The sequence below is a fragment of the Anaerofustis sp. genome, assembly GCF_019420015.1.
GTDB lineage: Bacteria > Bacillota > Clostridia > Eubacteriales > Anaerofustaceae > Anaerofustis.
On sequence record NZ_JAHZIA010000045.1, the window covers coordinates 1 to 44189 of the forward strand.

The 44189-nt window shown below is 33.3% G+C and carries 56 protein-coding genes; 4 read left to right on the forward strand and 52 right to left on the reverse strand.

Translation table 11 applies throughout. The annotated features are described in order from the left end of the window. Positions 1-27 precede the first annotated feature (27 nt). Positions 28-2043 (forward strand): HAMP domain-containing sensor histidine kinase, encoded by a 2016-nt coding sequence (locus tag QZ357_RS07685; protein ID WP_290774212.1) that lies wholly within the window; start codon positions 28-30, stop codon positions 2041-2043. Positions 2044-2095: 52 nt separating this feature from the next. Here the strand turns inward: QZ357_RS07685 and QZ357_RS07690 are convergent, their stop codons facing one another. The 50 genes from QZ357_RS07690 to QZ357_RS07935 form a co-directional block, all read right to left on the reverse strand. Then, a complete protein-coding gene (locus QZ357_RS07690; protein WP_290774214.1) occupies positions 2096-5521 on the reverse strand; it encodes a pyruvate carboxylase in 3426 nt (1141 codons plus the stop codon). Between the two features lie 219 nt (positions 5522-5740). Continuing rightward, positions 5741-6991 carry a glutamate-5-semialdehyde dehydrogenase gene (locus QZ357_RS07695; RefSeq protein WP_290774216.1) on the reverse strand — a complete coding sequence of 417 codons (1251 nt, stop codon included), beginning with the start codon at positions 6989-6991 and terminating at the stop codon, positions 5741-5743. A gap of 7 nt (positions 6992-6998) precedes the next feature. Continuing rightward, positions 6999-7784 (reverse strand): glutamate 5-kinase, encoded by a 786-nt coding sequence (proB, locus tag QZ357_RS07700; protein WP_290774218.1) that lies wholly within the window; start codon positions 7782-7784, stop codon positions 6999-7001. A gap of 117 nt (positions 7785-7901) precedes the next feature. Continuing rightward, on the reverse strand, positions 7902-8933 hold the full coding sequence (locus QZ357_RS07705; RefSeq protein WP_366934140.1) for an alcohol dehydrogenase catalytic domain-containing protein: 1032 nt from the start codon (positions 8931-8933) through the stop codon (positions 7902-7904). A gap of 174 nt (positions 8934-9107) precedes the next feature. Next, positions 9108-10133 carry a recombinase RecA gene (gene recA / locus QZ357_RS07710; RefSeq protein WP_290774221.1) on the reverse strand — a complete coding sequence of 342 codons (1026 nt, stop codon included), beginning with the start codon at positions 10131-10133 and terminating at the stop codon, positions 9108-9110. 69 nt (positions 10134-10202) lie between these two features. Further along, positions 10203-11438: a competence/damage-inducible protein A gene (locus QZ357_RS07715; RefSeq protein ID WP_290774223.1), complete on the reverse strand. Its 1236-nt coding sequence runs from the start codon at positions 11436-11438 to the stop codon at positions 10203-10205. A 283-nt stretch (positions 11439-11721) separates the two neighbouring features. Further along, positions 11722-14538: an excinuclease ABC subunit UvrA gene (gene uvrA / locus QZ357_RS07720; RefSeq protein ID WP_290774226.1), complete on the reverse strand. Its 2817-nt coding sequence runs from the start codon at positions 14536-14538 to the stop codon at positions 11722-11724. Between the two features lie 207 nt (positions 14539-14745). Continuing rightward, positions 14746-15912 carry an aminotransferase class I/II-fold pyridoxal phosphate-dependent enzyme gene (locus QZ357_RS07725; protein WP_290774228.1) on the reverse strand — a complete coding sequence of 389 codons (1167 nt, stop codon included), beginning with the start codon at positions 15910-15912 and terminating at the stop codon, positions 14746-14748. Between the two features lie 180 nt (positions 15913-16092). Then, positions 16093-16464, reverse strand: a complete 372-nt coding sequence (locus QZ357_RS07730) for an Hpt domain-containing protein (RefSeq protein WP_290774231.1) — start codon at positions 16462-16464, stop codon at positions 16093-16095. A gap of 197 nt (positions 16465-16661) precedes the next feature. Further along, positions 16662-17495 carry a prephenate dehydratase domain-containing protein gene (locus tag QZ357_RS07735; RefSeq protein WP_290774233.1) on the reverse strand — a complete coding sequence of 278 codons (834 nt, stop codon included), beginning with the start codon at positions 17493-17495 and terminating at the stop codon, positions 16662-16664. 168 nt (positions 17496-17663) lie between these two features. Continuing rightward, on the reverse strand, positions 17664-18056 hold the full coding sequence (gene rpsI, locus QZ357_RS07740; protein WP_290774236.1) for a 30S ribosomal protein S9: 393 nt from the start codon (positions 18054-18056) through the stop codon (positions 17664-17666). Positions 18057-18066: 10 nt separating this feature from the next. After that, positions 18067-18507 (reverse strand): 50S ribosomal protein L13, encoded by a 441-nt coding sequence (rplM, locus tag QZ357_RS07745; RefSeq protein ID WP_290774238.1) that lies wholly within the window; start codon positions 18505-18507, stop codon positions 18067-18069. Between the two features lie 153 nt (positions 18508-18660). After that, positions 18661-19395: a tRNA pseudouridine(38-40) synthase TruA gene (gene truA, locus QZ357_RS07750; RefSeq protein WP_290774241.1), complete on the reverse strand. Its 735-nt coding sequence runs from the start codon at positions 19393-19395 to the stop codon at positions 18661-18663. After that, positions 19395-20210 (reverse strand): energy-coupling factor transporter transmembrane protein EcfT, encoded by an 816-nt coding sequence (locus QZ357_RS07755; protein WP_290774243.1) that lies wholly within the window; start codon positions 20208-20210, stop codon positions 19395-19397. Before QZ357_RS07755 ends, truA begins: the two co-directional genes overlap by 1 nt. A 15-nt stretch (positions 20211-20225) precedes the next feature. Then, positions 20226-21065: an energy-coupling factor transporter ATPase gene (locus QZ357_RS07760; protein WP_290774246.1), complete on the reverse strand. Its 840-nt coding sequence runs from the start codon at positions 21063-21065 to the stop codon at positions 20226-20228. Then, positions 21056-21889 (reverse strand): energy-coupling factor transporter ATPase, encoded by an 834-nt coding sequence (locus QZ357_RS07765; RefSeq protein ID WP_290774248.1) that lies wholly within the window; start codon positions 21887-21889, stop codon positions 21056-21058. Before QZ357_RS07765 ends, QZ357_RS07760 begins: the two co-directional genes overlap by 10 nt. 152 nt (positions 21890-22041) lie before the next feature. Next, positions 22042-22389, reverse strand: a complete 348-nt coding sequence (rplQ, locus tag QZ357_RS07770) for a 50S ribosomal protein L17 (RefSeq protein ID WP_290774250.1) — start codon at positions 22387-22389, stop codon at positions 22042-22044. 28 nt (positions 22390-22417) lie between these two features. Beyond that, the gene (locus tag QZ357_RS07775; RefSeq protein WP_290774253.1) at positions 22418-23365 is read right to left on the reverse strand and encodes a DNA-directed RNA polymerase subunit alpha; all 948 of its coding nucleotides are present in this window, start codon (positions 23363-23365) and stop codon (positions 22418-22420) included. Between the two features lie 56 nt (positions 23366-23421). Continuing rightward, positions 23422-24048 (reverse strand): 30S ribosomal protein S4, encoded by a 627-nt coding sequence (gene rpsD, locus QZ357_RS07780; RefSeq protein ID WP_290774254.1) that lies wholly within the window; start codon positions 24046-24048, stop codon positions 23422-23424. A gap of 56 nt (positions 24049-24104) precedes the next feature. Then, a complete protein-coding gene (gene rpsK, locus QZ357_RS07785; RefSeq protein ID WP_290774256.1) occupies positions 24105-24500 on the reverse strand; it encodes a 30S ribosomal protein S11 in 396 nt (131 codons plus the stop codon). Positions 24501-24546: 46 nt separating this feature from the next. Next, positions 24547-24912 carry a 30S ribosomal protein S13 gene (gene rpsM / locus QZ357_RS07790; protein WP_290774258.1) on the reverse strand — a complete coding sequence of 122 codons (366 nt, stop codon included), beginning with the start codon at positions 24910-24912 and terminating at the stop codon, positions 24547-24549. 120 nt (positions 24913-25032) lie between these two features. Next, entirely contained in the window at positions 25033-25146 is a 114-nt protein-coding gene (rpmJ, locus tag QZ357_RS07795) for a 50S ribosomal protein L36 (protein WP_002509257.1), read from the reverse strand. A 26-nt stretch (positions 25147-25172) separates the two neighbouring features. Next, a complete protein-coding gene (gene infA / locus QZ357_RS07800) occupies positions 25173-25397 on the reverse strand; it encodes a translation initiation factor IF-1 (protein ID WP_290775988.1) in 225 nt (74 codons plus the stop codon). A gap of 14 nt (positions 25398-25411) precedes the next feature. Then, a complete protein-coding gene (locus QZ357_RS07805) occupies positions 25412-25684 on the reverse strand; it encodes a KOW domain-containing RNA-binding protein (RefSeq protein ID WP_290775990.1) in 273 nt (90 codons plus the stop codon). Between the two features lie 8 nt (positions 25685-25692). Continuing rightward, positions 25693-26442, reverse strand: a complete 750-nt coding sequence (map, locus tag QZ357_RS07810) for a type I methionyl aminopeptidase (RefSeq protein ID WP_290775992.1) — start codon at positions 26440-26442, stop codon at positions 25693-25695. Further along, positions 26442-27089, reverse strand: a complete 648-nt coding sequence (locus QZ357_RS07815) for an adenylate kinase (RefSeq protein WP_290775994.1) — start codon at positions 27087-27089, stop codon at positions 26442-26444. The genes map and QZ357_RS07815 overlap by 1 nt, the downstream gene beginning before the upstream one ends. A gap of 14 nt (positions 27090-27103) precedes the next feature. Continuing rightward, positions 27104-28360: a preprotein translocase subunit SecY gene (secY, locus tag QZ357_RS07820; protein WP_290775996.1), complete on the reverse strand. Its 1257-nt coding sequence runs from the start codon at positions 28358-28360 to the stop codon at positions 27104-27106. A 1-nt stretch (position 28361) separates the two neighbouring features. After that, entirely contained in the window at positions 28362-28805 is a 444-nt protein-coding gene (gene rplO, locus QZ357_RS07825; protein WP_290775998.1) for a 50S ribosomal protein L15, read from the reverse strand. Positions 28806-28822: 17 nt separating this feature from the next. After that, the gene (gene rpmD / locus QZ357_RS07830) at positions 28823-29020 is read right to left on the reverse strand and encodes a 50S ribosomal protein L30 (protein ID WP_290776000.1); all 198 of its coding nucleotides are present in this window, start codon (positions 29018-29020) and stop codon (positions 28823-28825) included. A 5-nt stretch (positions 29021-29025) separates the two neighbouring features. Beyond that, positions 29026-29529: a 30S ribosomal protein S5 gene (rpsE, locus tag QZ357_RS07835; protein ID WP_290776002.1), complete on the reverse strand. Its 504-nt coding sequence runs from the start codon at positions 29527-29529 to the stop codon at positions 29026-29028. A 17-nt stretch (positions 29530-29546) separates the two neighbouring features. Continuing rightward, positions 29547-29915 carry a 50S ribosomal protein L18 gene (gene rplR / locus QZ357_RS07840; protein WP_366934142.1) on the reverse strand — a complete coding sequence of 123 codons (369 nt, stop codon included), beginning with the start codon at positions 29913-29915 and terminating at the stop codon, positions 29547-29549. A gap of 14 nt (positions 29916-29929) precedes the next feature. Continuing rightward, positions 29930-30466, reverse strand: a complete 537-nt coding sequence (rplF, locus tag QZ357_RS07845) for a 50S ribosomal protein L6 (protein WP_290776006.1) — start codon at positions 30464-30466, stop codon at positions 29930-29932. 26 nt (positions 30467-30492) lie between these two features. Next, positions 30493-30891 (reverse strand): 30S ribosomal protein S8, encoded by a 399-nt coding sequence (gene rpsH, locus QZ357_RS07850; RefSeq protein ID WP_290776009.1) that lies wholly within the window; start codon positions 30889-30891, stop codon positions 30493-30495. Between the two features lie 38 nt (positions 30892-30929). Beyond that, positions 30930-31115: a type Z 30S ribosomal protein S14 gene (locus QZ357_RS07855; protein WP_007050816.1), complete on the reverse strand. Its 186-nt coding sequence runs from the start codon at positions 31113-31115 to the stop codon at positions 30930-30932. 11 nt (positions 31116-31126) lie between these two features. After that, positions 31127-31669, reverse strand: a complete 543-nt coding sequence (gene rplE, locus QZ357_RS07860; RefSeq protein WP_290776013.1) for a 50S ribosomal protein L5 — start codon at positions 31667-31669, stop codon at positions 31127-31129. 16 nt (positions 31670-31685) lie between these two features. Beyond that, the gene (rplX, locus tag QZ357_RS07865; RefSeq protein WP_290776015.1) at positions 31686-31994 is read right to left on the reverse strand and encodes a 50S ribosomal protein L24; all 309 of its coding nucleotides are present in this window, start codon (positions 31992-31994) and stop codon (positions 31686-31688) included. 13 nt (positions 31995-32007) lie between these two features. Further along, positions 32008-32376 (reverse strand): 50S ribosomal protein L14, encoded by a 369-nt coding sequence (rplN, locus tag QZ357_RS07870; RefSeq protein WP_290776018.1) that lies wholly within the window; start codon positions 32374-32376, stop codon positions 32008-32010. A 29-nt stretch (positions 32377-32405) separates the two neighbouring features. Next, the gene (gene rpsQ / locus QZ357_RS07875; protein WP_007050812.1) at positions 32406-32660 is read right to left on the reverse strand and encodes a 30S ribosomal protein S17; all 255 of its coding nucleotides are present in this window, start codon (positions 32658-32660) and stop codon (positions 32406-32408) included. Between the two features lie 19 nt (positions 32661-32679). Then, the gene (rpmC, locus tag QZ357_RS07880) at positions 32680-32880 is read right to left on the reverse strand and encodes a 50S ribosomal protein L29 (RefSeq protein WP_290776020.1); all 201 of its coding nucleotides are present in this window, start codon (positions 32878-32880) and stop codon (positions 32680-32682) included. Then, complete coding sequence (gene rplP, locus QZ357_RS07885) at positions 32880-33317, reverse strand: 50S ribosomal protein L16 (RefSeq protein WP_290776022.1); 438 nt, start codon at positions 33315-33317, stop codon at positions 32880-32882. The genes rpmC and rplP overlap by 1 nt, the downstream gene beginning before the upstream one ends. Positions 33318-33350: 33 nt before the next feature. Next, positions 33351-33992: a 30S ribosomal protein S3 gene (gene rpsC / locus QZ357_RS07890; protein ID WP_290776024.1), complete on the reverse strand. Its 642-nt coding sequence runs from the start codon at positions 33990-33992 to the stop codon at positions 33351-33353. Between the two features lie 17 nt (positions 33993-34009). Continuing rightward, the gene (gene rplV, locus QZ357_RS07895; RefSeq protein ID WP_138268597.1) at positions 34010-34345 is read right to left on the reverse strand and encodes a 50S ribosomal protein L22; all 336 of its coding nucleotides are present in this window, start codon (positions 34343-34345) and stop codon (positions 34010-34012) included. Positions 34346-34365: 20 nt separating this feature from the next. Then, positions 34366-34644, reverse strand: coding sequence for a 30S ribosomal protein S19 (gene rpsS / locus QZ357_RS07900; RefSeq protein ID WP_290776027.1), 279 nt, complete (start codon positions 34642-34644; stop codon positions 34366-34368). 10 nt (positions 34645-34654) lie between these two features. Then, positions 34655-35488 (reverse strand): 50S ribosomal protein L2, encoded by an 834-nt coding sequence (gene rplB / locus QZ357_RS07905; protein ID WP_290776029.1) that lies wholly within the window; start codon positions 35486-35488, stop codon positions 34655-34657. 14 nt (positions 35489-35502) lie between these two features. Continuing rightward, positions 35503-35790, reverse strand: a complete 288-nt coding sequence (rplW, locus tag QZ357_RS07910; protein WP_366934143.1) for a 50S ribosomal protein L23 — start codon at positions 35788-35790, stop codon at positions 35503-35505. Beyond that, a complete protein-coding gene (gene rplD / locus QZ357_RS07915; protein WP_290776031.1) occupies positions 35790-36407 on the reverse strand; it encodes a 50S ribosomal protein L4 in 618 nt (205 codons plus the stop codon). Before rplD ends, rplW begins: the two co-directional genes overlap by 1 nt. A gap of 23 nt (positions 36408-36430) precedes the next feature. Then, positions 36431-37066, reverse strand: a complete 636-nt coding sequence (gene rplC / locus QZ357_RS07920; protein ID WP_290776033.1) for a 50S ribosomal protein L3 — start codon at positions 37064-37066, stop codon at positions 36431-36433. A gap of 43 nt (positions 37067-37109) precedes the next feature. Continuing rightward, positions 37110-37418 (reverse strand): 30S ribosomal protein S10, encoded by a 309-nt coding sequence (gene rpsJ / locus QZ357_RS07925; RefSeq protein WP_290776035.1) that lies wholly within the window; start codon positions 37416-37418, stop codon positions 37110-37112. Positions 37419-37839: 421 nt separating this feature from the next. Continuing rightward, entirely contained in the window at positions 37840-38289 is a 450-nt protein-coding gene (locus tag QZ357_RS07930) for a hypothetical protein (RefSeq protein ID WP_290776037.1), read from the reverse strand. A 59-nt stretch (positions 38290-38348) separates the two neighbouring features. Beyond that, positions 38349-38828, reverse strand: coding sequence for a PTS sugar transporter subunit IIA (locus tag QZ357_RS07935; RefSeq protein WP_290776039.1), 480 nt, complete (start codon positions 38826-38828; stop codon positions 38349-38351). A 329-nt stretch (positions 38829-39157) separates the two neighbouring features. Between QZ357_RS07935 and QZ357_RS07940 the strand changes: the two genes are divergently transcribed. From QZ357_RS07940 to QZ357_RS07950, 3 genes are all read left to right on the forward strand, one after another. After that, positions 39158-39856 (forward strand): class II aldolase/adducin family protein, encoded by a 699-nt coding sequence (locus QZ357_RS07940; protein ID WP_290776041.1) that lies wholly within the window; start codon positions 39158-39160, stop codon positions 39854-39856. A gap of 99 nt (positions 39857-39955) precedes the next feature. Next, positions 39956-40837 (forward strand): MBL fold metallo-hydrolase, encoded by an 882-nt coding sequence (locus QZ357_RS07945; protein ID WP_290776043.1) that lies wholly within the window; start codon positions 39956-39958, stop codon positions 40835-40837. Between the two features lie 2 nt (positions 40838-40839). Beyond that, the gene (locus tag QZ357_RS07950; RefSeq protein WP_290776045.1) at positions 40840-42753 is read left to right on the forward strand and encodes a YgiQ family radical SAM protein; all 1914 of its coding nucleotides are present in this window, start codon (positions 40840-40842) and stop codon (positions 42751-42753) included. Positions 42754-42777: 24 nt separating this feature from the next. Here the strand turns inward: QZ357_RS07950 and rsmA are convergent, their stop codons facing one another. Beyond that, positions 42778-43638 carry a 16S rRNA (adenine(1518)-N(6)/adenine(1519)-N(6))-dimethyltransferase RsmA gene (gene rsmA, locus QZ357_RS07955; RefSeq protein ID WP_290776047.1) on the reverse strand — a complete coding sequence of 287 codons (861 nt, stop codon included), beginning with the start codon at positions 43636-43638 and terminating at the stop codon, positions 42778-42780. Between the two features lie 2 nt (positions 43639-43640). Next, the coding region (locus QZ357_RS07960) for a polysaccharide biosynthesis C-terminal domain-containing protein (RefSeq protein ID WP_290776049.1) at positions 43641-44189 on the reverse strand (549 nt) is incomplete at its 5' end.

Consider the following 44189-nt stretch of genomic DNA (forward strand, 5'->3'; position numbering starts at 1 on the left):
CAAAATATTTAAAGGTGGTATGGGGAATTGGATACAAAATTGAAAAATATTAAAAATGACAAACACTTAACCTATCATATATTGTTGATAATTGCTATTATGATTACATTTACTTTATCCTGTGGCAATATTGTCGACTTTATAAAAAACGAATCATATAAAAACTTAAGCAAAGAAGGATATCTTACATCTTCAGATTATGGGGAAAAATTGGATGAGATACATGCATATATAAACAACTCTCTATATATACCCTACATCAATGCTCATGATGAAGGGGTAAAAAACAAAGATTTAACAAAAGTAATAAAAAAACAAACTCAAAATATAAGAGAAAGCTTAAAATTGGATATTATATCAAATTACGGATCTGAAGTATCTTATTTCGTTGTCGACAACAATCTGGGGGAAGTATATACAAACGTAAATATAAAAAGCGCTGAAGACTTTGCGAAAAACTACAATAAAGACGGATTTACTTATATTTCAACAAAAAATAATTTAACGGAAACATATGTAAACAATAAGAAAAAATTATTAAATGTTTCATACAATTTATCAAATAATTTTGATATGGAAAACAATGAAAATTCATATCTAAGAAATTATTTAAAAGAGCCGACTGTAATGATGTCAGTAAATAATGAATTCAGTGAAAGCGGATATTTCAAAGACAACTCGGAGTATTTCAAAAACACTGCAAGATTTTCGGTCATAGGTATTATATTACTGCTAACATTGTTAATTTATTTATTAAAATTATTAAAAAATAAATTTGGAATAGAAGAAAGTTGTAAGCTAATCGCTGAGGTATTTAATAGTATTTTTATAGAAATAAAAATACTTGCAATATTACTCATATATAATAATATCTTCTCACCAAAGTGGATGATTGTCGGAGGAATATTTATATTCTGCCTTTATTGTGCGATTAAGTTCGATAACGACAACCTACTGAAATCAAGTATTTACAAAAAAATACACGAACTTTATCAAAACAATCAAGTTATGGCAGAATTTAGCAAAAAAGTACAGTCAAGAATAGTCTTTACAATAACAAAATGCGTAATATCCGGAGGCATTGCCTTGTTTTTATTATTCCTGTTGGCTACAGGATTGGCTTCTTTCGGCGAATTTATAACAGCTTTATGGCTTATTGATATCGCGTATCTGTTCTATTCAATATTCAAATTGTACACTTACTCAATAAAAAGCATAAAAGACATCGATGATGTTTATAATTATACGCTGGCACTTGGTAAAGGCGAATTTAAAAATGAAATCCATCTAAGTGAAAACAGTTATTACAAAGAAATTGAATACAATCTCAATACTTTAAATGAACATATAAAAGAAACAGTCGAAGAACAGGTAAAAAGTGAAAAAATGAAAAGTGAGCTTATTACAAATGTATCTCACGATTTAAAAACCCCTCTCACATCAATCATAAACTATGTGGATTTAATGAAAAGGGAAAATATAAAGCCTAATAAAGCCAAAGAGTATTTAGATATACTTGACATAAAATCGCAGAAACTGAAAAAACTCGTAGAAGATATATTCGAAATATCAAAAGCCGCAAGCGGAAATATAGAGCTCAAAAACGACAATATAAATTTAAAAAGTATATTAAATCAAAGTGTGAGCGAATTTACTGACAGTATTGAAGAAAACAACCTTGAAATAAGAATGAACGCCAAAGATGATATATTCGTTTATTCAGACGGAGAAAGACTTGGAAGGGTTTTGGAAAACTTAATTCAAAATGCCGTTAAGTACTCTCTTAAAGGAACAAGAATATATATTGATCTTGAAGTTAAGGAAAATACTCCTACAATTGCCATAACAAACATATCAAATTATGAAATGAACTTCACAAGTGAGGAGATTTTACGAAGATTTGCACGTGCGGATAAGGCAAGGGATTTGGATGGATTCGGTTTAGGACTTTCAATCGTTCAAAGCTTCACAGATTTAATGAATATAGAATTTAATATAAACATTGACAAGGATTTGTTTAAGGCAACGTTAAAATTCCGTTAATTGCATTATAAAAGGTCATAAAGAATTAACTTTATGACCTTTTTAATTTAATTTATTCAAGTTCAATCAATAGCTGACCTGCTTTTACACTGTCAAGTTCCTGAACCAATACATCTTTTATAACTCCGTCACAAGGACAAACCACTTCTGTTTCCATCTTCATAGCCTCTACAACACAAACAGCTTGATTTTTCTTTACTTCTTCACCAATTGCCACGTTCACCTTTATAACAGATCCGGGTATAGGAGAACCTATGTGTTTCTCATTCTTCGGATTTGCCATTTCGACAACTTGGTCCGTAGTTTGATTTATAACAAAATTTGGATCGGTAATATATAAAGCTCTTCTAAATCCATCCACTTCATAAACCATACGTCTCTTACCGTCAGGATGGGTATTTCCTATTCTTACAAGTTTTATAACATGGCTTTTACCCTCTCCGAAGAATACCTCTGTTTCTTCACCTTTAGCAAGTCCGGTAAAGAATGCATCCGTAGGCATATATGTAAGATCTCCGTAAGTTTCTTTAAATTTCAGATAATCCTTATATACTTTAGGATATAAAGCAGCAGAAAGTACCTGTTTGTCATTCAAATCCATATTAAATTCTTCTTTGAATTCTTTTCTTATTTTATCAAAGTCTTCGTCAGGAAGAAGTAAACCAGGTCTTTCGGTAATAAAGTCAGCACCTTTAAGAACAACTTCTCTTAATTTTTCATCAAAGCCCCACTCAGGCTGACCTATCATTCCCTTAAAGAAATCTACCACACTGTCAGGGAACGCTAAATCTTTTCCTTTTTCGTATATATTTTCTTTATCCAAGTCATTTTGAAGCATGAATATAGCAAAATCGCCTACAACTTTTGAAGTCGGCGTAACTTTTATTATATCGCCCAAAAGCTCGTTCGCCTGTTTGTATTTATCAAGAACATCTGTAAACCTGTGTCCTAAACCAAAACTTTCTACCTGTGATTTAAGGTTGCTGTATTGACCACCCGGCACTTCATACTTATAGATTTGTGTCGTTCCTGTTTTAAGTCCCGATTCAAAGCCGGTATAATATTTCCTTACCTTTTCATAATAATCATTTACGATTTGTATTTCGTCAAGATTAATCTTACTTTCTCTAGGAGTGTTTTCAAGAGCAGCCGCAATAGAATCAAGAGATGGCTGCGAGGTAGTACCACTCATTAAAGATACTGCACCACTTACAATATCAACTCCTGCGGCACTTGCCATTAACATACTTGATACACCGTTACCCGCAGTATCATGAGTATGGAAATGTATAGGCATTTTCACTTCATCTTTTAATGCTTTTACAAGTCTCATTGCAGCAGCAGGTTTCAAAAGGCCCGACATATCTTTAATGGCAAGAATATGAGCCCCCATAGCCTCAACTTCTTTTGCCTTTTTCACATAATAATCAAGTGTATATTTTGTTTTAGTTTTATCCAAAATATCGCCGGTATAACAAATTGCAACTTCTGCAACTTTACCGAGTTTTAAAACTTCCTCAACAGAAGGTTTAATTTGATCAAGCCAGTTTAGAGAATCAAAGATTCTGAAAATATCAACTCCGCTTTTTGCACTTTGCTTGATAAATGCTTTTATTACATTATCAGGATAATTTTTGTATCCTACTGCATTTGAACCTCTAAGAAGCATTTGGAATAAAATATTTGGAATCATCTCTCTTAAAAGTTCAAGCCTTGACCATGGCGATTCTTTCAAGAAACGATACGATGTGTCAAATGTAGCCCCTCCCCAAAGCTCAAGGGCATACACATCTTTTTCATATCTGCTGACGCTTTCTGCAATTTTAAGGAAATCATTTGTCCTCATTCTCGTTGCAAAAAGAGATTGCTGAGCATCACGCATAGTAGTATCCATAAATAAAAGTTGCTTTTCATCTTTTATCCATTGAACGAGTCCCTCAGGACCTTTTTCATCCAATATTTGCTTTGTACCCGTTAATTTAGGAACATCTTTATAAATAGGTACTTCAATCTTCGGTATTATTTCTTTATCTTTGCTTCCGTTCTTTAACGTTACTTCAGAAATATATGTAAGTATATTCGCAAGCTTATTGTCGAATTCCTTAATGTTGAATAATTCCGGATGATCTTCTATAAAGTTTGTATTGCAAATACCTTTTTTAAAATCCGGATGTTCAAGAACATTTATAAGGAAATCTTTATTTGTTGAAACTCCTTCTATCTCATGTTCTTTTAAAGTTCTTATCATTTTTTTTCTTGCTTTGTCAAAATCTCTTGCGTATGTGGTTGTCTTAACAAGAAGACTGTCAAAATAAGGTGTTATTTCAGAACCGGCAAACCCATTGCCTCCATCCAATCTTACCCCAGGACCTGCACCAGTTTTATATACACTTATTTTTCCGGTATCCGGCATAAAGTTATTAAGTACATTTTCGGTAGTAACCCTACACTCTATCGCAGCACCGCTCATCTTTATATCGTCTTGAGACTTAATATTTATCTCACTGTCAGAAAGTTTATATCCTTGAGCAATTAATATTTGAGCCTGAACCAAATCTACGTTTGTTACAAGTTCCGTAACGGTATGTTCAACCTGAATTCTCGGATTTACTTCCATAAAATAATGTTTTTCATTTTCATCAACCAAGAATTCAACCGTTCCAGCATTGGTATATCCTACATGTTTTGCCAAGTTTACAGACTCTTCACATATCGCTTTTCTGGTCTCTTCGGTTATTGACTGAGAAGGTGAAAACTCAATTATTTTTTGGTGTCTTCTCTGAATGGAACAATCTCTTTCATATAAATGTACAATATGACCATATTCATCCGCTAATATCTGTGCCTCAACATGTCTTGGAGAGCGGACATATTTTTCGATAAACACTTCCCCGTTGTTAAATGCTTTTTTTGCTTCTCTTACGGCAGATTCAAACTGACCTTTTAAATCTTCTTCTCTTTCGCATACTCTCATACCTCTGCCGCCGCCGCCTGCGCTGGCTTTTATAATAACGGGATATCCGATTTTTCCGCTTATTTCTTTTGCTTCCTCTACGTTATCCACCTTTACACCGTCAAGTACACTTACCCCTGCTTCTATCGCAGCATTTTTTGCGTTTACTTTGTTACCGAGCAGTTCTATAACTTTTGAATTGGGACCTATAAATTTAATACCGGCTTTTTCGCACTCTGCGGCAAAAATTGGATTTTCAGACAAAAAACCATATCCGGGATGTATTGCATCAATATTCTTTGCTTTTGCAAGCTCTATTATCGCTTCTATATTTAAATATGCATCCGTAGGTGAATTTGTACCTTTAATCAAATAAGCTTCATCAGCTTTATTTCTGAACAAAGACAATTTATCTTCTTCACAATAAATACAAATAGCTTTCATACCAAGCTCTTGTACGGCTCTTATAATTCTAATGGCAATCTCACCACGGTTCGCTATTAAAACTCTTTTAAATTTTCTCATATTAGCCTCCACTCTTCCATTATATTCATAATATTATACTAAATTTTCAGACATTTTAAAAGACTTTTGTAAATATTATTATAAAAAAATATATATTTATTAATTATTATTAATATTTATTCATTTCTAAGAATTCTCTCATATTCTTAGAACAATCGAATGTTACCTTTAAAAACACTTAAAATAACTGTAATAAAAAAACAGCTTTAACGCTGTTTTTTATTCTCTTATTTGTCCGTTACCAGTTATAACATATTTTATCGTGGTCAATTCATTTAACCCCATCGGACCTCTCGGTAAAGTTCGCTGAGTGGCAATACCTATTTCGCTTCCAAAACCAAACTCTTCACCGTCGGTAAATCTAGTCGATACATTTACATATACACACGCACTGTCAACTTTAGATGTAAAAAGATTCATATTTTCTATATTATCGGTAACAATGCACTCAGAATGTTTCGTAGAATACTTATTTATATGATTGATTGCCTCTTCTATGTTTTCAACAACCTTAACCGCAATAATATAATCATTATATTCTGTTTTATAATCATCTTCCGAAGCTTTTTTAGCTCTTTTGCCAAGAATCTTGACGGTCTTTTCATCTCCTCTGAACTCAACATTATGCTCCTTCAATTTGTTATATATTAAAGGAAGCAGTTCATCAGCCTTTTTCTCATGAATAAGAAGTGTTTCGAGAGAATTGCAAACGCTTGGTCTTTGCGTTTTTCCATTGTCGGTTAAATTTACAGCCATATCATCTCTTGCATATTCATCTATATATATATGGCAATTCCCGGCTCCGGTTTCGATAAAAGGAACCGTTGCGATATCTTTTATAGATTTAATAAGTCCGGCACTTCCTCTCGGTATCAAAACATCTATATATTCCGTAAGCTTTGCCATTTGAGAAACATATTTTCTGTCAGTGTCAGAAACCAGTTGTATCGCATCATGATTTATTCCTACTTTCTTAAGAGCACCTCTCATAATCTCTACAAGCTTTGTATTTGTATTAATTGCTTCTTTGCCGCCTCTTAATATACATGCGTTCCCCGACTTTAAACATAAACATCCTGCATCCACTGTAACATTCGGTCTGGATTCGAATATAATGCCGATAACTCCGTAAGGAACTCTCTTAATAACAATCTCCATACCGTTCGGTCTTTTCGAGCCCCCTGATATTATCCCCACAGGATCCTTAAGGTTAATTACTTTATCTATTGAATTTGCAATATTTTGAATTCTTTGTTCATCAATAAGCAATCTGTCTATCATAGACTCTTTCATTCCATTGATTTTTGCATTTTCAATATCTTCCCTATTGGCCTTTATAATTTCTTTTGAATGTAAAATCAGCTCGTCTTTAATACTTAATAAGCCTTCGTTCTTTTTGTTTGTATTCAAATCGCTTATACTTCGACTTGCTATTTTAGCTTTTTTACCCAAACTTGTAATACTGAACATTTTTATTTTACCTCACTTTAAATAAAGTTCCCTTATTATCTCCGTCAAACAAACTATATAAATCATTGGGATTTTCAGAAGATAGAATCACCATATCAAAATTATTTTCAAAAGCAATCTTACCTGCTTTTATTTTTGTAATCATTCCCCCTGTTCCAAGATCATTTACAGCATCTTTACAACAGTTCACTATATCGTCAGTAATCTCTTCAATTACTTCTATACGCTTTGCACTCTTATTTTTCTTCGGATTATCCGTATACAAACCGTCTATATCCGTTAGTATAACCAACAAATCGGCATCTATTAAAGAACTTACAATTGCAGATAAAGTGTCATTATCCCCAAATTCAAGCTCTTCGGTACTTACTGTATCATTCTCATTTACGATAGGAATAACATTATACTTTAACAACTTTTCAAAAGTGTTGTATATATTACAAACATCTCCGTCTTCACCTATAACATCATTAGTCAAGAGAACCTGCGCAACATTATGATTATACTCCGAAAACAATTTGTCATATAAATACATAAGCTCACATTGTCCTATTGCCGCTAGTGCCTGTCTTTGAGCTATATCCCCAGGCTTTTTATTAAGGCCGAGTTTTCCCATCCCTACGCCTACAGCACCAGATGATACCAAAATAATATCTTTACCTGAATTTTTAAGATCCGAAATCACTTTAACAAGGTGCTCAACTCTTCTTATATTTATATTTCCCGTTTTATGAGTAAGGGTAGACGTACCTATTTTAATTACTATTTTTTTTGCTTTTACAACGTTTTCCATTTTATGTCCTTATAAAATATTTTTATTTATTATATAACAAAACTTTATGTAAAGTAAACAATACAACCGTATTTACTTTATATACAATCATGTTTTATATATTTTTTATATTGTAAATCAATATGTAATAAAGTTTTTAATTACATTTCCTTCATGATGATTCATCAACGCTTCCTTTACATTTTCAAGTTTATATTCATTATAAAGAAAATCTTTTTCATCAATCACTTTCATTTTTAAAAGCTCAAAAGCTTGATTAACATAAAAAGGAGTAGTATGATACAGTCCTTTTATTGTAATTTGTGAATAATGAAGCAATTTCGTATCCACAACCAACTCTTCGCCCGCTTTCGTTCCTCCATACAAAAGAGCAAATCCTCCCGGTCGAACCATGTTTATTGACATTTCCCAAACCTTTACACTTCCGGCAGCTTCAACAGCACAGTCAACGCCTCTGTTTTCAGGGGTTAGTGCTTTAACTGCCTCAACTTGGTTTTCAACTTCTTCTATATTCACAACATCATATGCCCCGAGTTTCTTTGCCGCATCTAATCTGACTTTACTTTTATCACAAGCGATAACTCTTGCTCCTTTAAGATAAAGAAGCTTTATAAACATCAGCCCTGACGGACCGCATCCGTTTACAACAACATAATCCCCCTGTTCAACGGGAACCTGAGATACCCCGTATACGGCGCAGGCAAATGGTTCTAACAACGCAGCTTGCTTAAAACTCATATCTTCCGGTATTTTAAACATATTTTGTTCCACGATTTTTGCAGGAATAAGCTGATATTCACTGAAGGCACCGTTCTTTAAATTATTACTGATTAAATTTTCACACATCGAATGTATACCTTTTTTACAGTAATAACATTCATTACATGGTGCAGAATTATGCGCAACTACTCTGTCACCTACTTTAAATTTACTCACTCCTTCTCCTACACTGTCAACGATTCCGCTTGCTTCATGTCCTATATTGTAAGGAGGTGTATGCTTCGCATATCCTCTTATATAACTCTTTACATCAGAGCCACATGTAAGAGAAACCATATTTTTTATTAAAACTTCACCTTTTTTAGGTTTTGGTTTTTCGCATTCTACAATTCGCAAATCTCCCGGTTCATATAACATTACTTTTCTCACTGATTCGTACCTCACTTTATTTTAATTAATTATATTTTATCACTATATATAAACCTTGTCATTAATTATTTATTTTGACCGTATAATAAATATGTCATTCTCGTAAAACTTTATACCTCTAATAAAATATGAATAAATAAAAAAGAACAGCAAAAGCTGTTCTTTTTTATTTAATTATTCAGTTATATCATTTGTATCTTCATCTTCATGAACTCTTCCCAATACTTCATCAAGCACAAGATTTTCAATAATCTTAGCAGTTTCGGGATTATCGGCCAAGAACTGTTTTGCTCTGTCTCTTCCTTGTCCTATTTTCTCGTCATTATAAGAATACCATGCTCCGGCTTTTTTGATAATACCGTATTTGGCAGCCATATCGACAATATCACCTTCTCTTGATATTCCTTTACCGTACATAATATCAAATTCCGCAACTTTAAATGGCGGTGCAACTTTATTTTTAACGACTTTAACTTTTGTTCTGTTACCTATAATATCCTGTCCGCTCTTTATGGAATCTATTCTTCTTACTTCAAGTCTAACCGAAGAATAAAACTTTAAAGCTCTTCCTCCGGGTGTTACCTCTGGATTTCCGAACATTACCCCAACTTTTTCCCTAAGCTGATTTATAAATATAGCGGTAGTATTTGATTTGTTTATCGCTCCGGCAAGCTTTCTTAAAGCCTGTGACATAAGTCTTGCTTGAAGCCCCACATGACTATCCCCCATATCTCCTTCAATTTCAGCCTTAGGAACAAGTGCCGCAACAGAGTCGACAACCACAACATCAATTGCCGAACTTCTTACAAGAGCTTCTGTTATTTCAAGAGCTTGTTCTCCCGTGTCAGGTTGAGAAACAATAAGCTCATCTATATTAACTCCCAGAGCTTCTGCATATACAGGATCAAGAGCATGCTCTGCATCTATAAACGCAGCAACTCCACCCGCTTTTTGAGCCTCCGCCACAACATGCAGTGCAACGGTGGTTTTACCTGACGATTCAGGTCCGTAAACTTCGATAATTCTACCTCTTGGAAGCCCCCCAACCCCAAGAGCAGCATCCAATGAAATTGATGAGGTTGAAATTGCATCAATAGTCACTGTCGGTTTATCTCCGAGCTTCATAACAGCTCCTTTACCGAAATTACTCTCTATATTTCTCATTGCAAGCTCTAACGCTTTTTCTTTATCTGGATTCATTATATAGTGTCCTTTCAAACATTTGTTCTTGTATAGTATTATACATTTACTTTATAAATTAGTCAACCGTTATTTCATTATTTTTAACATATTATTTATAGCATAATATGCACTTCTCATTTGAACTCTTTTTCTTTCGCCTGTTATATTATAAAGCTTACTTGTAACTTTTCCCTTATAATAAAAACCCATATATACTGTTCCGACGGGTTTTGTATCGGTTCCTCCGGAAGGCCCTGCTATGCCGCTTATGGATATGGCAACATCGGTATCAAAACGCTCTGCACATCCCAACGCCATTTCTTCAACACATTCAGAACTGACTGCACCGTATTTTTTAAGAGTTTCTTTACTTACTCCCAAAAGAGAATGTTTAATATCATTTGTATATGTAACGGCACTACCCATAAATACATCACTTACACCGGCAATTTCCGTCAAATAACTGGCAAGAAGTCCACCTGTACAAGACTCGGCACAAGAGAATGTAAGCCCTTTGATTTTTAATACATCAACTAATTTTTCCGGCAGGGTTTCACCTTTTACTGAATATATATATTCACTGAAGTTATTCGTTATTATATCGTCAACTTTATCCAGATTTTCAACGGCATGCTTCAAATTGTCAGCCTTTGATACAGCTTTAACTTTAACACCGCTGTCATTAAAATAAGTATTTACATTCACACCTTCAATGTCCGGAAGCAAATCTCTTAATTTATATTCTATTTCCGATTCTCCTATACCGGAAGTCATATAGTCCTTTACCGCAAAAAATTTATTTAACTTATTCATTAAATACTCTTTAATATGTTTATAGTACATATTAGTATTTTCTCTTGGAGGACCAGGAAGCATGACTATCATTTTATCATCAATCTCAAGCAAAGCTCCGGGAGCAGTTCCTCTGTCATTATCGAGTATCTTTGCGCCTCTTGGGAATAGAGCCTGTCTGTAATTATTAGGAGTTAAAACATAATCTTTACCTTTTCTTATAAAATAATCTTCAACATGTTTTCTTGCTTCTTCGTTTTCTTCCAAGGGTCTGTTTGTTACTTTAGCAATAGCTTCTTTAGTCATATCGTCCAAAGTAGGACCGAGTCCTCCTGTCGTAATAATAAGATCACTTATTTTTACGGCATCATAAAACGCCCCCTCAACCATATCTTCATCATCGCTTACCACTACATGCTTTACTACTTCAATACCTATTTCCGTAAGCTCTTTTGCAAAGAATGTTCCATTGGAATTGAGGACATCTCCGCATAAAACTTCATCACCTATGCACATTATTGTTGCTTTCATCTTTTTCTCCTTATAATATTACTTATAAAATAAACATTAAAATATAACATCTTAAAATATAATTTAAATATTTAGAATTAAATTTTTTGCCATTTGGGCATTATCATTAACACTTATAATGTATTTATGTATTTAATTATACTATTTATAAGTTTATATTTACAATAAAAAAATCAAATAAAAATTTAACCTAAAAACATTTTAACCTATTAGCCCGACTAAATAAATTTATATTACCTAAAAAATAAAACCGAGGAATAAACCCTCGGTTAAACATATATTATCAATTTTTCAACATATCTTTAAGATACTGCCCGGTATAACTGTTTTTTACTTTTGCAACTTCCTCTGGAGTTCCCGTAGCAATAATTCTTCCGCCTTTATCACCACCGTCAGGTCCTAAATCAATTATATAATCGGCACATTTTATAACATCAAGATTATGTTCTATAATTAAAATCGTATTACCGCCTTCCCTGAGTTTATATAAAACATCAAGAAGTTTTTTTACGTCTTCCATATGAAGTCCGGTTGTCGGTTCATCCAGGATATACAAGGTCTTTCCTGTTTGTCTTTTAGACAAATAAGTGGCAAGTTTTATTCTTTGAGCCTCTCCTCCGGATAAAGTGGTAGAAGGTTGTCCAAGCTTAATATAACCAAGCCCTACATCATACAAAGTCTGAACCTTAGATTTGATTGAAGGTATATTCTCAAAGAACGTCAAAGCCTCCTCAACACTCATATCCAGTACTTCCGAAATATTTTTACCTTTATATTTAATTTGAAGAGTTTCTTCATTATACCTTTTTCCCCCGCAAACTTCGCAGGGAACGTAAACATCCGGGAGGAAATGCATTTCTATTTTTATTATACCGTCTCCCTTACAATTCTCACATCTTCCGCCTTTAACATTAAAGCTGAACCTTCCTTTTTTATATCCTCTCATTTTTGCTTCATTCGTCGTAGCAAAAACATCTCGTATCATATCAAACATTCCCGTATAAGTTGCAGGATTTGACCTTGGAGTACGCCCTATAGGAGATTGATCAATATCGATGATTTTATCCAAATACTCAGCGCCTTTTATTTCCTTATGCTTACCGGGTCTTTCCAAAGAGCCTAAAATATGTTTTCTCAATGATTTAAATAGAATTTCATTTACAAGAGTACTTTTTCCTGAACCAGATACACCTGTAACGCATGTCATCTTACCTAACTCAATCTTAACATCTATATTCTTAAGGTTATTTTCCTCAGCACCTATAACTTCAAGAAATTGTCCGTTTCCTTCTTGTCTTACCTTAGGAACTTCTATTTTCTTCCTTCCAGAAAGATAATCTGCGGTAATTGAAGCTTTGTTATCTATTATCTCTTCCAAAGTCCCGCTGGCAACAACTTCACCCCCGTGAATACCCGCTCCCGGACCAATATCCACAATATAATCGGATTCTCTCATTGTATCTTCATCATGTTCCACTACTATTACCGTATTGCCTATATCGGTCAAATCACGGAGTGTTTTAAGAAGTTTGGAATTATCTTTTTGATGCAGACCTATACTTGGCTCATCCAAAACATACAATACCCCCGATAGCTTAGAACCTATTTGCGTTGCAAGCCTTATTCTTTGGCTTTCTCCGCCCGAAAGAGTCGAAGCGGCTCTGTCTAGAGTCAGATAATCCAGTCCGACATCATTTAAAAATCCAAGCCTTGATTTTATTTCTTTCAAAATAAGCTCTGCTATTTTTGCTTCATTTTTTGTGAGCTTAAGATTATCTATAAAATTTTTACAGTCCTTTACCGACATTTCTGTCAGTTCAATAATATTCAGTCCGTTTATTTTTACTGAAAGAGAATTGGGGTTAAGCCTTTTCCCTTTACATGCATTACAGGTAATGCTCGACAAAAACTTACCGAATTTCGCTTTTATATATTCACTGCTGCTTTCAAAATATCTTCTTTCAATATTATTGATTATTCCTTCAAATGAAACTTCTCTTTCTCGGTATCCTCCAAAGTGAGAATTAAAACCTATTTTTATTTTTCCCTCATCTCCATATAAAAGAGCATTCATAAAATTTTCGCTTGCTTCTTTTAAAGGCTTGTCCATTGAAAAATTATATTTTTCCACCAATGTTTTTATTATAACGGAATAATAAGTCCCGTCATCCCCGCTGACAAAATTGGATAATGCGCCTTGGTTGATTGAAATATCCTTATTAGGAATTACCAAATCGGGATCAATTTTTTGGTGATAACCTATGCCGTTACATTCCATACACATCCCAAAAGGAGCATTAAAGGAAAAGTTACGTGGTTCAGGCTTATCCATTGCTATTCCACAGTCCATACAGGCAAATTTTTCGGAATAAAGCTTATCTTCGTCGTTAAATTTACAAATCACCAAACCATCCGTAAGTTTTAAAGCCGTTTCAACAGAATCTGTAAGCCTTGTTTTGATACCTTCTCTTACTTTTAATCTGTCTATTACAACGTTAATGGTATGCTTTTTATTTTTGGAAAGTTTAATAGAATCATCAAAATCAATTAATTCTCCATCTATAAAAGCTCGTAAATAACCGTCCTTTTTAAGATGCTCAATTAAATTTTTATGAGTCCCCTTTTCTCCTCTGACAACAGGAGCAAGAATTTGAATTTTCGTTCCTTCTTCAAATGACAATATATCCTTTATAATGGTATCAATACTTTGGCTTTCAATCTTTTTGCCACATTTCGGACAATATGGTACGCCTATCCTCGCATACAAAAGCCTAAAGTAATCGTAAATCTCGGTAACAGTACCGACGGTGGAACGGGGATTCCTGTTCGTAGTCTTTTGGTCTATTGAAATAGAAGGACTTAAACCATCTATACTCTCAACGTCCGGTTTATTGGTCTGTCCAAGGAATTGTCTTGCATAAGCGGATAAACTCTCTACATATCTCCTCTGTCCCTCCGCATATATTGTGTCAAAAGCCAAGGAAGATTTTCCGGAACCAGAAAGTCCGGTAAAAACTATAAGTTTATCCCTTGGAATAGTCAAATTTATATTTTTAAGGTTATTTTCTTTTGCTCCTCTTATAACGATTTTATCTGCCATAATACTCTCCTTTTCACATTAAACTGATATTATCATAAAAATTTTTTAATTACAATAAAGAGAAAATTTTTCCTTATTCTTTTTATTATTTTACATATCATTTTTACGGTGATTTGATATTATTTATATACATTAATTATTTAATAAAACCCATAGAATAAATAAAGAGGTATAATATCAGAATTATACCTCCAAAATAAATTTTTATTACTTTAAAATCCCACTTTTATCAATATTTAAAATTGCTTTTTTTATTTCTTCCTCATCTTGCACAAGTGCCATTCTAACATAACCTTCACCCGAAGGACCAAACGCACTTCCGGGAGTAACCAAAACACCGGTTTTATCCAAAAGATCAAAACAGAACCTTTCGGAAGACAAATATTTGTCAGGAATTTTCGCCCATACAAACATTGTTGCAGCGCATCTTGGTATATTCCAGCCTATCTCGCTTAATCCGTCACAAAGAATATTTCTTCTGTTTTCATAAGCTTTTTTAGTTATATTCACACAAGATTGATCTGAAGTAATAGCGGCAACAGCTGCTTTTTGAATGGGTAAAAACATACCGTAATCCATGTTTGATTTTAATGTCGACAAATTTCTTACCACATCTTTGTTGCCTATGCAAAAGCCAACTCTTGCCCCTGCAAGACCGTAAGTTTTAGAAAGAGAATTAAACTCTACTCCGACATCTTTTGCACCTTCAAAACGCAAAAAACTTCCGCATTTCTTACCGTCAAACACAAGTTCGCTGTAAGCATTATCATGAAGAACTATGATATCATATTTTTTTGCAAAGTCGATTAATTCTCTATAAAAGCTATCCGGTGCAACTGCTGTCGTCGGATTATTGGGATAAGACACTATCATCAATTTTGCTTTTTCTCTGATATTTTCCGGAACCTTATTCAAATCTATAATATAGTTGTTTTCTTCTCTTTGAGGCATATAGTATACCTCTCCGCCGGCAAGTTTTGGTCCGTCTGCAAATACAGGATAACAAGGATCAGGAACAAGCACAACATCACCGGGATCTATTATAGATAGTGCTATATGAGCAAGTCCTTCCTGAGAACCAAGTAAAGATATAACTTCACTTTCCGGATCAATTTCAACATCATACCTTCTTTTATACCATAATGCAACAGCTTGCTTTAATTCTTCTTTATCATTTAAAGGATACAAATAGCTGTCCAAATCTGAAGCCTGATTAATCAAAGCATCTATGATATGCTTCGCCGGCGGTATATTCGGAGCACCGACACTTAAATCGACAACATGCATACCTTCTTTTATTTTATCCGCCTTTAAATTAGCAAGCTTAGAAAAAATCCCTTCTGAAAACATATTCATTCTATTTGCAAATTTCATTAATATTCCTCCTGCTTGAATACTTGCTATAAATTATATTTTAATGTCAAATTATGACATCTATCTATTATATTCAATAAAACATAATTCGTTAAAATAAATGGCATATATATTACCATATATAAATCAACTGAAACACAAAAACTTTATCCTAATGTACATTTTTGATTTTAATAAAAATTATTGCATTTTTTTACATAAATTAATAATGCTTAATACGTTTTTATATTCTTCTTCCAACTTTAATATATCATCATCCAAACAATAATCTTTATTTCTGCACTTTAATACTATATCATTGCAAATAGCAAACAACCTCGTTAAAGAGAGATTACCGCTTATGCCTTTTAATGTATGGATAGCAAATTCAACCGCAGCAAAATCGCCCTGTTCATAAGCTCTTATTCCGTTTGTAAAATTTTCATCAAAAGGTATTTTAAATAAAAACTTTATATATAAATCCATATTATAAGAAAATCGTTCCATAGCCGATGTAATATCTATATTTTCACTATGTAACGACATTTCTTTCATTACTTTTTCAATATTCATCCAAATCCCCTATAAAATTTAATATTATCTAAATAAAAGAAACAACAACTGTTTCTTTTATTTTTTTCCTATATAATTATATAATATTATACGCAATTAATAAGCTGCCTGGCATATATAACACTGAATTTATTTACTTCAGAATACTTACAAAATCAAATACAAAACGATAAATCCATATAATGCACAACTTGCAATTAATCACATATATTATAAAATCCCAATATTTTTAAACCGTAGTTTTTATTAATTTCCGACAATACAGATAAAATAGTTTCTTTTTGTTTATATTCTCCGCTTAACTCAATATAAAAATTGTATTTTCCCATGTCAACTTTCGTGGGTCTTGACATAATCGCAACCATATTAATCTTATTAACCGAAAATTCTTTCAATATATCATACAGTATCCCCGGTCTGTCTTCTTGAGGCATGATATAAAGTGAAACTTTTAATAATTTGCCATTTTCTATATTTTGAACATAATTACCCTTTTCTACGACAATAAAACGTGTAAAATTATTAGCTGAATCGGTGACATTATGAATTTTTAACTTAGCCTTTGAATGCTCAACCATATGACAAGGAATTATTGCAGCATCCCCTGCACTTCCACTCTCCACAACATTAAAAGATTCCATATTGCTATTCGTACCCACAACCATAACATTGCTTAAAGAATCGATAAAAGTCCTGCATTGTCCGTTTGCTTTAAATTGCACATACAGTCTTTTTATGTCTTTTACATCCTCTACATTACCTATTAAAGCAAATTGAACAGGTACACTTATTTCACAATTTATATGTATATCCATTTCAAGTAAGAGGTCCAGTGTTCTTTGAACAAATCCGTCGAGCGTATTTTCTACCGGAATTATACCCAAATCACAATCTTTACCTATGCTGTGAAAGGTATCGTCTATGGTGTTGTAATATATTTTTTGCAAATGTTTATTATTTTTATTTATGTATTCAGTTGCCGCATTATCACTGAATGTTCCTTTTGGACCAAGCACAGCTATTTTTTCCAAATTACTTATCTCCGTTAAACCTAGTTAATTTTATTAATTAAAATATACTAAAAAATAAATATTTATCTTTAAAATGATAACAAAAAAACATAGTTAATTCAAGGTAGCTTTTTATAATGATATAAAAAAGACAAAGCAAAACGCTTTGTCTTGAATATATATAATATACTATCTTTTTGAGAATTGTGGAGCTTTTCTAGCTTTCTTAAGACCATATTTCTTTCTTTCTTTCATTCTTGAATCTCTAGTTAAAAATCCTGCTTTCTTTACTTCTTTTCTAAGATCAGGATTTTCAGCAACTAAAGCTCTTGAAATACCGTGTCTTATTGCTCCGGCTTGACCAGATATACCACCACCGTATACATTAACGCTGATATCAAATTTATCTGAGTTGTTAGTCAATACCAATGATTGTCTTGCGATTAATTTAAGTGTATCATTACCGCCAAAGTATTCTTCAATATCTCTGCCGTTGATAGTTATTTTACCATTACCTTGTTTTAACACTACTCTTGCAACAGAATTTTTTCTTCTGCCTGTAGCCATAACTTGCTCTGCCATCTATTCCCTCCTACTTTATATTAAGTACTTCAGGTTTTTGTGCTGCATGTTCATGTTCACTTCCTGCGTATACTTTTAATTTCTTTAATTGTGCTCTTCCAAGTTTATTTTTTGGAAGCATTCCTTTAACTGCTTTTTCGATTACAAACTCAGGTTTATTAGCAATTAAATCTTTGTAAGCTACTTCTTTTCTTCCACCTGGATATCCTGTATGTCTGTAATATTTTTTATCTAATAATTTATTTCCAGTAAGATGAATTTTTTCTGCATTAATTACGATTACATAATCCCCAGTATCAATATTAGGTGTGTAATATGGTTTATTTTTACCTGTTAATACTTTGGCAACTTCACTGCATAGTCTACCAAGTGTTTTGCCTTCAGCATCTACTACATACCATTTTTTATCAATTTGTTGGGGTTTAGCAATACCAGTTGACTTTGTTAACATTTCGTTAAACCTCCACAATACGTATAATATTTTTATTTAATCATTTGCTATATCAAGTGCACGGGGCTAACGATACACATAAAATAGCTAGCTTATATATTTTAGATTATTTTCCCTTTTATGTCAACATTTTTTTCGCATTATAAGCCAATTTTAGTAAAAAACTTTGCTTAAATAAAGTCCTTCAGCCGGAGCCGTAACATTTGCCATATCTCTGTTCTTACTTGTAAGAATCTCTTTTATTCGATTTTCTTCAAAACGTCCCCTGCCGATGTCGATTAAAGAAGCAACGATAATTCTGACCATATTATATAAAAAACCGTTACCTCTTATTTTAAAAATAATCAGATCATTTTTTTTAATAATGTCAACACTGTAAATCTCTCTGACAGTGCTTTTTACATTGCTTCCGCTTCCCATAAATCCTGCAAAATCATGAACCCCGACCAAATCTTTGCTTGCTCTTTGCATTTTTTCAATATCGAGTTTATAAAAAACGTGGGTGGCTCTGTTTTTAAATAAAGGATTCATTATACTTCGGTTATATATAACATATATATATTCTTTTCCCTTTGCACTGTATCTGGCATGAAAGTCAGAATCTTTTTCCTTGGCATCTATTACTCTTATATCTCTGGGAAGAAAAGAGTTTATTCCATATGGTATCTTCTTAATATCAATATTTGAATTTGTATAAAAGCTTGCGGCTTGTCCAAGAGCATGAACTCCGCTGTCTGTTCTACCGCTTCCGAATAATTTTATATCTTCTTTTACCAATTTTTCTATAGCATTTTTTACCTTACCCTCTACACTTATACCGTTGTTTTGCATCTGCCAACCGACATATGCACTACCGTCATACTCTATTGTAAGAAGAATATTCCTCATTATAAGATCCCCTTAATATACAAAATATTTGTCACTATAACGAATATAACCATAAATATGCCATATGCATATGCGTAGGTGTCCGATTTTGTATATCGAAGCTCTTTCATTCTCGTTCTGTCAGTACCGCCTCTGTAGCATCTTGCTTCCATTGCAAGAGCTAAATCTTCAGCTCGTTGAAATGCCGATAGAAAAAGAGGGATAAGAACAGGAATAAAGGCTTTTGCTCTTTTTATAACATTGCCACTTTCGAAATCGGCCCCTCTTGATTTTTGAGCATTTATAATTCTGCTCGTCTCTTCCATTAAAGTAGGAATAAATCTAAGCGCTATGCTCATCATCATAGAAAGTTCATGAGCATATCTTTTTATAAAAGGTACCCTTTTCATCAACATCTCCATGCCATCGGTAAGTGCTATCGGAGAAGTAACCAATGTCAGCAAAGAAGTTCCGGTTACCAACAATATAAGCCTTACTGCCATTAAAATTGCATTATGAAGTCCCTTATCCGTTATTTTTAAAAATCCTATTTGATATAAAATGTTCCCCGGAGTCATAAACATATTTAGACAAACGGTAAACAATATTATCAAAATTAAACCTTTAAGCCCTCTTATTAAATAATTAACAGGAACTTTCGATATCATGACAGGTATCATAAGCAAAATAAACATACCTAAAAATCCAATAAAAGACTTAACCAAAAACAAAAAAATCATATATATAAAAGTAACAAAAATTTTTGTCCTCGGATCTAGATTATGTATTACAGAACCGGTAGGATAATATTGACCTATAGTAATATCATTTAACATACTTTCATTATTTCCTTAAATTATTTTCTCTATTTCTTTAACTACATCATCAAAAGTAAACAATTCGGTATTTACTTCAAGACCTTTTTCTTTAAGTTTTAATATTAATTCTTTACCCTCAGGTATACTTAAACCAATCTCTTTAAGTAATTTATCCTGATTGAAAACATTTTTTGGAGTATCGAACAACTTAAGCTCTCCTCCGGAAAATACCATAATCTTACTTGCATATTCACAAACATCCGTCATTGAGTGAGAAACCAAAAACGTTGTAAGATTATTGTCTTTATGAAGCTTATATATATTATCAAGTATTTCTTTTCTTCCAACAGGATCCAAACCGCTGGCAGGCTCATCAAGAATCAATATATCGGGATCCATAGCGATAACTCCGGCAATGGCAACTCTTCGTTTTTGTCCTCCTGAAAGTTCAAAAGGAGACTTATCCTTATATGTCTCAAAATCTAAACCTACCATCTCCATTGCTTTTCTCACTGTACCGTCAATATCATCCATACCAATATTTTTTGGACCGAAGGCAATATCTTTATATATCGTCTCCTCAAAAAGCTGATACTCCGGATATTGAAATACCAATCCAACTTTGGAACAAATATCTTTCATCAATATACCTTTTTGATTGATATTCAACTCATCCAAGTAAATTTCTCCCGATGTCGGTGTTAATAACCTGTTGATATGTTGAATCAATGTTGATTTTCCACTGCCTGTATGCCCTATAATCCCAACTAACTCTCCGTTTTTTACTTCAAAGTTAATATTTTTTAATGCTTTAAATTCAAATATACTGTTCTCAGAATAAGTATGGCACAAATCAATAACCTTTACTGACATATTTCCTCCACTAATTCATCTAAAGTAAGAATTTTATCATTACTTATTTTACCCTTTTTCTTAAGCTCAAAAGCTATTTTTGTTGCATAAGGCGGCTCAAGCATTAATTCTTTTAATTTATCCCCCTTTGAAAAAACTTCTCTTGGAGTACCTTCAAAAACCTTTTCGCCTCTGTCTAGAATAAAAACTTTATCCGCATCCACAACTTCTTCCATATAATGAGTAATCAATATTACGGTAGTACCCTTTTTATTTAATTCCTTTATCGTATTAATAACTTCTATTCTTCCCTTTGGATCAAGCATTGCAGTAGGTTCATCCAAAATAATACACTCCGGCTCCATAGCAAGTATACCGGCAATGGCGATTCTTTGTTTTTGCCCACCCGATAACTCATGGGGTTTTTTATCTTTAAATTCACTCATTTGCACACTTAAAAGAGAATTATCCACTCTATTTCTTATCTCTTTCGGATCTATACCCAAATTTTCAGGTCCAAAGGCAACATCTTCTTCTACTATAGTTGCTACCATTTGATTATCGGGATTTTGAAATATCATCCCCGCCTTTTGCCTTATCTCCCAAATTTTATCTGTATCCTTTGTGTTCATCCCGTCTATTATAATTTCTCCCTCATGAGGAATAAGGATACCGTTTAAAAGCTTTGCAAGGGTTGATTTTCCGGATCCATTGCGCCCTATAATACCAACAAAATCTCCTTTATTAATCTCGAGTGAAACATTTTTTAATGCTTCAACAGTTACGTTTCCTTCATTGTCTGTATAAGAATAGTTTAAGTTTTTTATTTCTATCATTTTATCCATATTAAATCTCTCTCGTATGTAAATATTATAAATATACATTTACTTAAAATATAAATTTAAATATCAAAATATTTATTTATAATATCTCTTATATATAGAGCTAAAGGAACAGTAGTCAACACTGTCCCTTTGTAATATATTATTTATTTAGATTATTCACTTACTAACTCTAAAATTGCTGTTTCAGCTCCGTCACCACGTCTGGCGCCAAGTTTGTAAATTCTTGTATATCCACCGTCTCTGTTTTCGTATTTAGGTGCAATTTCATTGAATAATTTATCTACTACACGCTTGTCATAAATATAAGCAAGAGCCTGTCTTCTGGCATGTAAATCGCCGCGTTTTCCAAGAGTAATCATTTTATCAACTATTTTTCTTGCTTCTTTCGCACGAAATAGAGTAGTGTTTATTCTTTCATATCTAAGTGTATCAGTTACTAAACCTCTAAGCATAGCTTTTCTTTTATCGCTTGCTTTACCTAGTTTTCTATATCCTGCCATTTATAAACCTCCTTTATTAGTGTGTTTACTATTCATCGCCTTGTCTAAAAGATAAACCGATTTCGGCAAGTTTCTTTTTAATTTCATTTAAAGATTTCTTACCGAGATTTCTAACTTTAGACATATCTTCTTCACTTCTTGAAATTAATTCTTCAACCGTATTTATGCTGGTTCTTTTCAAACAGTTGCTTGAACGAACAGAAAGTTCAAGTTCATCAATACTCATTTCAAGAACTTTTTCTTTTTCGTTTTCTTCTCTTTCAACCATTAAACTAGCATTCGGTAAGTTAGCATTCATATCTATGAATAATTGAAGATGGTCATTAATTACTTTTGCAGCAAGTGAAACTGCTTCTTCAGGAGAAATTGTTCCGTCTGTCCAAACCTCAATATTAAGTCTGTCATAATCTGTAACATTTCCTACTCTTGTATTCTCAACCGTAAAATTAGCTTTTTTTACCGGTGTAAAAATACTGTCAACAGGAAGAGTACCTATAGGCATATCTTCTTTTTTGTTCTTTTCACTTGGCACATATCCCGTACCATTATCCAATGTAATTGTCATATCAAGTACGGCATCGTTCATAAGTGATGCAATATGCAAATCAGGATTAACAATTTCAACGTCACTGTCGCAGATAATATCACCTGCCGTCACATTACCTTCACCTTCGGCATGTATATGAACATCCACAGGTCCATCGGAATGTAATTTTACAGATAGGTCTTTTAAATTTAATATAATTTGTAGTACATCTTCCGCAACACCGTCAATCGTTGCAAATTCATGCAATACATTTTCAATTTTAATATTAGTTACAGCAGCTCCGGGAAGAGATGATAACATAATTCTTCTAAGAGAATTACCTATAGTAGTACCATATCCTCTTTCAAGGGGTTCTACAACAAATTTTCCATAAGTTCTATCTGCACTAATTTCCGCAATTTCAATATTAGGTTTTTGAAATTCTAACATATAATAAAACCTCCCAATTCCATAAATCTAACCAATAATATCTTAAACTTATAATCTTATTTAGAATATAATTCGACAATTAGATGGTCTTCAATAGGAATTTCGATATCTGCTTTTGTTGGAACGGCAATCATCTTACCTTCCATTTTTTCCATATCGACTTGTGTATATGCTGCCGGAACTCTAGTTTCATTCATTTCTGCGATTTCTTTAAATTTGCTTGATTTTCTTGAAGCATCTTTTACTTTAATAACTTGACCTTCTTTAACACTGTAAGATGGAATATTTACTTTTTTACCATCAACAGTAAAATGATTATGTCTAACCAATTGTCTTGCTTCTTTTCTAGATGAAGCAAATCCCATTCTGTAAACAACATTATCCAAACGAGATTCTAATAGTGAAATTAAGTTTTCACCAGCTGCACCAGGTCTTCTTTCAGCTTTATCAAAATATAATCTAAATTGTTTTTCTAAAACACCATAAATTCTTTTTACTTTTTGTTTTTCTCTTAATTGAACACCGTATTCGCTCATTTTTGAGCCCTTGCTTCCGTGTTGTCCTGGAGCTTGCGGTCTTCTGTTAAAAGCACATTTATCTGAGTAACATCTAGAACCTTTTAAGAAAAGTTTTTCATTTTCTCTTCTACAAAGTCTACATGATGCGTCAGTGTATCTTGCCATTAATTATTTACCTCCAATTAAATATTATCTTAATTGTTTATATTATATATTTTAAATTAAACTCTTCTACGTTTTGGTGGTCTGCAACCATTATGTGGGATTGGTGTAACGTCTTTGATTGAAATAACGTTAAGTCCTGCAGCTTGAAGTGCTCTGATAGCAGCTTCTCTTCCAGAACCTGGTCCCTTTACAAATACATCAACGGTTTTCAAACCATGCTCCATAGCTCTTTTAGCAGCTTCTGTAGCAGCACTTTGTGCAGCGTATGGAGTGCTTTTTCTTGAACCTTTGAAGCCTAACTCTCCGGCACTTGACCATGCCAAAGCATTACCTGCAACGTCAGTTAAAGTAACTATTGTATTGTTAAAAGTAGAGCGGATATGCGCTTGTCCTTTTTCAATATTTTTCTTAACTTTTTTCTTTCCTCTTCTAACTACTTTCTTTGCAGCCAATTCTAAATCCTCCTTAGTTTGTGAGAATAATAATCTATCTATCTATTTATTTTTTTCTACTAACAGTTTTCTTAGGGCCTTTTCTTGTTCTAGCATTAGTCTTGCTTTTTTGACCTCTAACAGGTAAGCCTCTACGATGTCTAAGTCCTCTGTAAGTACCGATTTCCATTAGTCTTTTAATGTTAAGTGAAACTTCTCTTCTTAAGTCCCCTTCAACAGTAACTTCTTCGTCTATTAATGAACGAAGTTTGTTTACTTCATCTTCGCTTAAATCTTTAACTCTTGTATCCGGATTTATTCCGGCTTTAGCTAAAAGCTTGTTTGAAGTAGCTTGACCAATTCCGTAGATATAAGTTAAACCTATTTCTACTCTTTTATCTTTAGGTAAATCCACGCCGGCTATTCTCGCCATTAATTGCACCTCCGTATGATTTTTTTCACTTTAATGATTACTTTTGTTTATTTAATTATATATATAAAAGATCTTGCCAGATAAATATCAGCCGCGACAAAATACTTTATATCGAATTTATTAACCTTGTTTTTGTTTGTGTTTAGGATTTTCACAAATTACCATTACTTTGCCTTTACGTTTAATAACTTTGCATTTTTCGCAAATAGGCTTTACGCTAGGTCTTACTTTCATAATTTTATCCTCCTACTTTAGTAATTTTATCTTCCCTTTTCTCTCCAAATGATTCTTCCTCTGGTTAAATCATATGGAGAAATTTCTAAAATTACTTTATCTCCCGGTAATATTTTAATGTAGTTCATTCTCAATTTTCCAGATATATGTGCTGTAATTTCATGTCCGTTATCCAACTGAACTTTGAAAGTCGTATTAGGCATTGCTTCAAGAACAATTCCTTCTGCTTCCACATAATCACTTTTACTCACTAAAACACATCCTCCTAAATTTCTTCTTTTATTTTATCAATTTCTTTTCTAACAAGAGCATTGGGTATTTTTTCATTACATTTTATTTTATCACAAATAAGTGTACTTTCAGCATTTATTTTAGAAATATGCTTAATTTTTTTTAATTTTGGATTTTCTACTTTTCTAAGTTTACCGTCAACCAAAAAAACTTTGTCATTATCTTTAAATCCTATTATAACAAGATATGAACCTTTATCCCTTCCGGCTTTCGATAATACAACATCTCCGATATTATAATCCGCCATATCCACACCTACAACAATGTTAAAATAATAGGCTCACCGTCGGTAACGGCCACAGAATGCTCATAATGAGCAGAAAGCTTTCCGTCATCGGTAACGACTGTCCATCCGTTATCCAACACATGAACATCGTATGTGCCTTCATTAACCATCGGCTCTATTGCAATAGTCATTCCTTTTTGAAGTCTCGGACCTTTTCTCATTCCTACATAATTAGGAACCGCAGGATCTTCATGCATATTTTGTCCTACTCCATGACCTGTATAATCTCTGACCAAACTAAATCCATAACTTTCGGCATAATCTTGAATAGCTCTTGATACATCACTTATTCTGTATCCTTCTTTTACGAATTTCAATCCTTCATAAAAGCTTTGTCTTGTCACTTCTACAAGTTTTTTTGCTTCTTCAGATACATTGCCTACCATGAAAGTTTTTGCTTGATCCCCAACATAACCTTCATAAGTTGCTCCGATATCAACACTAACTATGTCTCCATCTTTAATGATAACATCTTTGCTTGGAATTCCGTGTACAACTTCATTATTAACCGATGCACATATATTTCTTGGATAATCCATATATCCTTTAAATGTTGGTATAGCATTATTAGATAAGATAACATCTTCAACTATCTTATCTAATTCAAGAGTGCTCATACCAGGTTTAATATATCTTTTTACGGCATCATGAGCCTTTGCTGTAATTCTACCGGCTTCTCTCATTAAAGATATTTCATGATCTGACTTAAGTATAATCATTATTTACACTCATCAAGAATGTTTGAAATATCTGTAAATACTTCATCGACTGTTCTTGATCCATTTACAGTTTTTAAAATATCTTGTTTCTTGTAATAATCTACAAGAGGTTGTGTTTTTTCTTCATATTCTTTTAATCTTTTAACTACAGTATCTTCTTTATCGTCATCTCTTTGATATAATTCCCCGCCACATTTATCACAAATGCCATCTACTTTTGGCGGATGAAATTCAACATGATAAGTTTCACCGCATTTACACATTCTTCTGCCGGTAATTCTCTTTGTAAGTAGTGAATAATCTGCTTCTATACAAAGGGCTAAGTCTAACTTCTCATTACTTTTTTTCAAAATTTCATCTAAAGATTCAGCTTGAGAAATGGTTCTTGGAAAACCATCCAACATATAGCTACCTGAAATATCAGGCCAAGACAATCTGTCTTCAACCATTTCTACCGTTACATCATCAGGAACCAACAAACCTTTGTCCATATATTCTTTTGCTTTTTGACCTAGAGGTGTATTTTCACTTAGGTTTTTTCTAAAAATATCTCCTGTCGAAATATGAACTACGTTATATTTATCCACTATTTTACTGGCTTGAGTACCCTTTCCCGCTCCGGGAGGGCCTAAAAGTACTAATTTCATTTTTATATCACCTACTATTTTAAGAAACCTTTATAGTTTCGCATAATCATTTGTTGTTCTAATTGATTTACAGTATCAAGAGCAACACCCACAACGATAAGCAAACTTGTACCACCGAATTGTAAACTAAGATTCATAACATTACCTACAATAATTGGAAGTACAGCTATAACTACAAGAAATACACTTCCTGCAACCATAAGTCTGTTTAATGTTCTTTTTAAATAAATAATAGTAGAATGTCCGGGTCTTATACCAGGAATAAATCCACCATATTGTTTCAAATTCTTTGCAACATCTTCAGGATTAAAAGTAACAATAGTATAAAAATAAGTAAAGAATACTATTAATACTATATAAAGTATGGTAGAAGCGGTTCCTCCCCATGCCAAAGCTTTGCTAAGCCATGCTGAAAATCCCCAATTAGGGAAAAATGATGCAAGAGTAGATGGGAACATCGTTATTACACTTGCGAAAATAATAGGCATTACACCTGATTGGTTTATTTTCAAAGGTATATGTGTATTTTGTCCGCCATACATCTTTCTACCAACAACTCTTTTTGCATATTGAACAGGGATCTTTCTAACACCTTGATTTATTTCAACAACCCCTGCTACTACCAATACCGCAAAAATTAAGAATATAATAAGTAATACTCCTGTAATTGATCCTGATGTCACTTGTTCATATAAATAAGCAAGTGCAGATGGGATGTTTGCAAGTATACCGGCAAAAATAAGTATTGATATACCATTACCGATACCATGTTCAGTTATATTTTCTCCAAGCCACATTAGGAATGTAGTTCCTGCTGTGATAGTAAGTGCTACGATTACCATCGCAAAACCGGAATTATTAGTTAAAATTTGTTTAAAACTAAAGGCGATTCCCAAAGCTTGAATTAATGCTAAAACAACAGTCAAATATCTCGTGTAAGAAGCAATTTTTTTTCTTCCTTCTTCGCCTTGATGAGAAAGTCTCTCTAACGCCGGAATAGCTATTGTCAATAATTGCAATATAATAGATGCATTGATATAAGGCGTTATTGACATAGCGAAAATAGAAAATGTTCTAAAGTTATTACCAGATATTATATTAAGTAATCCGAACATTGAATTGTTATTTACCATTGTCTCCACAGCAGCAGTATCAATAAATGGAACGGCTATAAAGCCGCCAAGTCTGAATATACATAACATTGCAAGTGTAAACAAAATTCTTTTTCTGAGTTCCGGAATATTCCAGGCATTTTTGATAGTTGTAAGCATTTTACAATACCTCTACTTTCCCGCCTGCTGCTTCAATTTTTTCCTTAGCTGATTTACTTACTTTATCAACTTTTACAGTTAAAGGAACGGTGATTTCTCCATCTCCTAAAACTTTAACATATTCATATTTATTTTTAACCATACCTAGTTCTTTTAAAAGATCATTTGTTACTACGCTATCTTTTTCGATTTCATTTAATCTGTCAAGATTAACGATAGCAAACTCTTTTCTGAAAGGATAGTTAGAGAACCCTCTTTTAGGAACTCTTCTTGTAAGAGGCATTTGTCCACCTTCAAAGCCAGGTCTAACACCGCCGCCTGAACGTGATTTTTGTCCGTCTTGACCTCTGCCCGCAGTTTTACCTCTGCCTGTAGCAGTACCTCTACCTTTTCTGATTGTCTTTCTTGTTGAACCTTCAGCAGGTTTTAGCTCGTGTAATCTCATTATTTGCTAACCCCCTATTATATTTCTTCAACGTCTAACATGAAGTCCATTTTTTGACAGATACCTCTCATTTGAGGATTATCTTGTTTTATAACACTTTGACCGATTTTTCTTAGTCCTAATGCTTCGATACTCTTCTTTTGTCTATCGTTTCTTCCTATTAAGCTCTTTTTAAGCGTAATTTTTAATTGTTTTTCTTTAGCCAATTCACTCACGCTCCTTATCCTAAGATTTCTTCTACAGTCTTACCTCTTTTTTCAGCAACTTCTTCTACAGTTACTAATCCAGATAAACCTGCTAATGTGGCTTTTACCATATTGCTCGCATTGTTTGATCCAAGAGATTTTGTTCTAATATCTTTAATACCGGCAAGTTCGATTACTGCACGGGCAGGACCACCGGCGATAACTCCTGTACCTTTTGCTGCCGGTTTCATTAAAACTCTTCCGGCACCAAATCTACCGATTGTTTCATGAGGGATTGTAGTACCAACCAAAGAAACTTCTACCATATTCTTTTTGGCATCTTCAATACCTTTTCTGATAGCTTCAGGAATTTCAATGGCTTTACCAAGGCCTACACCTACGTGTCCATTTTCATCTCCTACTACTACAAGAGTACTAAAACGGAAATTTCTACCACCTTTAACAACTTTTGTTACTCTGTTTATGGCAACAACTTTTTCTTTTAAATCTAATTCTTCAGGATTAAAATTTTTATTCATTCTTCCCTTTAGCCTCCTTAAAATTCAAGTCCAGCTTCTCTTGCGCCGTCAGCTAGAGCTTTAACTCTACCTACGTATACGTAACCGCCTCTGTCAAAAACACATCCGTTAATGTCTTTTTCTTTGGCATTTTTGGCAATCTCTTTGCCAACCAATGTCGCAGCCTCAAGTTTAGGTAATTTTGCACATTCTTCTTTGATTGTAGCATCTAAGCTTGAAGCAGCTGCAAGAGTTACTCCGTTTACATCATCAATAAGCTGAGCATATATTTGCTTATTGCTTCTAAAAACATTTAGTCTTGGTCTTTCAGGAGTGCCGCTAATCTTATTTCTTACTCTAAGATGTCTTTTCTTTCTGATTTCATTTTTATTAACTTTTGATATCATCTTATACACCCCTCCTATTTACCTGATTTTCCTTCTTTAATTCTTACATGTTCATCAGCATATCTAACACCTTTACCCTTGTAAGGTTCAGGACTTCTTTTTGCTCTGATGTTAGCTGCATATGCGCCTACAACTTGTTTATCAATACCTTTAACAATAACTGTATTTTGACCTTCAACAACAGTTTCGATGCCCTCAGGATCTTCCATTTCAACAGGATGTGAATATCCAAGACTCAATACTAAATTTTTGCCGTGTTTTTGTGCTCTGTAACCAACACCTACAATTTCAAGTTTCTTTTCAAATCCTTCAGTAACACCCGTTACCATATTTTGAATTAAAGCTCTTGACAAACCGTGAAGAGAACGATGTCTCTTGTCATCACTAGGTCTTTTTACTTCCAAAACATTATCATTGATTTCAATAATAATATCTTTATCTATCTCTTGTGTTAATTCACCTTTTGGTCCTTTTACAACAACTACGTTGTCGTTAACTTTTACATCAACTCCGGCTGGTAAATTAACAGGTGCGTTTCCTACTCTAGACATAATCTATTTCTTCCTCCTATTTTCTATTACCATACATAGCATATTACTTCGCCGCCAACGTTATTTTTTCTGGCCAATTTATCAGTCATAACGCCTTTCGAAGTTGATATGATTGCTACTCCCAAACCATTTAAAACTTTAGGTAATTCTTCATTTGAAGCATAAATTCTAAGTCCCGGTTTAGAAATTCTTTTAAGACCTGCAATTACTTTACTACCGTCTTTACCGTATTTTAAAGTAACTTTAATCATGCCTTGTTTATTATCTTCTATAAAATCTACTTTCTTTATATAACCTTCTTCTAATAAAATATTGGCAATTGCTTTTTTGATATTAGAAGCAGGGATCATTACATCTTTGTGTCCTGCGTTATTTGCATTTCTAATTCTAGTTAGCATATCCGCAATTGGATCTGTCATAGACATATTAGAAAACCTCCTTAATTACTTTTCTTATATTATTTCTACCAACTTGCCTTTTTTACGCCAGGTATTTCACCTTTGTAAGCAAGTTCTCTAAAACATATTCTACAAATACCATATTTTCTTAGGTAAGCATGAGGTCTTCCGCATATTTTACATCTTGTATATGCTCTTGTTGAATACTTTGGTGTCCTTTTTTGTTTTTCTACCATTGCTTTTTTAGCCATAACTTATCCTCCTATGCTTCTTTGAAAGGCATACCCATTAACTTAAGTAATTCATAGCCTTCTTCATCTGTATTTGCCGAAGAAACGAATGCAATATCCATTCCTCTTAATTTTTCAATCTTATCATAATCAATTTCAGGGAAGATAAGCTGTTCTTTAATACCTAAAGAATAATTTCCTCTTCCGTCAAAACTCTTAGGGTTAACCCCTCTGAAGTCTCTGATTCTTGGTATTGCAACATTTAGAAGTCTGTCAGCAAATTCATACATTCTTTCTCCTCTAAGTGTTACCTTTGCACCAATCATCATTCCTTCTCTTAATTTGAAGTTAGATACTGATTTTTTAGCTTTTATCATAACAGGTTTTTGTCCTGTGATTAAAGCAAGTTCGTTTGCAGCTGCTTCCATTTGTTTAGAGTTGTCTTTACAATCCCCAAATCTCATGTTAACAACGATTTTTTCAAGTTTTGGTACTTGCATTACATTTTTATATCCGAACTTTTCAGTAAGTGCATTTATAACTTCAGCTTTATATTTTTCTCTTAATCTACTCATTAATTACTGCCCCCTACTATTTAAAAGTTGCATTACATTTTTTGCAGTATCTTTCTTTTTTGCCATCATTTACGTTCACACCTACTCTAACACCTTTTTTACAAGTATCACAGTAAAGTAAAACGTTTGAAGCATCAATAGGACATGCTTCTTCGACAATACCTGCTTGTTGCATTTGATTTGTTGCTTTCAAATGTTTTTTTCTTACATTAACATTTTCAACTATTACTCTGTTTTCTTTTGGAAAGCTTTTTATAACTTTGCCAATAGTTCCTTTATCTTTACCAGAAATAACAATTACTTTATCATCTTTCTTTACATGCATTATAAAAGCCTCCTTATAACACTTCCGGTGCTAGTGAAACTATTTTCATGAATTTCTTTTCTCTGAGTTCTCTAGCAACAGGTCCGAAAATACGTGTTCCTCTTGGTTGGTTATCTTCTTTTAATATAACAGCAGCATTTTGATCGAATTTTATATAACTTCCGTCCGGTCTTCTAACACCGCTTACACTTCTAACGACAACAGCTTTTACAACGTCACCTTTTTTTACCATTCCGCCCGGAGCAGCACTTTTAACACTTGCAACAATAACGTCACCGATATTTGCAGTTTTCTTTTTGCTTCCTCCAAGAACTCTGATACATAATAGTTCTTTTGCACCGCTGTTATCCGCTACTTTTAATCTACTTTCTTGTTGTATCATTCTTAAACCTCCTTGAAAACGCCAAAAGGCTATTTAACCTTTTCTACGATTTCAACTAATCTATGACGTTTTGATTTGCTAAGTGGTCTTGTTTCCATAATCTTAACAATATCACCTACATCACACATGTTTTGTTCGTCATGTGCCATAAATTTAGTTGTTTTCTTTACACGCTTTTTATATAATGGATGGTTTACCATTGTTTCAATCGCAACAACAATGCTTTTGTCACCTTTGTTTGAAACAACTTTACCAATTCTTACTTTTCTGTTTCCTCTTTCCATATTATCCTACCTAAAATTACTAAGCGTTAGCTTGTAATTCCCTTTCTCTAAGCACAGTTTTCACTCTAGCATAGTCTTTCTTAATTTCCTTAATTTTTAAAGGATTATCAAGCTGTCCTGTTGCATGTTGAAAACGTAGATTGAATAATTCTTCTTTTAAAGATAAAAGCTTGTTATTTAATTCTTGTTCACTCATATTTCTTATATCTTGCGCTTTCATTATGCTTCACCACCTAATTTTTTTTCTTGTTCTGCTTTAGTGATAAATTTTGTCTTGATTGGTAGTTTATGTTGAGCAAGTCTCATAGCTTCTCTTGCAGTTTCTTCGTCTACTCCGGCAAGTTCAAACATAACTCTACCCGGCTTTACAACCGCTACCCAGTATTCTGGAGAACCTTTACCTTTACCCATACGAGTTTCGGCAGGTTTTTTTGTTACAGACTTATCTGGGAAAATTTTAATCCAAACTTGTCCGCCTCTTTTTATATATCTTGTCATGGCAACACGGGCTGCTTCTATTTGGTTAGAAGTAATCCAAGCAGGTTCTAAAGCCTGAATACCGTAATCGCCGTAAGTTACTTTATTTCCTCTCGTAGCTTTTCCTGTCATTCTGCCACGATGTACTTTTCTGTGTTTTACTCTTTTAGGCATTAACATAACTGTTATTTATCCTCCTTATTGAAATACTAATTATTCACCTTTTGTTGGAAGAACTTCGCCTTTGTTTATCCAAACTTTTACACCGAGTTTTCCGTATGTTGTATCTGCTTCCGCAAAACCATAATCAATATCGGCTCTTAATGTTTGAAGTGGCACGTTTCCATCACTATATTGTTCAGTTCTCGCCATTTCAGCACCGTTTAATCTTCCTGAAACGCTTGTTTTAATACCTTCAGCGCCACCTCTTAAGGCTCTGCCGATAGCTTGTTTCATAGCTCTTCTGAAAGAAATTCTTCTTTCAAGTTGTCCTGCGATATTTTCCGCAACCAATTGAGCGTCACAGTCAACATTCTTTACTTCGATAATGTTGATATAAACGTTTTTACCGGTCATTTTTTGAAGTTGCTTTCTTACAGCTTCGATTCCAGAACCGCCTTTACCTATAATTTTTCCAGGTTTGCCAGTATAAATAAAGATTTTGATTTTTTCGCCAAATCTTTCAATTTCGATTCTTGAAATACCGGTATTGTATTGTGTTGTTTTTATATATTTTCTTATATTGTAATCTTCTACCAATAAGTCTCCGAAGTCTTTATCTTTTGCATACCATCTTGAAGACCAATCTTTGATTACGCCAACTCTTAAACCATGTGGATTTACTTTTTGACCCATTTAGATATTCATCCTCCTTATGCTCTTTCTTTAAGAACTACACTAATGTGTGAGCTTCTTTTTAATATCATAGACGCTCTACCTTGCGAACCAGCTCTAAATCTTTTTAATGTAGGTCCTTGATTAGCACTAATTTCAGAGATATATAGCTTTGTAACGTCCATATCATGATTGTTTTCGGCATTTGCTGCCGCTGATTTTACCACTTTTTCTATTTCTCTTGCAGGTTTGTTACCTGTAAGTTTTAAAATATTAATAGCTTCGCCTAAATCTTTACCTCTTACCAAAGAAGCAACTCTTTTTACCTTAATAGGTGAAACTCTTAAATATTTTGCAGTTGCTTTTGCTTCCATTTATTTTCCTCCTATTAAGCCTATCTAACGCCTGTTTTCTTTTCGCCTGCATGGCCTCTAAATGTTCTAGTTGGTGCAAATTCACCAAATTTATGTCCTACCATATCTTCAACTACAAAGATTGGAACATGTTTTCTACCGTCATGAACTGCAACAGTATGTCCTACCATTTGAGGGAAGATTGTGCAGTCTCTTGACCAAGTTTTTAATACTTGTTTTTCGCCGCTTTCATTCATTGCTTCTATTCTTTTAAGAAGTCTCTCATCCACGTAAGGGCCTTTTTTAGTTGATCTACTCATATCCTACCTCCTATTTACCATTTCTTCTTCTTACAATATACTTGTCAGAATGTTTGTTTTTCTTACGAGTCTTATAACCAAGCGTTGGTTTACCCCAAGGAGTAACAGGACCGCTTCTACCGATTGGAGCCTTACCTTCCCCACCACCGTGTGGATGGTCGTTAGGGTTCATAACAGAACCTCTGACAGTTGGTCTTATACCCATATGTCTTTTTCTTCCGGCTTTACCGATAGTTATAATTTCATGCTCAAGATTTCCTACTTGACCGATTGTAGCTCTACATTCTTTTCTGACAAGTCTCATTTCTCCTGAAGGAAGTCTTAATGTTACATAATTCCCTTCTTTAGCCATTAATTGAACATAAGTTCCGGCACTTCTTGCCATTTGAGCACCTTTACCTGCTTTAAGTTCAATATTATGAACGATTGTACCAACAGGGATATCTTCAAGGTTCAAAGCGTTACCTACTTTGATATCAGCGTCTTTTCCTGACATAACTGTATCACCGACACTTAAATTATTAGGTGCAATTATATATCTTTTTTCACCGTCTGCATAAAATAGTAATGCAATATTAGCACTTCTGTTTGGATCGTATTCAATAGCATTTACTTTTGCAGGAATACCATCTTTGTTTCTTTTAAAATCAATGATTCTGTATTTTTGTTTAGCACCACCACCATGATGTCTTACAGTAATTCTACCGTTATTGTTTCTTCCGGCAGTTTTTGTTTTCTTAGCAACAAGTCTCTTTTCCGGAGATGTTTTTGTTACTTCTTCGAAAGTAGAAACCGTCATACCTCTAAGACCTGGTGAGGTTGGTTTATATTTTTTAATACCCATCAGTAATTACCTCCTTAGATATTCTCAAAGAACTTAATTTCTTTGCTGGCTTCTGTCAAAGTAACAATAGCCTTTTTCCAATTAGCTCTTCTGCCTTGTGTTCTACCCATTCTTTTAACTTTTCCGTTCATATTCATAACATTAACTTGTTTAACATCAACATCGAAAATAGCTTCTACAGCATCTTTAATTTGATACTTATTTGCATTTTTCATTACTTTGAATGTGTATTTTTTATTTGCCGAATCAATCATACTTTGTTCTGTTACGATTGGTTTAATAATAATATCATGAGGATTCATTATTTATATACCTCCTCTATTTTACTTAATGCATCTTTGGTTAAAACCAAATTGTTGTATTTTAACATTTCATATACGTTAAGTGTACCTACAGTAGCACATTTAGCGTCTTTAATATTTCTTACAGAGTTAACAACATTCTTGTCATTTTCATCTATAACAACCAAAGTCTTGTTTATTTTTAAATTGTTGAACATTTCAACAACCGCTTTGGTTTTTGGAGCTTCAAATTTAAGCTCATCTATAATAAATAATTCTTTATCGCTTGCTTTAGCTGAAAATACAGACTTCATAGCAAGTCTTCTCATTTTCTTATTAATACTTTGAGAATAATCTCTTGGTTTTGGAGCAAAGGCAACACCACCACCTGTCCAAACAGGGTTTCTTGATGAACCAACTCTTGCTCTACCTGTACCTTTTTGTCTCCATGGCTTTTTACCACCACCACGCACTTCTGCTCTTGTTTTAGCACTTTGAGTTCCTTGTCTTTGATTTGCAAGGTATGCTTTAACATATTGATGAACAACCGGCATGTTAGGCTCTATTTCAAATATATCATTGCTTAAGTTTACACTTCCGACAACTTCGCCTTTTACGTTTAATACATCTGCTTTCATATCTATCCTCCTTACCTAGTACTTTATTTAGAAGCCTTGATACTATCAGTAACCACTACGATAGAACCGTTAGACCCTGGAACAGCACCTTTAACAAGGAGCATGTTGTTTTCACTGTCAGCTTTAACAACAGTTAAATTTTGTACAGTTACTTTTTCACTGCCCATGTGTCCTGGCATATTTTTACCTTTCATTACTCTACCTGGATAAGAAGCACCACTCATAGCACCTACTACTCTGTGTGACTTACTACCGTGCCCCATAGGACCTCTTGACTGCCCATGTCTCTTAATAGCACCCTGGAATCCTTTACCTTTGCTTACTCCGGTAATATCAATCTTATCTCCGGCTTCAAATACATCAGCTTTGATTTCATTTCCGGCTTCATAACCAGAACAATCATCAAATCTAAATTCTTTGATTTTTCTTACAGGCTTAACACCCGCTTTTTCAAAATGCCCTTTTAATGGTTTATTGACATTTTTTTCGTTTATTTCACCGTAACCCAATTGTACAGCTTCATAACCGTCCTTTTCATTTGTTTTTACCTGTAATACATAGCAAGGACCTGCTTGTAATACAGTCACAGGAACAACTTCGCCAGTTTCGCTAAAAACCTGAGTCATACCTACTTTTTTAGCCATAATAGCTTTTTTCATTTCTTTCTTACCTCCATTAGCGGACTACAAAGTAGTCATAATTTTATAATTTTATTTCAATATCAACACCCGCTGGTAAATCTAATTTCATTAGAGCTTCAACAGTTTTCGGTGTTGGATTAAGGATATCTATAACTCTTTTGTGAGTTCTCATTTCAAATTGTTCTCTAGAATCCTTATACTTATGAACGGCTCTGATAATTGTCACAACTTCCTTTTGTGTAGGAAGTGGAATTGGTCCAGACACCTCCGCCCCCGTTCTTTTTGCAGTATCAACAATCTTAGCTGCTGACTTATCAATTACTGCGTGATCATAAGCTTTTAGCTTAATTCTGATTTTTTGATTTGCCATACTTTCTTCCTCCTAAATATGATTCGACAGTACGACCATGCTTGATACACTGTTCCGTGTGTTCCACTTGTGAGTTAAACGCACAAAAACACCAAGCATGCCGCCCCATTCATGATGGTGACATACTCCACGGAAAAACCCGTTCACACGGCAACCTCCCGCTTCAACGCATTTCCTTCTGTCATAGCCTACTAATAATACACTATAACCCCTTACAATGCAAGGGTTTTCTTACATTTTTTTCACTTTTTTTATAACACATTTTATAAACATTTTAGAAGTAAAATTTACATATAAAAAGATAGAATAAATAATTTATTCTATCTTTTATAATTTTAATTAATTTTTATACCTGTAATGATACATTAAGTATTTGTAGTTGATTAAAATCAAATTTATTGACAAAATCAATAAATTCACATTAATGTTCCACAACTCCGCCTTCTTTAACGTTTTCTTCTTTTTTATTAGATTTAAACATCGTTACAATTGCCTGTCTGTTAATATTTAAATCTTCTTCCAAAGCTTTTACAGTGGGTTTCTCTATCCAAAATCCTTTTTTTGTCGGAATCCTGTATTTCTTTGGCAAGTTAGGAACATGCTCTACCCACTTATCATAAATTTGCTTAGATAACTTATCTATGCTTATAGACGAATCTGCTTTAAGAATTTTAGAGCTTTCTATAAAAATAAAATCATTAAAGTCTTTAGGTATCCATTTTTTTGCACAAACAGCCCCATAGAATAAAATACATCCATATAAAAAACCTATACAACCTACTACATAAACGTGATTCAAAAGCCACTCATATACAAAATAAAATTTCCCAAATGAAATTTTACCCAAAAACTCAACTATTACCAAATACATTATATGTCTAACTCCTTACTTCTCAGAGAATCTCCCTGAGCAACTAACTATTAATATTCTTACGCTTCTTCAGATTGTTTAGCCAATTCTTCTTCAACTATTTTCATTATCAATTCTTTGTCTTTTGATTCATAAATTGCTTTTAATTTATCATCTTGTTGAATTAATGAAATAACTGTTTGTAACATAGCTAATTGTTGATGTGGCTCTTTTAGTGCTAACATGAAAAGAATAGAAACTTCACATTTTTCGCCCGCACCGGCCATAACTTCAAAAGTCACAGGTTTTTTAAGAGTTGCAACACATATACTTTGTGTATTAACATGTTCCACATCAGTATGAGGTACAGCTACTGCGAAATCTTCCACAGGAAGACCTGTAGCAAATACTTTTTCTCTTTCTTTAACTGCTTCTATGTAACTTTCTTTTACATAACCAAGATCAAATAATTTATTAGCAACTTTATCAAGTGCATCTAAATTGCTATCTGCCTCCACATCAAAAAATATAAGATCTTTGTTAAATTCTAAATCTGCCATTGGTATCTCCTCCTTAAACTATCTACCTTACCTATAAATAGTCCTTCATATAATTATTTTAACTAATTATAATTAAAATAAATTTAAATGTCAATAAGCAAACGTTATACCCTTTTCGTTATACTCTTTTAAAACCCTTGAATATAAAGATTTTAAAGTTTTTAACTACAAAAATTAACAAAATAAAAATAATACGCAAACAATCAAGCCAAAGTGACAAATGTAACACTTTAAAAAAAAGTGACCAAAAGTACTTTACTTTTTAACCCGAATATTATATAATACATTTAAATTAAAAAAGAAAGATTTACAAAATCTAGGAGGAAAAAATGAGTCAAGATATTCAAAAATTAAGAGAAGCGATTTGTGATGTAGGACGTAAAATGTACGACAGACAACTTTGTTCTACAAACGACGGTAATATTTCAATAAGATTGGACGACGGTAATTTCTTAATTACACCAACAGGAGTATCAAAAGGATTTATGACACCTGATATGATGTGTATAGTTGACAAAGACGGTCAATTAGTAGAAGAAAACGGTCCATGGAAAGGAACAAGCGAATTCAAACTTCATTATAAAATATATCAATTAAGACCTGATGTAAATGCGGTTGTTCATGCTCATCCTTTATACGGTACTGTATTTGCCGCTGCGAATATGCCTTTGGATAAACCTATCTGTACAGAAGCTGCACTTAACTTAGGCGAAATACCTGTAATAAAATACGGATTACCTGGAACATTCGAAATCTGTGGAGATATCGAAGACTACATAGACTATCATGATGCTGTTCTTATGCAATATCACGGTGCTGTTACATTCGGACCGGACGTTCTTACAGCTTACTACAGAATGGAAAGCTTGGAATTCATCGCACAACAAGAATTTGCAGCAAGAGCTATGGGAATCGTTGAAAAAGCTACAATTCCTCAAAACGTTATCGATGAATTATATCAACTAAGAAGAGAAAAATACTCTGCTCCTGAAGCTATGGGACCTCACCATATTGCAAACAGAAAATAATTTATCAATCAATATTAAAAAAGAAAGGTGAATACCTTTCTTTTTTTGTTATCATATCGTTTTTATGATAAAATATACATACAAAATAGGAGATTTTTTATGTATGAGTTAATTCAAGTAGGGAAAAACACTTATTATATCAAAAGCAACAATAACGTTGGAATTTATAAAATCAACGAAAATGAAATATTTTTGATAGATTCTTCTATGACAAATATCGCCGGAAATAAAATACTAGAAATAATAGAAAATAATAACTGGATACTCAAAGGAATAATCAACACCCATGCACATGCCGATCACACGGGGAATAACAATATGCTTCAAGAAAAAACGGGATGCAAAATCTTTACAAGCGAAATCGAAAGCGCCCTCACAAAAAACACTATACTTGAGCCCGCTTTTATATACGGAGCTTATCCCCCTAAAAGATTACAAAAAAAATTTTTAATGGCACGAAAGAGTAACGATGTATCAAATAACTTAAACAAAATCTCAAAAGGAATCGAAATAATACCATTGCCGGGACACAGCTATGACATGATTGGAATAAAAACAGATGACGGGGTTGTCTTTATATCCGACAGCCTTTTCCCAAAAGAAGCTTTAGATACATATCATATACCAACCATATATGACATCAAACGATTCTTTGAAACTCTTGATTATTTGGATACATTAAAAGGAAATATGTTTATACCTGCACACGAAAGTGCACTTAACAACATACATGAACTGATAAGTATAAACAGAAATAAAATAAACGAAATATTGCAGGTTTTATCCGATTTCATCAAAACGCCTCTAAGTTTAAACATGATAACAAAAAAAATTTTCGATTATTATGACATAGACATAAATTTTGTTCAATACCACCTTGTAGAGGGAACTATAAAAGCAATGCTCTCATATTTGATTGACGAGAAGAAAATCGATATAATATTCAAAGACAATTTTTTACTATATAAATTAAGGAAATAAATATGAAAATAAATAATGAATTTCTAATAACCACAAAAGAAGAAATGGAACAAAAAAACATTCATCAATTAGATTTTATAATTGTTACGGGTGATGCATATATAGATCATCCCTCTTTTGGTACGGCAATAATAGGAAGACATCTTGAAAGTTTGGGGTTTAATATAGGAGTCATACCTCAACCTAACTGGAAAAACAAAGAAGCATTTAAAGTATTAGGAAGACCTAAGTACGCATTTCTTGTAAACAGCGGAAATATAGACAGCATGGTAAACCATTATACTGCATCAAAAAAACGCAGAAACGACGATGTATATACTCCTGGAGGAGTGTCAGGGAAAAGACCTGACAGAGCAGTTATCGTATATTCAAATATGATCAGAATGGCATACAAAAAGATAAACATAATCATCGGAGGAATAGAAGCAAGTCTCAGAAGATTTGCTCACTACGATTATTGGGACAATAAAGTACGAAGATCAATCCTAACAGACTCTACGGCAGATATGTTAACATACGGAAGTGGAGAAAAAATACTTGAAGAAATCGCACTAAGACTAAAAAACGGGGAAGACCTTAAAAACATAACAGATGTAAAAGGCACCTGTTATATGAGCAACGATGTAAGCAATATAGAAAATGGATTAATCATACCGTCATTTAAAGAGGTAAATGAAAATACAGATAAATATAATAAAGCATTTAAAGCCCAATATCAAAACCAAGACCCAATAACAGGAAAAACGCTTATACAATTCATGGATAAGAATTATCTGGTACAAAACCCTCCAATGATGCCATTAAACAGAAAAGAACTTGACAGAGTATATGGACTTTCTTTTACAAGAAAACCACACCCAATGTACAAAGAGAAAATTCCAGCAATAAAAGAAATAGAGTTCTCAATAACATCAAATAGAGGATGCTTCGGAAACTGCTCTTTCTGTGCGCTTACCTTTCATCAGGGAAGAATGGTGCAATCAAGAAGCAAAAAAAGCATTATTGAAGAAGTCAAACTGTTAACTCAAATAGACGGCTTTAAAGGATATATTCATGACATCGGCGGACCAACGGCAAATTTTCGTAACCCCTCATGTAAAAAACAAATGAAGTACGGAACATGTGTCGGCATAAACAAAACTTGCCTCTCTCCTAGTCCATGCAAAAATATAGAAGTTGACCACAGTGAATTTTTGGACGTTTTAAGAGAAGCAAGAAACGTAGATAAAGTAAAAAAAGTCTTTGTACGAAGCGGCATAAGGTATGATTACCTGCTTCTTGAAAAAAATCCCAAAGTACTGGAAGAATTGGTACAATATCATATAAGCGGACAATTGAAAATAGCCCCGGAACATATCAATAACAAAACACTCAAACAAATGGGAAAACCCGGCAGAGAAATATATGAGGCATTTACAGAAAAGTACAAAAAAGCAAATGAAAAACTGGGACTTAAACAATTCCTTGTTCCTTACTTTATTTCTTCACATCCGGGGTGCACATTGGAAGGAGCAATAGAACTTGCTGTATATTTAAAAAAGCATGGATTAAGACCAAGGCAAGTACAGGATTTTTATCCGACTCCTGGTACATTGTCAACATGTATGTTTTATACAGGTAAAAACCCACTTACAGGAGAAAAGATATTTATACCTAAGTCTTATGAAGAAAAGCAAACACAAAGAGCATTAATGCAATATTATAAACCGGAAAACAAAGAAAAAGTAAAAGCTGCATTAATAAAAGCCGGCAGAAAAGATTTAATAGGTACAGGTAAGGACTGTCTGATATTTGAAAAAAAAGAATACACTCAAACAAAAAAACAAAACAACAAATATAAAAAGAACAGTAAATATAAATCAAAAAATAAAAGCGGGAAAAGTAAACCTAACAGCAGAAAAAGAAGATATAAATAAAAAAGAGTTTATAAAAACTCTTTTTTATTTTTGTTTAAATATATTATTGGAAAGTAAGGCAAATTCATCTATCGAAATATTTTCAGCCCTTACCTTTTCATCCAATCCCGCATCAGCAAGAGCCTTTTTAAGCAAGTCTTTATCCAACCCAAGCCCATTGGCAAGAGAATTGAAAACCATCTTTCTCCTATTCATAAAAGCAGCTTTTAAAACCTTGAAAAAAGTCTTTTCATCCTCTACAAAAACTCGACTTTCTTTTCTTGGTGTAATACGTAAAACCGTTGAATCAACTTTTGGCATAGGAACAAAAACAGTCTTTGGAACATTAAATAATCTTTCAACTTCCGCATAATAATCCACCGCTACGGTAAAAGACGAATAATCTTTGGTATTCACCTTTGCATTAAGCCTTGAAGCAACTTCTTTTTGAAGCATTACGACAATGCTTTCAAAAGCAACATTATCCTCCAAAACCTTCATGAGAATCGGAGAGGTTATGTAGTAAGGAAGATTTGAAATAAATTTTATTTTTCTTCCTTCTTTTAAACTTTCATTTAATACTTCGCTTAAATCAATTTTAAGTATATCCTTATTGATTATTTCTACATTTTTATAATCTCTTAACGTTTCTTCCAACATGCTTACAGCCCTGGTATCAATCTCTACGGCATAAACTTTATAGGCTCTCTCCGCCAGCTTCTGGGTAAGACTTCCCATCCCGGGTCCAACCTCAAGAACAATTTCATCTTCCTTAAGCTCCAAAGCATCAACAATCTTTAAAACTATGTTTTCATCTGTAAGAAAATTTTGTCCCAAATCTTTCTTAAATCTAAAGTCATATTTACTTGTTATTTCATTTATTACATTTTTATTGGTAACTTTCATAATTATTTACCTATTACACTTCTTACTTCCTCAATATTTAAAACCTTTGTAATATAAATAAGTATTAAATACACAACAACCGCCACAATAATAACAACTACGGTTAGAATACTGTTCCCCACAAATGAAGATAAAAAGGTTTTAACCGCAAAACATATAATTCCCATCACAGCGGCACAAAATACATTCTTGACAAAAGCCATTCCAAGCCCTCTGTAAGTAGAACCCAAAAACTTTTTGATTGCTCGATAATCCAATGATGCAACTACCAAGTCCGCACCCAACGTTCCTAAAATCGCTCCGTATATATTCAAAAACGGAATCGGTATTAAAATTATATTTAAAATAAGTTTTATAACACACCCTATAGCCAAGTTTTTTACAGGTACATTCAAAAGTCCGACTCCCTGCAAAATCCCCTGCATTGTTGTCGAAATCATTGTAAATACAATACCTATAGCAAGGATTCTAAGCATATTCGCTCCGTTGGCATCTCCAAACAAAAGAGTGGTAACCTCACTTGACATAACCACAAGCCCTGCTATACAAGG

Excerpts from the sequence above, each read along its gene's own strand:
- recA (WP_290774221.1), bottom strand. The coding sequence starts at position 10,133 with ATGAATCCAGATAAAGAAAAAGCGTTAGAGCTTGCAATGAGAAATATA.
- QZ357_RS07855 (WP_007050816.1), bottom strand. The coding sequence starts at position 31,115 with ATGGCTAAAAAAGCAATGGTAGAAAAACAAAAAAGGACACCAAAGTAT.
- rplN (WP_290776018.1), bottom strand. The coding sequence starts at position 32,376 with ATGATACAACAAGAAAGTAGATTAAAAGTAGCGGATAACAGCGGTGCA.
- rpsD (WP_290774254.1), bottom strand. The coding sequence starts at position 24,048 with ATGGCAAGATACACTGACGCATCATGTAGACTTTGTAGAAGAGAAAAT.
- rpsJ (WP_290776035.1), bottom strand. The coding sequence starts at position 37,418 with ATGGCAAATCAAAAAATCAGAATTAAGCTAAAAGCTTATGATCACGCA.
- rpsE (WP_290776002.1), bottom strand. The coding sequence starts at position 29,529 with ATGAATAAAAATTTTAATCCTGAAGAATTAGATTTAAAAGAAAAAGTT.
- rpmJ (WP_002509257.1), bottom strand. The coding sequence starts at position 25,146 with ATGAAAGTAAGACCTAGCGTAAAGCCTATTTGCGAAAAATGCAAAGTT.
- rplQ (WP_290774250.1), bottom strand. The coding sequence starts at position 22,389 with ATGGCAGGATATAGAAAACTAGGTAAAGCAAGCGATAAAAGAAAAGCT.
- rplX (WP_290776015.1), bottom strand. The coding sequence starts at position 31,994 with ATGCATGTAAAGAAAGATGATAAAGTAATTGTTATTTCTGGTAAAGAT.
- QZ357_RS07950 (WP_290776045.1), top strand. The coding sequence starts at position 40,840 with ATGAAAATAAATAATGAATTTCTAATAACCACAAAAGAAGAAATGGAA.
- QZ357_RS07805 (WP_290775990.1), bottom strand. The coding sequence starts at position 25,684 with ATGGCGGATTATAATATCGGAGATGTTGTATTATCGAAAGCCGGAAGG.
- rplP (WP_290776022.1), bottom strand. The coding sequence starts at position 33,317 with ATGTTAATGCCTAAAAGAGTAAAACACAGAAAAGTACATCGTGGCAGA.
- rpmC (WP_290776020.1), bottom strand. The coding sequence starts at position 32,880 with ATGAAAGCGCAAGATATAAGAAATATGAGTGAACAAGAATTAAATAAC.
- rpsM (WP_290774258.1), bottom strand. The coding sequence starts at position 24,912 with ATGGCGAGAATAGCCGGCGTGGATTTACCTAAAGATAAAAGAGTAGAA.
- QZ357_RS07935 (WP_290776039.1), bottom strand. The coding sequence starts at position 38,828 with ATGGCAGATTTAGAATTTAACAAAGATCTTATATTTTTTGATGTGGAG.
- QZ357_RS07765 (WP_290774248.1), bottom strand. The coding sequence starts at position 21,889 with ATGGATAAAATGATAGAAATAAAAAACTTAAACTATTCTTATACAGAC.
- rsmA (WP_290776047.1), bottom strand. The coding sequence starts at position 43,638 with ATGAAAGTTACCAATAAAAATGTAATAAATGAAATAACAAGTAAATAT.
- uvrA (WP_290774226.1), bottom strand. The coding sequence starts at position 14,538 with ATGGCAGATAAAATCGTTATAAGAGGAGCAAAAGAAAATAACCTTAAA.
- QZ357_RS07940 (WP_290776041.1), top strand. The coding sequence starts at position 39,158 with ATGAGTCAAGATATTCAAAAATTAAGAGAAGCGATTTGTGATGTAGGA.
- rpsS (WP_290776027.1), bottom strand. The coding sequence starts at position 34,644 with ATGAGTAGATCAACTAAAAAAGGCCCTTACGTGGATGAGAGACTTCTT.
- QZ357_RS07725 (WP_290774228.1), bottom strand. The coding sequence starts at position 15,912 with ATGAAATTTGCAAATAGAATGAATATGTTTTCAGAAGGGATTTTTTCT.
- rpsI (WP_290774236.1), bottom strand. The coding sequence starts at position 18,056 with ATGGCAGAGCAAGTTATGGCTACAGGCAGAAGAAAAAATTCTGTTGCA.
- QZ357_RS07715 (WP_290774223.1), bottom strand. The coding sequence starts at position 11,438 with ATGAAAGCAACAATAATGTGCATAGGTGATGAAGTTTTATGCGGAGAT.
- rplC (WP_290776033.1), bottom strand. The coding sequence starts at position 37,066 with ATGAAAAAAGCTATTATGGCTAAAAAAGTAGGTATGACTCAGGTTTTT.
- rpsH (WP_290776009.1), bottom strand. The coding sequence starts at position 30,891 with ATGTCTATGACAGATCCAATTGCGGATATGCTAACTAGAATTAGAAAT.
- QZ357_RS07755 (WP_290774243.1), bottom strand. The coding sequence starts at position 20,210 with ATGTTAAATGATATTACTATAGGTCAATATTATCCTACCGGTTCTGTA.
- truA (WP_290774241.1), bottom strand. The coding sequence starts at position 19,395 with ATGAGGAATATTCTTCTTACAATAGAGTATGACGGTAGTGCATATGTC.
- secY (WP_290775996.1), bottom strand. The coding sequence starts at position 28,360 with ATGCTTACAACTATCAAAAATGCCTGGAATATTCCGGAACTCAGAAAA.
- rplO (WP_290775998.1), bottom strand. The coding sequence starts at position 28,805 with ATGAGATTACACGAGCTAAAACCTGCTGAAGGTTCAACAAGAAAGACA.
- rpsQ (WP_007050812.1), bottom strand. The coding sequence starts at position 32,660 with ATGGAAAGAGGAAACAGAAAAGTAAGAATTGGTAAAGTTGTTTCAAAC.
- rplD (WP_290776031.1), bottom strand. The coding sequence starts at position 36,407 with ATGAAAGCAGATGTATTAAACGTAAAAGGCGAAGTTGTCGGAAGTGTA.
- QZ357_RS07775 (WP_290774253.1), bottom strand. The coding sequence starts at position 23,365 with ATGTTAGAATTTCAAAAACCTAATATTGAAATTGCGGAAATTAGTGCA.
- QZ357_RS07760 (WP_290774246.1), bottom strand. The coding sequence starts at position 21,065 with ATGTCAGTAAAGGTTATTGATTTGTGCCATACTTATTCTGAGAACAGT.
- rpsC (WP_290776024.1), bottom strand. The coding sequence starts at position 33,992 with ATGGGTCAAAAAGTAAATCCACATGGTTTAAGAGTTGGCGTAATCAAA.
- rplV (WP_138268597.1), bottom strand. The coding sequence starts at position 34,345 with ATGGAAGCAAAAGCAACTGCAAAATATTTAAGAGTTTCACCTATTAAG.
- proB (WP_290774218.1), bottom strand. The coding sequence starts at position 7,784 with ATGGAAAACGTTGTAAAAGCAAAAAAAATAGTAATTAAAATAGGTACG.
- QZ357_RS07945 (WP_290776043.1), top strand. The coding sequence starts at position 39,956 with ATGTATGAGTTAATTCAAGTAGGGAAAAACACTTATTATATCAAAAGC.
- rplB (WP_290776029.1), bottom strand. The coding sequence starts at position 35,488 with ATGGGTATTAAAAAATATAAACCAACCTCACCAGGTCTTAGAGGTATG.
- map (WP_290775992.1), bottom strand. The coding sequence starts at position 26,442 with ATGATTATACTTAAGTCAGATCATGAAATATCTTTAATGAGAGAAGCC.
- QZ357_RS07730 (WP_290774231.1), bottom strand. The coding sequence starts at position 16,464 with ATGAATATTGAAAAAGTAATGAAAGAAATGTCGTTACATAGTGAAAAT.
- rplE (WP_290776013.1), bottom strand. The coding sequence starts at position 31,669 with ATGAGTAGATTAAGAGAAAAATATAAAGCTGAAGTTATAAATGCACTT.
- rplR (WP_366934142.1), bottom strand. The coding sequence starts at position 29,915 with ATGATATCAAAAGTTAATAAAAATGAAATCAGAAAGAAAAGACATCTT.
- QZ357_RS07815 (WP_290775994.1), bottom strand. The coding sequence starts at position 27,089 with ATGAAATTAGTACTTTTAGGCCCTCCCGGAGCGGGAAAGGGTACTCAA.
- rplF (WP_290776006.1), bottom strand. The coding sequence starts at position 30,466 with ATGTCTAGAGTAGGAAACGCACCTGTTAATTTACCAGCCGGAGTTGAT.
- rplM (WP_290774238.1), bottom strand. The coding sequence starts at position 18,507 with ATGTTAACAAAGTCAACTGGTATTGCTAAACCCCAACAAATTGATAAA.
- QZ357_RS07695 (WP_290774216.1), bottom strand. The coding sequence starts at position 6,991 with ATGTTCAGTATTACAAGTTTGGGTAAAAAAGCTAAAATAGCAAGTCGA.
- QZ357_RS07930 (WP_290776037.1), bottom strand. The coding sequence starts at position 38,289 with ATGTATTTGGTAATAGTTGAGTTTTTGGGTAAAATTTCATTTGGGAAA.
- QZ357_RS07690 (WP_290774214.1), bottom strand. The coding sequence starts at position 5,521 with ATGAGAAAATTTAAAAGAGTTTTAATAGCGAACCGTGGTGAGATTGCC.
- rplW (WP_366934143.1), bottom strand. The coding sequence starts at position 35,790 with ATGAATCCTCATGATATTATTATTAAACCAATCGTAACAGAACAAAGT.